General features: G+C 52.6%; 58 protein-coding genes, 2 pseudogenes and 1 CRISPR repeat array (1 of these 61 running past the window's edge). Of the genes and pseudogenes, 16 read left to right on the top strand and 44 right to left on the bottom strand.

Annotated features, from left to right (window positions below; genetic code table 11):
- Nucleotides 1-1795: a CRISPR direct-repeat array (repeat unit 26 nt; unit sequence ATCACCCCCGCGCCTGCGGGGAGCAC).
- Between the two features lie 42 nt (nt 1796-1837).
- From cas2e to cas3, 8 genes are read right to left on the bottom strand one after another with little or no spacing between them, the layout of a single operon-like run.
- Nucleotides 1838-2722, bottom strand: a complete 885-nt coding sequence (gene cas2e / locus KGZ92_03885) for a type I-E CRISPR-associated endoribonuclease Cas2 (protein ID MBS3888428.1) — start codon at nt 2720-2722, stop codon at nt 1838-1840.
- A complete protein-coding gene (gene cas1e / locus KGZ92_03890; protein ID MBS3888429.1) occupies nt 2719-3714 on the bottom strand; it encodes a type I-E CRISPR-associated endonuclease Cas1 in 996 nt (331 codons plus the stop codon). Before cas1e ends, cas2e begins: the two co-directional genes overlap by 4 nt.
- Nucleotides 3707-4381 carry a type I-E CRISPR-associated protein Cas6/Cse3/CasE gene (cas6e, locus tag KGZ92_03895; GenBank protein MBS3888430.1) on the bottom strand — a complete coding sequence of 225 codons (675 nt, stop codon included), beginning with the start codon at nt 4379-4381 and terminating at the stop codon, nt 3707-3709. Before cas6e ends, cas1e begins: the two co-directional genes overlap by 8 nt.
- A gap of 12 nt (nt 4382-4393) precedes the next feature.
- Nucleotides 4394-5095, bottom strand: coding sequence for a type I-E CRISPR-associated protein Cas5/CasD (cas5e, locus tag KGZ92_03900; GenBank protein ID MBS3888431.1), 702 nt, complete (start codon nt 5093-5095; stop codon nt 4394-4396).
- The gene (gene cas7e, locus KGZ92_03905) at nt 5095-6189 is read right to left on the bottom strand and encodes a type I-E CRISPR-associated protein Cas7/Cse4/CasC (protein MBS3888432.1); all 1095 of its coding nucleotides are present in this window, start codon (nt 6187-6189) and stop codon (nt 5095-5097) included. Before cas7e ends, cas5e begins: the two co-directional genes overlap by 1 nt.
- A 14-nt stretch (nt 6190-6203) precedes the next feature.
- Nucleotides 6204-6806 (bottom strand): type I-E CRISPR-associated protein Cse2/CasB, encoded by a 603-nt coding sequence (gene casB / locus KGZ92_03910; protein MBS3888433.1) that lies wholly within the window; start codon nt 6804-6806, stop codon nt 6204-6206.
- Nucleotides 6790-8406 (bottom strand): type I-E CRISPR-associated protein Cse1/CasA, encoded by a 1617-nt coding sequence (gene casA / locus KGZ92_03915; GenBank protein ID MBS3888434.1) that lies wholly within the window; start codon nt 8404-8406, stop codon nt 6790-6792. The genes casB and casA overlap by 17 nt, the downstream gene beginning before the upstream one ends.
- A 2-nt stretch (nt 8407-8408) precedes the next feature.
- Nucleotides 8409-11162 carry a CRISPR-associated helicase Cas3' gene (gene cas3 / locus KGZ92_03920; protein ID MBS3888435.1) on the bottom strand — a complete coding sequence of 918 codons (2754 nt, stop codon included), beginning with the start codon at nt 11160-11162 and terminating at the stop codon, nt 8409-8411.
- A 186-nt stretch (nt 11163-11348) separates the two neighbouring features.
- Here cas3 and KGZ92_03925 point away from each other — a divergent pair, with 186 nt between their 5' ends.
- A complete protein-coding gene (locus tag KGZ92_03925) occupies nt 11349-11882 on the top strand; it encodes a GNAT family N-acetyltransferase (protein ID MBS3888436.1) in 534 nt (177 codons plus the stop codon).
- A 1-nt stretch (nt 11883) separates the two neighbouring features.
- The gene (locus KGZ92_03930) at nt 11884-12498 is read left to right on the top strand and encodes a pyroglutamyl-peptidase I (protein MBS3888437.1); all 615 of its coding nucleotides are present in this window, start codon (nt 11884-11886) and stop codon (nt 12496-12498) included.
- 119 nt (nt 12499-12617) lie between these two features.
- Here KGZ92_03930 and KGZ92_03935 read toward each other — a convergent pair whose 3' ends face one another.
- The 6 genes from KGZ92_03935 to KGZ92_03960 all read right to left on the bottom strand — a co-directional run bounded on the left by KGZ92_03935 (nt 12618) and on the right by KGZ92_03960 (nt 19190).
- The gene (locus tag KGZ92_03935; GenBank protein MBS3888438.1) at nt 12618-13580 is read right to left on the bottom strand and encodes an ATP-grasp domain-containing protein; all 963 of its coding nucleotides are present in this window, start codon (nt 13578-13580) and stop codon (nt 12618-12620) included.
- Between the two features lie 38 nt (nt 13581-13618).
- On the bottom strand, nt 13619-15190 hold the full coding sequence (locus tag KGZ92_03940) for a methionine synthase (GenBank protein MBS3888439.1): 1572 nt from the start codon (nt 15188-15190) through the stop codon (nt 13619-13621).
- Nucleotides 15183-16274: an NAD/NADP octopine/nopaline dehydrogenase family protein gene (locus tag KGZ92_03945; protein ID MBS3888440.1), complete on the bottom strand. Its 1092-nt coding sequence runs from the start codon at nt 16272-16274 to the stop codon at nt 15183-15185. The genes KGZ92_03940 and KGZ92_03945 overlap by 8 nt, the downstream gene beginning before the upstream one ends.
- 252 nt (nt 16275-16526) lie before the next feature.
- The gene (locus KGZ92_03950; GenBank protein MBS3888441.1) at nt 16527-17417 is read right to left on the bottom strand and encodes a hypothetical protein; all 891 of its coding nucleotides are present in this window, start codon (nt 17415-17417) and stop codon (nt 16527-16529) included.
- Nucleotides 17410-17928, bottom strand: a complete 519-nt coding sequence (locus tag KGZ92_03955) for a PspC domain-containing protein (protein MBS3888442.1) — start codon at nt 17926-17928, stop codon at nt 17410-17412. Before KGZ92_03955 ends, KGZ92_03950 begins: the two co-directional genes overlap by 8 nt.
- Nucleotides 17929-18128: 200 nt before the next feature.
- Nucleotides 18129-19190 carry a DUF697 domain-containing protein gene (locus KGZ92_03960; protein MBS3888443.1) on the bottom strand — a complete coding sequence of 354 codons (1062 nt, stop codon included), beginning with the start codon at nt 19188-19190 and terminating at the stop codon, nt 18129-18131.
- 273 nt (nt 19191-19463) lie between these two features.
- On the opposite strand from KGZ92_03960, the gene KGZ92_03965 reads away from it, so the two are divergent.
- The 4 genes from KGZ92_03965 (at nt 19464) to KGZ92_03980 (ending at nt 22881) form a co-directional block, all read left to right on the top strand.
- Nucleotides 19464-20495, top strand: a complete 1032-nt coding sequence (locus tag KGZ92_03965) for a hypothetical protein (GenBank protein MBS3888444.1) — start codon at nt 19464-19466, stop codon at nt 20493-20495.
- A complete protein-coding gene (locus KGZ92_03970) occupies nt 20476-21774 on the top strand; it encodes an MBL fold metallo-hydrolase (GenBank protein MBS3888445.1) in 1299 nt (432 codons plus the stop codon). The genes KGZ92_03965 and KGZ92_03970 overlap by 20 nt, the downstream gene beginning before the upstream one ends.
- Before the next feature lie 180 nt (nt 21775-21954).
- A complete protein-coding gene (locus KGZ92_03975; GenBank protein MBS3888446.1) occupies nt 21955-22413 on the top strand; it encodes a DIP1984 family protein in 459 nt (152 codons plus the stop codon).
- A gap of 273 nt (nt 22414-22686) precedes the next feature.
- Nucleotides 22687-22881 carry a hypothetical protein gene (locus KGZ92_03980; protein MBS3888447.1) on the top strand — a complete coding sequence of 65 codons (195 nt, stop codon included), beginning with the start codon at nt 22687-22689 and terminating at the stop codon, nt 22879-22881.
- A gap of 411 nt (nt 22882-23292) precedes the next feature.
- Here the strand turns inward: KGZ92_03980 and KGZ92_03985 are convergent, their stop codons facing one another.
- Nucleotides 23293-24156, bottom strand: a complete 864-nt coding sequence (locus KGZ92_03985; GenBank protein ID MBS3888448.1) for an NmrA family NAD(P)-binding protein — start codon at nt 24154-24156, stop codon at nt 23293-23295.
- A 1-nt stretch (nt 24157) separates the two neighbouring features.
- Nucleotides 24158-24601, bottom strand: a complete 444-nt coding sequence (locus KGZ92_03990) for a MarR family transcriptional regulator (protein MBS3888449.1) — start codon at nt 24599-24601, stop codon at nt 24158-24160.
- A gap of 121 nt (nt 24602-24722) precedes the next feature.
- On the opposite strand from KGZ92_03990, the gene KGZ92_03995 reads away from it, so the two are divergent.
- Entirely contained in the window at nt 24723-25430 is a 708-nt protein-coding gene (locus KGZ92_03995; protein ID MBS3888450.1) for an FAD-dependent oxidoreductase, read from the top strand.
- 100 nt (nt 25431-25530) lie between these two features.
- On the opposite strand, the pseudogene KGZ92_04000 reads toward KGZ92_03995, so the two are convergent.
- The 3 genes and pseudogenes from KGZ92_04000 to KGZ92_04010 all read right to left on the bottom strand — a co-directional run bounded on the left by KGZ92_04000 (nt 25531) and on the right by KGZ92_04010 (nt 26480).
- A pseudogene (locus KGZ92_04000) lies at nt 25531-25833 on the bottom strand (redoxin domain-containing protein).
- 6 nt (nt 25834-25839) lie between these two features.
- Nucleotides 25840-25971, bottom strand: a complete 132-nt coding sequence (locus tag KGZ92_04005; GenBank protein ID MBS3888451.1) for a redoxin domain-containing protein — start codon at nt 25969-25971, stop codon at nt 25840-25842.
- Nucleotides 25972-26048: 77 nt separating this feature from the next.
- Complete coding sequence (locus tag KGZ92_04010) at nt 26049-26480, bottom strand: DNA lyase (GenBank protein MBS3888452.1); 432 nt, start codon at nt 26478-26480, stop codon at nt 26049-26051.
- Between the two features lie 138 nt (nt 26481-26618).
- Here KGZ92_04010 and KGZ92_04015 point away from each other — a divergent pair, with 138 nt between their 5' ends.
- From KGZ92_04015 to KGZ92_04040, 6 genes are read left to right on the top strand one after another with little or no spacing between them, the layout of a single operon-like run.
- Entirely contained in the window at nt 26619-28385 is a 1767-nt protein-coding gene (locus tag KGZ92_04015) for a DegV family EDD domain-containing protein (protein MBS3888453.1), read from the top strand.
- Nucleotides 28382-29143: a DUF1295 domain-containing protein gene (locus tag KGZ92_04020; GenBank protein MBS3888454.1), complete on the top strand. Its 762-nt coding sequence runs from the start codon at nt 28382-28384 to the stop codon at nt 29141-29143. The genes KGZ92_04015 and KGZ92_04020 overlap by 4 nt, the downstream gene beginning before the upstream one ends.
- A 4-nt stretch (nt 29144-29147) precedes the next feature.
- Nucleotides 29148-29561, top strand: a complete 414-nt coding sequence (locus KGZ92_04025; protein ID MBS3888455.1) for a DUF2177 family protein — start codon at nt 29148-29150, stop codon at nt 29559-29561.
- Nucleotides 29558-30211 carry a cobalamin-dependent protein gene (locus tag KGZ92_04030; GenBank protein MBS3888456.1) on the top strand — a complete coding sequence of 218 codons (654 nt, stop codon included), beginning with the start codon at nt 29558-29560 and terminating at the stop codon, nt 30209-30211. Before KGZ92_04025 ends, KGZ92_04030 begins: the two co-directional genes overlap by 4 nt.
- The gene (locus KGZ92_04035; protein MBS3888457.1) at nt 30211-31362 is read left to right on the top strand and encodes an ABC transporter permease; all 1152 of its coding nucleotides are present in this window, start codon (nt 30211-30213) and stop codon (nt 31360-31362) included. Before KGZ92_04030 ends, KGZ92_04035 begins: the two co-directional genes overlap by 1 nt.
- Nucleotides 31355-32041, top strand: a complete 687-nt coding sequence (locus tag KGZ92_04040) for an ABC transporter ATP-binding protein (protein ID MBS3888458.1) — start codon at nt 31355-31357, stop codon at nt 32039-32041. The genes KGZ92_04035 and KGZ92_04040 overlap by 8 nt, the downstream gene beginning before the upstream one ends.
- Nucleotides 32042-32324: 283 nt before the next feature.
- Here KGZ92_04040 and KGZ92_04045 read toward each other — a convergent pair whose 3' ends face one another.
- The 25 genes and pseudogenes from KGZ92_04045 to KGZ92_04165 form a co-directional block, all read right to left on the bottom strand.
- The gene (locus KGZ92_04045; protein ID MBS3888459.1) at nt 32325-32843 is read right to left on the bottom strand and encodes a hypothetical protein; all 519 of its coding nucleotides are present in this window, start codon (nt 32841-32843) and stop codon (nt 32325-32327) included.
- The gene (locus KGZ92_04050) at nt 32840-34714 is read right to left on the bottom strand and encodes a hypothetical protein (protein ID MBS3888460.1); all 1875 of its coding nucleotides are present in this window, start codon (nt 34712-34714) and stop codon (nt 32840-32842) included. Before KGZ92_04050 ends, KGZ92_04045 begins: the two co-directional genes overlap by 4 nt.
- A 63-nt stretch (nt 34715-34777) precedes the next feature.
- On the bottom strand, nt 34778-35299 hold the full coding sequence (locus KGZ92_04055; GenBank protein MBS3888461.1) for a hypothetical protein: 522 nt from the start codon (nt 35297-35299) through the stop codon (nt 34778-34780).
- Nucleotides 35300-35392: 93 nt separating this feature from the next.
- Nucleotides 35393-35740, bottom strand: coding sequence for a hypothetical protein (locus KGZ92_04060; protein MBS3888462.1), 348 nt, complete (start codon nt 35738-35740; stop codon nt 35393-35395).
- Nucleotides 35741-36152: 412 nt separating this feature from the next.
- Complete coding sequence (locus tag KGZ92_04065; GenBank protein MBS3888463.1) at nt 36153-37163, bottom strand: hypothetical protein; 1011 nt, start codon at nt 37161-37163, stop codon at nt 36153-36155.
- 512 nt (nt 37164-37675) lie between these two features.
- Entirely contained in the window at nt 37676-37963 is a 288-nt protein-coding gene (locus KGZ92_04070; GenBank protein MBS3888464.1) for a hypothetical protein, read from the bottom strand.
- A complete protein-coding gene (locus KGZ92_04075) occupies nt 37954-38160 on the bottom strand; it encodes a hypothetical protein (GenBank protein MBS3888465.1) in 207 nt (68 codons plus the stop codon). The genes KGZ92_04070 and KGZ92_04075 overlap by 10 nt, the downstream gene beginning before the upstream one ends.
- A 93-nt stretch (nt 38161-38253) precedes the next feature.
- Complete coding sequence (locus KGZ92_04080) at nt 38254-38922, bottom strand: hypothetical protein (protein MBS3888466.1); 669 nt, start codon at nt 38920-38922, stop codon at nt 38254-38256.
- A gap of 481 nt (nt 38923-39403) precedes the next feature.
- On the bottom strand, nt 39404-39907 hold the full coding sequence (locus tag KGZ92_04085; GenBank protein MBS3888467.1) for a PQQ-binding-like beta-propeller repeat protein: 504 nt from the start codon (nt 39905-39907) through the stop codon (nt 39404-39406).
- 71 nt (nt 39908-39978) lie between these two features.
- Nucleotides 39979-40803, bottom strand: a complete 825-nt coding sequence (locus tag KGZ92_04090) for a hypothetical protein (GenBank protein ID MBS3888468.1) — start codon at nt 40801-40803, stop codon at nt 39979-39981.
- A gap of 220 nt (nt 40804-41023) precedes the next feature.
- On the bottom strand, nt 41024-41890 hold the full coding sequence (locus tag KGZ92_04095; protein ID MBS3888469.1) for an ABC transporter permease: 867 nt from the start codon (nt 41888-41890) through the stop codon (nt 41024-41026).
- A complete protein-coding gene (locus KGZ92_04100; GenBank protein ID MBS3888470.1) occupies nt 41881-42798 on the bottom strand; it encodes an ABC transporter ATP-binding protein in 918 nt (305 codons plus the stop codon). The genes KGZ92_04095 and KGZ92_04100 overlap by 10 nt, the downstream gene beginning before the upstream one ends.
- On the bottom strand, nt 42798-43916 hold the full coding sequence (locus tag KGZ92_04105) for a zf-HC2 domain-containing protein (GenBank protein ID MBS3888471.1): 1119 nt from the start codon (nt 43914-43916) through the stop codon (nt 42798-42800). Before KGZ92_04105 ends, KGZ92_04100 begins: the two co-directional genes overlap by 1 nt.
- On the bottom strand, nt 43879-44391 hold the full coding sequence (locus KGZ92_04110; protein ID MBS3888472.1) for an RNA polymerase sigma factor SigX: 513 nt from the start codon (nt 44389-44391) through the stop codon (nt 43879-43881). Before KGZ92_04110 ends, KGZ92_04105 begins: the two co-directional genes overlap by 38 nt.
- A 366-nt stretch (nt 44392-44757) precedes the next feature.
- Nucleotides 44758-45984 (bottom strand): hypothetical protein, encoded by a 1227-nt coding sequence (locus KGZ92_04115; GenBank protein MBS3888473.1) that lies wholly within the window; start codon nt 45982-45984, stop codon nt 44758-44760.
- A gap of 50 nt (nt 45985-46034) precedes the next feature.
- On the bottom strand, nt 46035-46382 hold the full coding sequence (locus KGZ92_04120) for a DUF2085 domain-containing protein (protein MBS3888474.1): 348 nt from the start codon (nt 46380-46382) through the stop codon (nt 46035-46037).
- A 765-nt stretch (nt 46383-47147) separates the two neighbouring features.
- Nucleotides 47148-48425: a DUF418 domain-containing protein gene (locus tag KGZ92_04125; GenBank protein ID MBS3888475.1), complete on the bottom strand. Its 1278-nt coding sequence runs from the start codon at nt 48423-48425 to the stop codon at nt 47148-47150.
- Nucleotides 48426-48510: 85 nt separating this feature from the next.
- Nucleotides 48511-49200, bottom strand: a complete 690-nt coding sequence (locus KGZ92_04130) for a hypothetical protein (protein MBS3888476.1) — start codon at nt 49198-49200, stop codon at nt 48511-48513.
- On the bottom strand, nt 49197-50075 hold the full coding sequence (locus tag KGZ92_04135) for an ABC transporter ATP-binding protein (GenBank protein ID MBS3888477.1): 879 nt from the start codon (nt 50073-50075) through the stop codon (nt 49197-49199). The genes KGZ92_04130 and KGZ92_04135 overlap by 4 nt, the downstream gene beginning before the upstream one ends.
- Nucleotides 50072-50443 (bottom strand): GntR family transcriptional regulator, encoded by a 372-nt coding sequence (locus KGZ92_04140; protein ID MBS3888478.1) that lies wholly within the window; start codon nt 50441-50443, stop codon nt 50072-50074. Before KGZ92_04140 ends, KGZ92_04135 begins: the two co-directional genes overlap by 4 nt.
- Nucleotides 50444-50636: 193 nt before the next feature.
- On the bottom strand, nt 50637-52406 hold the full coding sequence (locus tag KGZ92_04145) for a sensor histidine kinase (GenBank protein MBS3888479.1): 1770 nt from the start codon (nt 52404-52406) through the stop codon (nt 50637-50639).
- Between the two features lie 52 nt (nt 52407-52458).
- Entirely contained in the window at nt 52459-53214 is a 756-nt protein-coding gene (locus tag KGZ92_04150) for a response regulator transcription factor (GenBank protein MBS3888480.1), read from the bottom strand.
- Between the two features lie 158 nt (nt 53215-53372).
- A pseudogene (locus tag KGZ92_04155) lies at nt 53373-53489 on the bottom strand (ATP-binding cassette domain-containing protein).
- Between the two features lie 40 nt (nt 53490-53529).
- Nucleotides 53530-53844: a DUF418 domain-containing protein gene (locus KGZ92_04160; GenBank protein ID MBS3888481.1), complete on the bottom strand. Its 315-nt coding sequence runs from the start codon at nt 53842-53844 to the stop codon at nt 53530-53532.
- A complete protein-coding gene (locus KGZ92_04165) occupies nt 53810-54139 on the bottom strand; it encodes a hypothetical protein (protein ID MBS3888482.1) in 330 nt (109 codons plus the stop codon). Before KGZ92_04165 ends, KGZ92_04160 begins: the two co-directional genes overlap by 35 nt.
- 420 nt (nt 54140-54559) lie before the next feature.
- Here KGZ92_04165 and KGZ92_04170 point away from each other — a divergent pair, with 420 nt between their 5' ends.
- The 3 genes in view from KGZ92_04170 to KGZ92_04180 are tightly spaced (at most 51 nt apart) and all read left to right on the top strand, a layout consistent with a single transcriptional unit that may run on beyond the window.
- Nucleotides 54560-56224, top strand: a complete 1665-nt coding sequence (locus KGZ92_04170) for an L-lactate permease (GenBank protein ID MBS3888483.1) — start codon at nt 54560-54562, stop codon at nt 56222-56224.
- Between the two features lie 48 nt (nt 56225-56272).
- A complete protein-coding gene (locus tag KGZ92_04175) occupies nt 56273-56986 on the top strand; it encodes a FadR family transcriptional regulator (GenBank protein ID MBS3888484.1) in 714 nt (237 codons plus the stop codon).
- Nucleotides 56987-57037: 51 nt separating this feature from the next.
- Nucleotides 57038-57671 carry the 5' portion of an electron transfer flavoprotein subunit beta/FixA family protein gene (locus KGZ92_04180; GenBank protein MBS3888485.1) on the top strand. It continues 164 nt past the right edge of the window, so the window shows 634 of its 798 coding nt (coding positions 1-634); it begins with the start codon at nt 57038-57040; its stop codon lies beyond the right edge, outside the window.

Below are 57671 nucleotides of genomic sequence, written 5' to 3' on the forward strand. Positions count from 1 at the left end.
ATCACCCCCGCGCCTGCGGGGAGCACTCGCCGGTGATACCCATCTGCGCGGCAGCTTCAGGATCACCCCCGCGCCTGCGGGGAGCACGGCACCGAGAAAAAGGAGCACGTGATGCGGTTCGGATCACCCCCGCGCCTGCGGGGAGCACCCCCCACGATTACCTATGACAGGTACACAGCCAGGATCACCCCCGCGCCTGCGGGGAGCACTTGGAGCAATGGCAATTCTTTTCATCGTACTAAGGATCACCCCCGCGCCTGCGGGGAGCACACCCCCTGCTGATTTCGAGTGCTATTCTGCCAGGGATCACCCCCGCGCCTGCGGGGAGCACCTTTGCAGCCCGCAGTACCCATGACGCGCTCCAGGATCACCCCCGCGCCTGCGGGGAGCACCAGAAATATCTATGTTTCAGTGGGGGAATCTGGGGATCACCCCCGCGCCTGCGGGGAGCACAAAGCGAAACTGTAGTTACGCTAGTTCAAAAAGGGATCACCCCCGCGCCTGCGGGGAGCACTTACTCCGACTATATTAGACCCCATTATGCAAGGGATCACCCCCGCGCCTGCGGGGAGCACATCGGGTAGAGGTCGCAAAAAACGATATTCTTGGGATCACCCCCGCGCCTGCGGGGAGCACCACCGTTGTGCGGTGGACCTCCACCTAGATAAAGGATCACCCCCGCGCCTGCGGGGAGCACACTCAATCAAAAACCATTGAACTATGCAGGGCAGGATCACCCCCGCGCCTGCGGGGAGCACGCAGCGCTCGCAAAGAGGTTGGGGTTTTGTGGAGGATCACCCCCGCGCCTGCGGGGAGCACGTCTGACCAAGCCCCTTCGGATTACTCGGTAGAGGATCACCCCCGCGCCTGCGGGGAGCACAGAGTCAATAGCTGAGGAGCAGAAATTTTAAGGGGATCACCCCCGCGCCTGCGGGGAGCACGGTCCCACTCGTTGCAAAAAGAAATAGTGACTAGGATCACCCCCGCGCCTGCGGGGAGCACGCAGACTTCCGCGGGATTGATACGATACGAGAAAGGATCACCCCCGCGCCTGCGGGGAGCACCTTTTAGCATGTCCTGATATGGCAGAGATACGGGGATCACCCCCGCGCCTGCGGGGAGCACCCGTGGACTGGTGCCGTGGCCGTGCTAAGTGCGGGATCACCCCCGCGCCTGCGGGGAGCACTACGAAGACGAAGTGAGCCGAATCCTTAAACAGGGATCACCCCCGCGCCTGCGGGGAGCACTTCAAAGGCAGGGAGTAGGTCACACACTGAAGAGGATCACCCCCGCGCCTGCGGGGAGCACTTAAAGGCCCTCGCGATGTAGGGCTTGCGCCTAGGATCACCCCCGCGCCTGCGGGGAGCACTCATTGGCCGAGTAGTGGAACTGAGGGCAAAGGGATCACCCCCGCGCCTGCGGGGAGCACATGAGAGAGCTGCGCAGGCCATCGCCACTGCGAGGATCACCCCCGCGCCTGCGGGGAGCACTCCTGTATCTGCTCCTGTAACTTGGTTATCTGGGGATCACCCCCGCGCCTGCGGGGAGCACCCCCCGCAATGAAAACGTGTTCGCTACGCTTTAGGATCACCCCCGCGCCTGCGGGGAGCACAAGTCGACATCTACCGATACTACAGTTTGTGGAGGATCACCCCCGCGCCTGCGGGGAGCACCGATTTCAAGGGGTATGAGTACGCATATAACAAGGATCACCCCCGCGCCTGCGGGGAGCACTCGATGTGTTCGACTTCACAGTCTAGTGCCAACGGATCACCCCCGCGCCTGCGGGGAGCACACTAAAAAGATCCTTACAGCAAGCCAGTCTGTGTCAAGTGAACTACATGATTTCTATGAGTTTCTCATAGAGCAGTTTAGTGGCAATGCATGGACCTATTCTGCCTTGCCCAGCCCTCTCCGCTATACCTAGGTGACTGATGAGCGCATCGAGCTGGTAACTGTCGGCATCGTCAATATAACGACGCGAGAGGGAAAGCGTGTCTATGCAGGGGTTTGAGAAAAGTGGTGCATCGTGTGTCGCACACGCCGAGCGCAGGAAACTATAAACATGGTCTTCGCTGTGAGAGACAACTGGCAGATTGCCTGCGAACAGAATAAACTCAGTGACAATGTCGGCGACACGCATACAGTCATGATGAGTAAGCTCATCGCCTATTCCCCTAGACACAGTGAAATTTTTCGGTCCGCCATTCCCCGTTGTCGCTAAGGCATGAAATCTATCCTTGACTTCTCCGCTGTCTACTACAATAGTCTCAAGCTCGCAAATTTCGTGCTCTAGAATTGATGGGCCGGTAGTCTGAACATGGACGACGAGGTAGGTATGGGGCAATTGTATGTGCCGACTCTTTTTTCTCGCCATTTGCTGCGCCTTACGCATCTGTGAAGCACTGCTGAACCCGCTTTTTAGTGCGCTTTGCTGCTTAAGACGAGCTGGGCTTGGCCTCAACATGAGTTTTAGTCCGTCAAAGTCGATTGGCTCCCAACTGGTGTTGTGCACACGGAAATCCATGCGCTGTTCATTGTTGGTCGTAAAAACCATGGTCGCTCTTCCAGATTTGATACCACCTTTAACACGCTTCCATAGCTCTTCTCGAACCCTAGTGCTTACGTGTCCCACATAAACACCGGTGTTAATCTCTTGTAACCACTTGGATAAGTCGCCTCGTACTGCTACGGGACAGTCTGTCAAGGTAACTACTATCATTTTTCGTCCTCAAGGATGGTACCATAGCCTTCAGGAATAGTCTCGGGATCGTCAAAATCCTTTCCATATGATACGGCATTCGGCACAATGCCTTGCTTGTTATCCCACAAGTGCAACACGTCGACTGCTAAATCGTCCTCACAGGCAGCAGTACCAAGCAGCAGTTTGCGTATGTCGGTGACAGCCTGCTCCAACAAACGACTCTCGGCAATGACATCACGCACCTTGCGCCTTGTGATGGCACCAACATCTTCTGCGTGCTCTGCTGCCACTGCAAAGGCAATGGGAATTGTAACTGCCGCCTTGTAAAGGTCTGCGATGTCATACACGAATGATTTTTCATGCCCTGTGTGTATAAAGCCTAGCCCCGGAGAGCAACCAAGTGCCACAATTACACTGTGCATCAAGCCGTATAGACAAGCGTGCGCAGCCGATAGCGCCATATTTACGTTATCGCTACTTTCAAAATTGTCTGGGTCATAGACCCGGCCATGCCACGTCACGCCTGTCTCTTTCGCAGCCCGCTTATACACTGCCCTTATACGCGCCCCTTCACGCCCCCGTAGCTCCTGCATGGTCAGTTCCGAAACATCCTCCTCAGGGAAGCGCAACTGGTACATTTGCCTCGCCACCGCAATGCGCGAGCGCACATTCGAAACCAGCGCCGCCTGACGACAGAGCAAGTGCGAAGAGCGAGTGAGCGGGCGGCCGTGGGCATAGTAACGCACGCCCTGTTCGCCAACCCAAATGACACTGGCACCTGAATCTCCGATGAGCTCCATAGCGCGATGCGACATATTGGTGCCGGGGCCAAGCAGTAAGACGCCAAGTGAAGCAGCAGGCACAAACACTGTTCCCCGCGCATCTGTTACTGTAATGGCGCCATCTTGGCGATTAATCAGGCAGCGCTCCACGTAAAGGAATGAAATCCTGTCACGTATAGTAGGTAACGCCAACAAGCCTGCCTTTTCTACAGTCGGCTTACTACCCACCGCTGAGTTCACGCTCCCGCGCGACAGTTAACAACCCACAACCATATGACTTTGCACGACCAATTCCTTGTGTCAACGCATGCTTAAAGAGCTCGACATTTGTCACTTGTAGCCTACCTTCAAAATCGGCTATACGCAACGACACTTCATTGCCGAAGCCTCTCGATTTGCGGAACTTCTTCCATTCCGTATGCACCACAGTAAAGGTTTGGTCGTCAAGAGCAAAACCGAGACCCTCAGAGCGCGAGTACAACCACTGCTTTTGTTGCTCCACAGTCACATGTGCGTACACCCTGCCTCTGCCGTTCGCTCCTTCGTTTTCAATGCAACTACTGCGCACTGGGTTGGCACGCAGGCGGAATCTCAGGGCCTGCCCCGCATGTAGCTTGGAAAGCAATGTTTGGTAGCATCTCGTCTCCCATGCTGGTTCCCGCTGAGCATACCCAAATTGAGTGGCGATTGCAGTCATGTTTGGCACCTGCCTACTAAGGACGAGCAGGTAGCAATTCGGCTCTAAATAGTCAATCCGCCAGAGATTGCGCTCGCGCTTTTCGCTCTCGCCTGGCGGTACGCTTGATTCCACTGCTCCGTGAATTACATGGGGCGAGGCAAGTGCCCGCAGCGTCTCCCGCCTATTAAGATCAAGTGCTATGCGAGTCAGATACATCTATCCACCTCCTTACAGTCCAGTCATTGCATCATGGGATGTGTGCGGCAATCTCGCCGCTCTTCTGCTACTAGGGTTAGGCAGAGTAACTGCGGCACCCTCGGCCACAAGACGAAAACCATGTTTGCGATGCAATTGGTCGAAAGCAAGGGGCATATCGCGCTGCAAGTAGGCAGGCCCTGCATCGAGCCCGGCATCGGACACAATACGCAGTCGCACTTCGGGTGCCTCGCCTCCTTTGGTCCAATCACTGACAAGCCACGGCTCATCCCTTAAAGCTGGCAAGAGAGCCTTGCCGAAACGTATGCCTAATGCAACTTGTCCTTCAGGTGGGCAAGAGCGCCGACCAAGAGCTAGAGGAAAAACGGGATTCTTTAGGGCCTGTTCGATACTTATGAGCAGTTGTTCGTCTCCTTCTAGCCCAGCGAGAAATACCGCATCTGACAAGTAGTAGCGATTTGTGACATAGGCAGCTTCTAAGCTCTTAGCAGTGTGAAAATCTCGCAGCAAAACCCCTTCTTTGTCTGCCCGCACTCCGAAACAGAGGCGAGCTAAATCATCTATGCTTTCATTGCGCCGCCTACCGAGTGCCGCTGCTACAAGTCCCAAAACTCCGCTTTTGGACGGCATGCGCTCAGTCCCCCGCCGCTCGAATTTGGCATCTACCCCCCATGACTGCAAGGGGGCAGCTAGGCGCATAAGCAAGGTGCTCATTAATGATCCCTGCCGTTACCTAGTTGCTCTGTGAGCTCGGTGCCTAGCGAATCTAACAGCTCAGCAAACTGCTGCACTTGGCCAAGCTCCGACAACCCCTCTCCGGCAACAAAAGACCGCACAGGCGTGGTGGCAAAGCTCGCATACAGTTTCTTAGCGTGGCCGACTAGCCTGCCTAAGGATGCCGCCACATAACCATCTTCGCTAGCGGGCACAGGTCTCTCAAAGGCACCAACTAGGTTTAGGGGTTGGTCCTTGCGCAGTGTCACCAGGACCGCCTCAGGCAAAGTGCGGTTCGCAAATGTATTTTGCTTGCCTGTGGGCATGGAGTGGACAAAGGCACGCAAGAAGTGACGTACAGCTGCTACAGTATCATCGCCCAGTTGCTTATTCAGTTCATGCACCGCCACAGTAGCATAGCGATAGAGCGTTGCTGAGTTATATTCTACTGTGCCTAAATGGCTGGCCCCAGCATTGTCTTCCTCCGCCAAGTCATCGACTGCGGTAAAGTAATCGTATTCAATACTCACCTTGTGAGTAGATATGCTGTGTGCGACTTGTGAGCACGCATCCGTGTTTAGTGATGGGTCATCAGCAACCATGCGCCCAAACAAGGCCACATCGATGCTTGGTGACTGCCTAAGCGCATTCTGCACCTTAGCCTTAGCCTCCTTAGAGGGCTTTTCTTTAACGACTTCACCATCTGAAACTGCGAGCTCTGCTAGAGCTTTAGCTTGGGCGCTACTAATAAAGAAGAGCGCATCAGTTCCCTTTTCTGCTGATTTAATCTTAAGGCCTGCTGTCTCAAGTATGCGCTGCGCTAACTTTGCGGCTTCACTTTTTGGGTCAAGAACGAGTATTTCTTTCGCTATTAACCCGACGATGTTCTTGGTACGAAAGGCCAACTCATTTGTAGGAAGTGCTTCTTTAAACGTTAACCGCATAGCCCTTTTCCAACTCTGCGAAGAAACGCGCGCCCGCACTACCCCACCATAGGTTGCCGTCTTAGGGCTACCGGTGTCGTCTCGGTTAATGCAGCTAGGCGGAACGGATTGCAGCACATGCACATCCACATAGAGAATCGAGTTTTTCATTTAACTGCCTCCTTTTATTCCTGTTGGGGACCGGCTTCTTTATCGCGGGAGACATCAGTACGATAAAAATCCTGTCCCCACTTTAGTCTTATGCCGTCGCGTGCCTCAGCAAACTGATACCAATACAGCTCTTCCGCTAGCTTACAGTAGTCTAGCGGTATGCTGCTGGCTTTAAGGAGCTGGACAAAGCCACGCAGATGCCACGACAACCTCTCAAAACTATCCGCCATGGCTACAATGTTAAACCGCCTTCGTACGGCATCTGCCTTGTCGGTGTTTCCCTCTCGCAGCTGCCTTGCACTATGGCCGAGCGTATTGCCTCGGTGATTCATGTTTTGATTTAGCGGGTCCCTACCTTGTTGGTGCAGGGAATAAAGGGTCAACGCGACATGGATGGCCCATTCACCCTGGGTGGGAGCCTCGCCCTGACTTATGAGACTTTCGGGTAGCTCACTTAGAGTTACTTCCCACAGCGCCGGCTGGCTCCCCGGCAACTTGCCCACACCATTGCGCAAATGAGCCAGTTGGGCTTTTACAGCCGAGGGACTAGGGTTACTAGCCAAGCCGACTATTTTCCTCTCCACAAACACACCTACTTGCCTAGCCTTTTCTATCATGCCTACTTCCTCCTTTCAACGCTTCCTTACTGTTAATAGCATAGAGAAAGCGGTTAAATGCTTCAGGCGCCGTGCACTGCCGAGCCGAGTCACCTTCTTTCACCATGCGCCCAGAGAATGCCTGTGGCCCAACCTTTTGAGTTAGCTCCCTCCCTAAGTTACGGACGATGCGCTGCGCATTCGACCACCATTTTTCGCACTGCTGATCAATATCGTCATTGCTTGGGTTAAGCTCCTCCAACCAGTGACGAAAGGGACGGTCTAAACGAAAGTATGCCTGCTCTTTGGCCTCGTTTCGTGATGCAGCGCTGTTTAAGTCGCCACTTGCTGTAGCAAGCCTCTGTGCCAACTCCCCAACTTGCTGCACAAGTCTTTCGGTCACCTCGATTTCATCTGCTATGCGCTCTACCCAGTTACTGCCAAGACCTGACAATAACTCTGAGTTTATAGCCAGGGAATCGCTGAAAACATCATCGACAAAAAAGTCTTTGTCGCCATAATTGACCGCAGCTACTTCGAAAAGAGTGTGTTTCTTCGCAAGCAGCTCCTCCCTTTTTAGGCGAGCCAGCCAGTTGACTACCCCAGGGCGGCGGCCCCCTTCGCGCTGCGCGATAAGCACCGCGAAATCTCGCCACAACTGACGCGATACGTCATGTCGCCGCGGAGTGTGCCCTAGAGAAACATCTTTCCCTTTGCGTGGGGCGCGCCACACAGTCATTTGCTCACTAAAAGCATTTGTTTTCTCAAAAAAATCGCCGCCTAGCAGGGCAAAGCCGATCACCTTTTCGCCTTCTCTTTGCAGCAGCAAGCGGCGCGACTGCAAAGTCAGCAATTCGGATAAATTGTCTGGCATCTCAATCTGCACTCTCTCTTGACTTCGCACATCACTCTCCCAGAGAGGTTTTTCGGCCCCCCATAGATCATCTGTACCGTCTCTGAGTAAGACCAAATTAAGTACCAGAGTTTGCAGTAGATTATCCCCCACGGCTGTGATAAGGCCAAGCTTGCCTAACCAGCCCGCTCCCGGGCTAGGTAGTCCCTTCGATCGGGGTTTGGCCGAGGTGTCGTCATAGGCATTAACATAGATTAGCCAACGGGCTGCCTCGGCATAGCTTAATTGCGATTTAGCCGCACCAGTACGTTTAGGGAAGAGACGCAATTTGTTGCTACTCTCAGATAACTCCCCGTTAAGCTTCGCGCCAGTGTACTCAGTAGCCTCTTTTATAGTCGCCACCTGGTAAAACGGCTGCGTGGGGTGAAACAGCCAAAAACGATCTAGAAAGACCATGAGGTATTTCCTAACTAGTTCCACAGGGAAATCGCCGCGGTGCCAAAGTGATTGCCACCGGTCTAGCGCTTCGCGAGGTGACTGCACCGGCTTAAAATCGCCGGACACATCATACCTAGCGAATACCGCATGCAGCACAGCTAGCAACAATCTTAAAATTGCCACATCCTGCGTCCGCAGTTCACCGGCTAACCCCCGCCATAGATGTGCCCGTCTGAATACATCCAGCAAGGAGACTTCTTCCGTTTGGCCATCGTGCTTCATGACGAGAATCCATGGTTCATGAAGCAAGTTAAACTCTTTTTCCGCCAATTCTATTCCTCCTTTCTCTGTATCAAGCCCATATTTTGGTCATAGGTCAACTTGTACCCGCAAAGAGTAGCCGAAAAATCGCTATCCAAAATCAAAAATAACTCTCCTGCCAGCCAAGGCGATCTCTGCCACTCACGTAGTTCCGCTGCACTTAATACTTCTAGTTCTTTAATGGCCTTATCAATGTTTCGCACCGAACATATCACCGGGGGCAGCCTAACCCGGCAACGGGCCAGCGCGCGACCCATTTCAAAACCAGGCGGCGAATCATGCGAAATCGACTGGCCCCCTTCAAGCCATGGTAAAAAGTGAAATCGGCCATCCGTCTTCTTCTGCACTAGGATTACTTCAATAGATTCATCGCCATCGCGCACGGCAGCTTCCCCACTCTTTTCATTGCGGTCAGATGCAGGCGTTTGTAGCCAACCAATCAGGTTGCCATCTGGCCAGGGAGGCGTGAGCCGAAAATCCTTCGCGCGTTTTTCTTGGCTCGCAATGAAGCTCTTATGCTCGGCCAATGCTTTGCCATAAGCTGGATTGTACGGCAAAGCCGGCTCATCCTCACGGTAGACCTCTTGCACTAAGCGCGAAATGTCATCAGGCAGGCTAATTTGCTTTGGCAGGCAAGCTTGCGTGCGCAACAAGAGGTACTGCCCATACACTGCCGCAGAGCCCTTCTCAAACACGCCCTCCTCCCCTGCTCCCAATATAAAACACTTGGCCTGCGCCAATTTTGGCGGTCGGCTTCTATGGTGGCGATGTAGCCGGCCAATTCGCTGTAGCAACAAATCCATGGGGCATAGATCGGTAACCAATAAGTCAAAGTCGATGTCTAGCGACTGCTCAAGGACCTGGGTGCCGATAACAATGCGCTCCGCTGGCCTCGTCACACCTTGGGTTTCCTTGCCTAATTCCCCAAGTAGCTCCTGCTCCAATCTAGACCGGTCTGGAGCGAGAAAACGCGAGTGCAGGATGCGCACTCTAGCAGGTGAGAAGCTATCGCGCAAAGATGCTGCCAGCTGCTGTGCACGACCAACGGTGTTCACGATTATCCCCACACAGCCGCCATCTGAAAGCAAATCTCTGAGCTTGTCCGTTAACTCTTCTTCTGAAATGTGTTCTACCTGCACGGTATTGGGAAGACCATCATGGGGTAGAGGTGTATGGTAAACTTCCCCTTTGTCAGTGTAAGTCACTAGGGGATATTCTTGGCTTGTCACCCGGGCTGGTGCTCGGGTGGGGACTGATGTCCTTTTGCCAAGAGGGTCTGTCTGCCGCTGCTGCGCAGGGCGCTCATCAAGATATGCTTCCACTAAGGCTTGTCGTTGCTTGGCAGGCAGGGTGGCCGACAACACTATTACCGGCACCTGGTAGGCGCCGAACCATCGCAAGGCCATGAATAGGTATTGACTCATGTAGGCATCGTAGGCGTGGCATTCGTCTATTATTACGACCTTGTTAGCTAGGCCGAGATGACGCAACATAACATGTTTTTGCTTCAGGGCAGACATTAAGACATGGTCGACTGTTCCTACGCCGAAATCGTCAAGCAGGCCCTTTTTTCTACCGGCGAACCATTGGTGCACAATTACGCGGCTCTCTTCGTCCTCGTTTGGTGCGATGCGTGTTAGACCCTCATAAGTGGCATTAAACTGTGCCTTGCCATGCATCAGGCGCAACGAACTTGTCTCGTTACCAGTTGCTTGCCTAAGCCAAGCTAAAAAGCGCGGGAAAATACCGTCGGAGGTAGACTGAGTGGGGAGTGCAAAAAACACGCCCTTACGCCTAGACTTAGCAGCGTATATTTCAGCAGCCACGAGCGCGGCCTCTGTCTTGCCCACGCCCATCGGCGCTTCAAGCACCAACAAACCGGTATTTTCTACGCCTTTCGCCACTTCTATAACGGCTCTCTGCAGCGCATTGGCCGCAAAGCCAAAACGCTCCACAAACAGATCAGAATTCATCCATTTGTTGCTCGCATGCCAAGAATGAGGCAACGAAAGCTTTTGCCACGCCACCTTGATGCGGTTCTTTGGGCACGGCATAACAATGCTATCTACAGTTAGATATGGAAAGAACTCCTCGCTACTGGCAATCCAGTCAACCAAGATGACCAGACCACTCAATAAAACCTGAACAGGCATGCTAGGTTGTGGCAAGTCGGCCATGGTTTTATAGCCCGCAAGACTGAGAGCAAAACCGCAGACCTCCTGTTGCACAGCCTCCCAAGCTACTTTACCGGCGCGCCCCATGTGATAGTTCTCGGGGTACTGTGTTACTTGGTCATAGCCATCATCTGTATCAGAGGGCCTACCGTGATGGGCACCTAAGGTCGCCGCAATGCGTCTATCGCATCCTTGCTGTCGCAGCAGTACTTGGGTAGCTAGAGCATGGGGCGTCTTAGAGGCACTTTGAAAATCGGCGGTATTCTGCATAACAAGGCCAGAGCTTTGCGTTCGCTCAAAAATTACTCTGTCCAGCTCATTGCTGTTAGAGCGCTTAGCTTGAAAAACTGGCGTGGCCTTGCCAAGGTCATGGGCGGCTGCTAAGAATATCAAGAGCTGCTCGCCACATGCGCCATTCTGTAGGCCAGAATTAATGCTCTTTTTGACACCATCTGACACCCAGTGATTCCATAACTTTTTAGCCGTAGATGCGGCGTCTGTCATATGTACTGTTAGGGGCAACCACTGGTCGTTGCCGTCCTTAGATTTCTTTGCCCACAAACTTTGCGCCATAGGAGAGAATACGCTCATCCACTTCAGTCCTTACTCATGTTTCTTATAATACAAACATTTCTATCATATTCGACATTATCCTGCAAGCCCAACCATGTCAAACCGTGACAAATAGATAATAGCAGCTGCCCAGAGAAGGAATGTCTTCACCCAGCGACGAAAGAGAGCACATTCCAGGCTTGAATGCTATGAGGAGGGTCGCTTATGTTTAACGGCAACTTAGTAAGGCTCAGAGGACTAGAGAAGTCGGATATTGACAATATCATGCCCTGGATCAACAATCCCGAGGTCACGCGGCACTTACTGGCCTTTACCCTGCCTTTATCGAGAGCCATGGAGGAAAAATGGCTTGAGAGTGCTGTGCACCACACCGCCACCGACAAATTATTCGCCATCGAAACTTTAGCCGGTGAGTACCTCGGTGGCTGTGGGTTACACCACATTGACTCCGTGAACCGACATGCCGAGGTGGGGATTGCCATCGGCAAGACTGACTACCACGGCCAAGGCTACGGCACCGACACCCTTAACATACTGCTCAGGCTTGGCTTTCACAGTCTTAACTTAAACAAGATTTACCTACGGGTCTTTGCGGGCAATGTAAGGGGGATGCGCTGTTATGCAAAATGCGGCTTTAAAGAAGTAGGTCGCCATCGGCAGCATCGCTTTGTGGCTGGACAATGGCAGGATGAGATTATTATGGAAGTATTCCGCGACGAATGGGAGGCGTGTCGCTAGGATGCGTACACTTTTGCTCACTGGTTTTGAGCCCTTTGGCGGCGAAAAGACGAACCCCTCGCTCGAGGCAGTAAAGCGCCTTGACGGCTACGTGGTTGGGGATATCGCCGTAAAAGCTGTAGAACTACCTGTCGCTTGGGAGCGCGTAACCTCTCTGCTTGAGAACGCTCTCCTCGAACATTCACCCACCTTCGTCATTGCCGTGGGCCAGGCTGGGGGCCGCGCCAAGATCGCGGTCGAACGAATCGGCATTAATATCTGTCATGGTAAAGATAACTACGACGTTGCCCGAGGCGGCGAACCGGTCATCCAAGGCGAGGCTGATGGTTACTTTTCTTCGCTGCCTGTAGAGTCGCTCGCTTTGGCCATCAACAAGGTTGGTGTTCCTGCTTATGTCTCAAACAGTGCGGGCACGTACCTCTGCAACTTCACCCTCTACACGCTAGAGCACCTCATTCGCTCACGACATCTCGCCATCTCCTCTTGCTTTATCCATATCCCCTACCTGCCTGAACAGACTACAGACAAAGCCGAGCAGCACCTGACTCCCAGCATGTCGCTAGAAACTATTGTCACGGGACTACGCGCGGCCATTGATGACTTGGCAGAACACTAATTGTGAAGCGGGAGGCATCAACATGAAGCCATTGATCTCTCACCTATGCTTTGACACGCAAAAAAAGAGGCTGCATTAAAATGTGCAGCCTCTTTTCACGCTCTAAAGTTGACGTTAAACTAGGCTCGCCGCAAGGCGCAATGCAAGAGGTGGTCGATAAGTCCGACGTAAGATAGCCCTGCTGCGCGAGCTGCCTTGGGGTAGTCGCTGTAGCTCGGGTCTAGACCAGGCAAGGTGTTGACATCAATGACATAGGGAAGCCCTGCGGTAGTTACACGAAGATCAATGCGCGCATAGTCGCGACATCCTAGGGCCTGGAAGGATCCTAGCACAACCTCTTCCATGCGCCGGTATAGTTGAGGTTCGAGATCGACCGGACACTTTGTAACTACCGCGTCCTGAGATTTCACGTGGTGATCATAAAAACCATCTCTGGTCGCAAACATAATCTCAATGGGCGGTAAAATCCTTGTTCGCTCGCCCCCTAAAACCCCCACCGTGAATTCACGTCCGACAACAAACTCTTCTACTAAGGCCGGTTGTCGAAACGACGTAACTACTGTTCGTACCATCTCGGCAGCGTCTGCCGCTGAATTAGCAACACTTTTGGCAGAAATGCCAATGCTAGACCCTTCATGTTCTGGTTTCACAATCACTGGGTACTTTAAGGTGCTGGGAAGCGGAGCATGTTCGCTATCGGCGACGGCAAAGTGTGGTGTGGGGATATTATGATGCCCGAGCACCATCTTGGTGAGAGGCTTGTAAAGGGCCAGTACATGGGCGCAGTGGCCGCTTCCAGTAAAGGGAATACGGGCTAGCTCCAGCATCGCTGCTACTTGGGGCTGACTGGACTTGTCGTGAATGCCAGTACAATTGTTAAAAATAACATCTGGCCTGATCTCACCTAGCTGGCGCAACATGTCAATGTCGCCCGGCACCAGGTGTACCTCATAGCCAAGCTCAGCAATTGCGTCCTTTAGGGCTTCCGTCGTTACATTCATTTGTAGAGTTCCGTGCGGATTCGCAACACTGCCTTGTTTGTCGACTTCAACCGTGTATGCCAACGCAACGCGCAAGGGCATTATGGAGACACCTCATTTCTGGTTTATGGAGTGTACACTTACTCTACCGCCACACAGGCCCCATCGATAATCCTCGTTTTAACGGCACCCTGGGCAAATCGATTGCCTTTGAGATGCGGTGCGTCTAAGTACCCTACTTGAATTGCCTTTGCGATTACTGCTGGGTCGGTCAAAGCATCCTCTCCTTGGCCAAGCCGCGCTATCGACTGTAGCAAGTCGGTGGCTTTTTCTTTTAGTGACTGTCGTCTCGCCGCTACCTGGGGGTCGTGCGAGGCGTCTGGTGCGAGGTGTAGCCTGCTGCGTATCACCCCATGCACAATCTGGCAACTCTCTATTACAACCTCAGGCGAGGCGGCGAATTGCGCCTCGGAATAACCCACGACATGGATGATATGCGGCTCTAGATTGAGCGCTAAAGCCATGGAAGAGGCAAGCTGACCCTTGGCCATATGCATATTAGTGGACAAGCTCATTAGGCCCGTGCGCACCTGGCGCAGAGTGGTAAATTTATCGTCATGCAGTGATTCGATGAGGTCGCGCTTGGCCAGCATTTTGGCCAAATCATTGCTGTAGGAGGTACCTAGAGGCGTGTTAAACATATACTGCGCCACATAATCTCTTACCCCTTGCTTCTTGGCATTTAGCGCCGCTAGGTAGGCTGCGGCTACGGCGACTACATCGGGCGCCTCACGCAGACTCCAGTGATGCGCTTCGTTCACCTCAACAGGTATGCCGCGTTCGCCATGCCAAGCCATTACCGCTAGGTTCTCCGGGATGGACTGCGTAGGCGGTCGGTCTGACCTTCCGTCTAAGACATTGTACCAACAGAGCGGAACGGCGGCCCAAGCATTGTTAATCGTCTCCCTGCTCATTTCGGCCCACTGCAGTAAGTCGCGCGTGCCCGAATAGCAGCGCATCAGTGGGTAGTTACCCGTGCGGGAAGCGGCATAAAGGGCGGCTAAGTCTGCGGGCGTACGTACGGGCACACCACCCGCACCGTGCTGCAGCGGGTCCATCTCCTGTGGCCTAAAAAAGGCAAATTGCGCATTTTGGTCAGGACCGAGCGATATGATGTCTAGCACCTTGGCCTCTGCAATCGTGCGCACGCCGTCGATAGTATCCTGCAGGCTCGGCAGACCAAAGTGATGCCGAATGAGGGGGTAGGGGGCAAGGCTCTTTACCCTCTCTACTAAAGTCTGCGGTGGAGTGGCCGTCTGTCGCCCACCTTTCTCGCCCCGCAAGTAGGCGACTACCTCCGCTGGCCCATCCTCACCACTAAAAACCCGCGCGAACAGCGTCGTCTCTTCGGCGATCTTAGCTACGGGTGGTGTTCCTCCGAAAACTAGCTCGATGTCGTTTAGGCCTGCGGCCGCCAAAGCTGTGCCGAGCTCGTTAAGCAAAGAGCGGGCTGCCTCGGGGGACAAACGATAACTTAAGGCCAAAATGTCAGGTCGCTCTCTACAGGCGGCGGCCACTATATCCGTAATGCCCACTGCTGGGCCCATAAAATCTGTCTGGTAGCCAAGATTCTCTGCCAGTCGCAGGTACGATATTACACCCGCCACATGCACACAGCTACCTATAGCAGCGCCAAGAATTCTCTTAGGCATCTACCCTGCCCTCCAGTACCAGCTTACGTATTTGCTTGACCGACAGCCCTGAGAGCCCCATGGTCTCGACTGTTCGGCCATCAGCCCAGTAGTCGGCGTCATGGATGACGCTCGCCATGTGGATCATGTTGTCGATAATGGGGGTGGGAACATCGAATTGATGCCCTAGGGACGCGATGGGCACTAGGCTCATGGGGACGTCTTCGGTGATGTAACGCATAAGCGTTGTAGGCGGTGCCTTAATACCCTTGTACCCGACATTGGCCTGCATTGCTTCGTACAAGGTTCTACCGGCGGCATCGTAGGCAATGTAGAGCCACTCTCGCGCACTCATAGCCCTGATGCCGAGAGCTGCGGCTACGGCAATCCTCTCATTGTCCATGGCCTCGAGCACCCTTGCCACGGACGGGGTAGCCCCATCCATGTAAAACTCGAACTCACCATGGGTGGCTTCGATGCGGCCGGCGTTTAGCACAGTGAGTCCGGGGTGAAAGATGGCCCCTATATTATCTAGGCTGGTCTTTAACACATTGTCGCCGGGAACAAACTGGGGATAGATAATATTAAGCTTCTTGATGATCTCAGGGGTTCGGTAGCTAGGGATGGCCGCCACAGGGATGACATTTTTAACCCCAAACACCTGCACTTTGGCCGGGTTGAGCATGCGGCAAGCGTAGATGAGGGTAGAGGCTTCAGACACGATGACGTCAGCTGTGCACCCGTGTTGGCGTATGATGTTAAAGAACTCAAGTGCGCCTCCAGTACGACCGGGATGCAAGACCACTACTTGCCCATCCCTAAGGTGTGGCGCACACACTTCGGCCATGGAGGCGTGCCCGTTTGCTGGAACCACCACCATTATGAGCTCGACATCACGAATAGCTAACTCAATGTCTGTTGTCACGACAGCGAGCTTACCGACACCCTCTATCTGACCAGTAAGTTCAATGCAGCCAGCCAGCTGAACGGGTGCGATTCTCTCACTACTACGATTGTACAGCGATACCTCGCATCCCATCATCCCAAGATGTCCGGCCATGGTCTGCCCACCATGACCTGCCCCAAGAACGGCTACGCGAGGCAGATTTTGCTTAGAATGCCTGGCGCGAAACCGCGATAGACGCCTGTTCCCTCCTTGGTAAAACACGAGAACACCCCCTTAGTTTTCACTTTTTATAATATTCGCCTTGGATTGCAAACAACCCTCTTATTTATCGCCTAGAAGCTTCAGCAATTGCCTAGCAATCTACGGCTACCCCCGTGCGCGCCTGCTATTTGGGCCGAACCAGCAAAAGAGCCCTTGGCTACAGCCACAGGCCCTTTAGTGTCTAAGCAACTATTCGATGCGCAGCCTGCCCACCGCTAAGTCTACCGAAACTAGTATGCGTCTGGCGGACTGGTCATATTCCCGCGAGACAAAGAACTCACCTTGCCGCTCAAACCGACGCTCGTCAACAACAACCATGGCCGCCTCGCTATCTATGCGTATGCGGGCGGCAACATTTTCGGGGATAACAAGTTTGACATCGGCTGCGTTAGCTTCGACTGCGATGGCAAGCTGCTGTAGCTGGTCGGGCAGGTGCAGGGTGGCCTGACCGGCATCTAGTCGCAGCTTCACCTCAGTAAGGTTAAGCCCCCGCAAATCAAGGTCGGCCGCGGCAGCACTGACCAGAATCTCGAGCGCAAACGCCTGCTTAGGGTTTAATTCCGTGACAACCTGAGAGCCTAGCTGGCCTAGATTACTGCGGTGCAGTCCCTGGGATAGATGAGAGAGGCCTATCACTTCATTCTGTGCACCCCAAGCGCCTATAGTCTGGTGCAGAGGAAGACCGCGCGAGCGAGTTTTGGCCAAGTAGGGCATGGCAGGGTCTCCGGCCCGCAAATAAAAGCTACTAGCCGCAATGTTGGCATTAAGAACCACATGGGGAACCTCGCGCGGCAGGCTCGCCCCTATGGGTATGGGTACAGTCGTGGTCACCCAGGGGCCACTCACCCCCTGCTCTGTGGGAAAGAAGACCAGGTAGCCCACACCTAGCAAGACAAGGGCCAGAAGTAGTGCCCCCATTGACGTCGATCTGCGCGGCAGAAAAATAGCCTTTAACCCGATAAACACTAGCAGCAGCGGCCACCAGGGCAGGATTAGACGAAAGACATCACCCGGCAAAATACCAAGGTTTCGTAGTAGCCACAAGAGACCGATAGCAATAAGTACGAGGCCGCTACTCACGGCGCTTGCTCCGCTCTGACAGTACTAACACTAGCCCGAGCACTACAAGGCCTACCGGCACTATGAAGCCCAAATGCGGCCTAAAAGCCAAGGAAATATTCCAATTGAGCCGCTCCATTAGGCCTAAATTGCGCGCGAGTAGCCAGAGGCCCCCGACAATGAGGGCTATACCCACCCAAGGCGAGTGCCGTGCATGGCTAGGCTTGGCGCTTTCGCGCGCCAAGTTTTCCACTTTCTCCTCAACGCGGGCCGCAACTTCTTCCACAGTGTGCTCAATATCCTTGATGGCCTCGCCAAAATTATCTCTTGCAGGCTGTTGACCACGTGTTTCGCTCGCGGGCAAGAGCACAGCGAGAACAAGGTAGATAAACACGCCTATGCCGTCAAATAGTACTAATATGATGGCCACGAGGCGCGCCACCGTCGGGTCAACATTGAAGTACTCTGCCATTCCTCCGCATACACCAAACAACCTGCGGTCGCTACGGCTACGCGTTAGTCTTCTCTGCATCTTTACCCCTCCTTTGTGATGACCACATGTACTACTACGTGGGTGTGGCAGGCAAGTTTCATGAGCTAGCGAATGGCGCTAGGGTATGGATTGAAGCGCGCCTTGTTTCAGGCGTTATGAGCGTTAAGTTGAAATTATTATAGAAATTCTATATTTTTATCGACTTAAGTGTCAGAGCATGCTTTTTGTTGTAGGCCGCGCTACCCCTTCGGCCAAAATATCCCGCCCCCTAGCCGGTTTCGCATCATCTTTACGGCGTCGCTAACGCCCCGGGCGATTTGCTCCCCTACCTTGCGGCCACTTGTGGCGGTTTGCTTGGACTTTTGCACGACTTTATGGTAATTGGCTTTGGCGACCTTGGCCGTGGACCTTTTTGCCACGCGTATGATGCTACGGATTGCCGTGCCGAGCGATTCTGTTAGCACAGCGCTTAGTAAAGCTGTGGACTGTACGAGGGCGGTTTTTCTGAGCTCGTGGCTACTTGGTTTTTGCAGGGCAGCTAAGTAGCCTTTAGTGATGACACCCACTCGTAAGGTCAAAAAGGCATTGGCAGCGCCTTGCAATAGCGAATTAAAGACGAGCGTGCCCGCGCCGCTGGCCACTACGGCGATGCTTGACCCTAGCACTGAAGTTAGCAGCGGTTCTAGCTGATGCTCAATGAGGTCGATATTCTCGATCTCGCTGGCCACGACGACTGTCGCACCCACGTTAAGATATAGTTTAAGAATGTCACGCCAGTGCGGGCGCGTGTTGTAGATGTTGGCTAATTGCCAAATGAGCCGCACCTGCGCCATGAGTACCAGGAGGCCGTCGAGCCCGCCGTACTGAGATACAGATGTCGCTACGAATACCTGTGCCGCTGTACCCTTGATGCGCTTAGTCGCCAACTGATCAAGAACTAGCAGCGCTGCTTCGATGCTGCGCATATCGGTGGGATTTACTGGCATATTCTTGGTGTGCGGGTTGGCACACAGGCGCTGACAAAGCTGTCGCAAGAATCTGGGGTACTCTGGGTTAAGCTGACTAGTCGGGGGCGTAAGAGGCGGCGACATGATGATTAACATGACTAAGGGGCACAAAATTACGGCCAGGTAGATTGCCAGCAATGCGTACAAAACTACAGTACCTAGTAACGGCGAGAGGGCCGTAGCCAAGGCGACAACTTGGTAAGTCTGGTTGACAACAAAAATTACTACTACTAAGCCCGTCACTAAACCTAAGAGCCACAACAGAAGTTTTAACTGCCTAAAGATGGCCTCCACCCCCTTGGATTGCTCCCCGTCGCGACTGTCCCTCAACTGGTTTATTCACCATTTTTTGCAGGATTCCTCCTTGGCCGCATACAGCGGTAGCGGGCCACTAGTAGAACCATTGCCTACACGTCTCGCTATGCACGCCGCAAGTTACAGTGGCATTACAAAACATACCAGAACCACATGAGGGCAAGAGCAACCTATATACTTGGCTAAAATACGGCAAATGTGGAACTGCGGCTGCTCAGAACCAAATCGATTATTAGGAGGCGAATAGTGCATATGCTTAATCTTAGCGACGCAAACAACGCTGTAATCGAAAAGGACGAGATAATCCGCCGACTTAAAAAATACAGTGCTGCCTCAAGGGTGAGCCTTCCCGGAGATATGGCATGTTCCATCAAGGATAAGGTTTTGCGGGTAAACATTCAGCACCCAACCCAGAGAATGCAGGACGACAGCGTCGCTTTCGAAGGATGGGTACTAATATTAAAGCACTGGCTTGCTAAAGAGATCGATTCTGTTGTACTCGATTTCGAAGCACGAGAGGACTTGGTTCAAAAATACGGCTACGCTGAAGCTTGTCACTATAACCGCTTTCTGTACAGAGTATACAATATGACGAGGCTTTTCCCTGGTTGGTTCTTGGTCGACCAAAGCAAAAGCGGTGTCATATTCAACTTTATGCATTGGTTGCGAGCAAATGAGATGACCCTGAACAAGTCACGACAAGAAAGAACAGACCAAAGCGGCACGCCACTATGGGAGCGACAAACCGAGGCGTGGTTTGTAAACCATGAAGGCAAATCGCTTCTCGCTAAACACTGGAATATCGACGAGAGCAAGTTGTTTAATCAGCTGCCAACCGGCGTCTTTATCGATAAAATTGCGGCAAGCAATGCCGTGTTTCCGCGCGGAGCCAGCGCTATCGATATGTGGGGCATCGGCAAGGACGGTCAGACATTGCATCTTATCGAGCTCAAGCGTGGAGACAATCAGGCCCTTGGAGTTATCGGCGCAACGCTCTTTTACACCGCGCTAATGTACGACACCTGTGTGGCCAAGGAGTCTATCTTCTCCTTCGACAAATCTGGTCACGTGGCAGACACAAGCGATATTACAGCAATCAATAATAATGGCAGTAAATTCGGCAAGATTGCCACGCATATTCTTGCGGAAAAATACCATCCCTTATTTTCGGACGCTGTCGCGGCACTGATACGTGAAGGGTTGAAGAACATGGGGGGCGAGTTCTATAAAGCAACCTACAACTTCGATAAAAGGTCTATTGTAGATGCAGGTAACAATCCATAGAGGAACGCATGAAATCGGCGGAACTTTCGTCGAACTCAGGTCGGGTAAAAATAGGCTTCTCCTTGACGCTGGGTATCCGCTAAGCCTGGGGGGAAGGCCGCTTCCTGATCAACTAGCCTTATATTCAGACGAAAAGGTGCTCGAGAGCGGTATGCTGCCGAGGATTAAGGGGCTGTATAGATGGGATGAACCGGCGTTTGATGCGGTTATTATTTCTCATGCCCATATCGACCACTATGGCTTGCTGCATTATGTCAATTTTGCCATTCCTGTATATTTGTCCAGAGGCACTCGAAAACTTATTGAGGTATCAGCTCTTTTCCGGGCGGAAAGATATTGTGCGGCGAAAGCTTATGAATTTGACATGTACAAACCGTTTCAAATTGGCGGCTTCAGAATCATGCCCTTCTTGATGGATCACTCAGCCTTTGACGCAGCGGCATTTGAGATATCCAGCAAAGAGAAAACGATTCTTTATACCGGCGACTTTCGAGGACATGGCCGAAAGGGCCACTGCCTTGAAAGATTTATTAGCAAAGCTAAGAAATGTGCTGACGCACTCTTAATCGAAGGAACGCTGCTTGGACGGCAGGATGATATGGTGATTACTGAGCAGGAGATCGAAGCCCTGCTTGTAAAGAAGATGGATAAATTAATAGGGCCGTTGTTGTTCCAAACGTCAAGCCAGAATATTGATCGCATAGTCAGCTTTTATCGTGCCGCCTCGCGACTTGGTAGGATATTCGTTGTAGACCTGTATACCGCCAACGTCTTATATGCGCTTAAGCTGCTTGGTGATAATCAGGTGCCCTATCCGTCCGAAGACTACCCAAACATCAAGGTATTCTACCCTTATCGGCTTACGCTAATGACATATAATAAAATCGGCAAAGAATATGCTAAGCGGTTTTCCCCTTATCATATCTCGAGAACTAAGTTGAACCGGGAACAGAACAATATTGTTATGGCCGTTCGCCCTTCAATGCGCATCGATATCGAAAGATCTGGGCTCAAAGACGGGCTGTTCGTTTATTCGCTATGGACTGGATACCGTAGCAGTGCCTATCAACAAGGGTTTGAAGAGTATTTAACAAGGGCAGGCTTTTCGTCAGAAATCCTGCACACTAGCGGGCACGCCACCGTGTCTGACATTCGCCGAGTGATTGCTGGCCTGGAGCCTAAGCAAATAATACCTATCCACACAATGTCACCGGACTCGTTTGTTGGCCTATCGGATCGTATTTCTCTAAAGGAAGATGGAGTAAGCTTCGACATATAGGGAGTAAACGTCAAAGTGTTTTAGTGATTGTTATAGACAGAGACAAGTGGAACCATTGCCTACACGTCTCGCTATGCACGCCGCAAGTTACAGTGGCATTACAAAACATACCAGAACCACATGAGGGCAAGAGCAACGTATATACTTGATTAAAATACGGCAAATGAGGAGGCGATCAACGTGAAGCTAGCTGAAGCCTTAATCATGCGAGCAGACCAGCAACGCAGGCTGTCGAGCCTGCGCGAGCGACTAGTGCGCGTGGCCAAAGCCCAAGAAGGCGAAAAGGCCCTCGAAGACCCTGCCGAGCTGCTACTAGAGGTGAACCGCGTCCTGCTGCACCTCACAAACCTAATGCAGCGCATCAATAGGACTAATTCATCAATCTTGATCGATGAGCATCGGACGCTTAGCGATGCACTAGCCGAACGAGACGCCCTAGGGATGAAGCGCAGCGTTCTTAACGCCCTCGTCGATGCTGCCGCTATCACGCACGACAGGTTTAGCAAGTCTGAGATAAAGTACTTCGCAACAGTAGATGTGCAGGTACTGCAAAAAGAGATTGACGGCCTTGCGCAAGCGCATCGCGAGTTAGACACAAAAATACAAACGCTTAACTGGACCACAGACCTAGCTGAATAAATCGGTTGGTAACTATGGCGACAGGGGCGAGCACGAACGACACGTCGTATACGTGCTTTTGTCGGTGTTTGGGCGGCATCTATTGTATTGTTACGCCCCGCACTGTAACAAACGCATAGTAAAACAAGTAATTGTAACTACCATGTGCTGACCTAGCGCTTTAGTGAGGGTGGGTAAGGGGAAATTAAGAACCGATTATTTGGCGCAGCAGCCCTCCTTGACGGGGGGCTGTCTTAGTGCGCAGCAACATCAACCTTAAAAGAGGGATTGGTTATGTCTGAAACAGGGAAATGCCCCGTCACTGGAGCCCGATCAAGCAAAGCTCCTGGCCGAGGCAGAACGAACAAGGAATGGTGGCCTGCTGACTATGGACACTACGGACCATTGTTGATCCGCATGGCTTGGCACAGTGCGGGCACTTACCGCGTGGGTGAGGCCTCAGGGACCAGCGAGGTTCGCCCCGCTTAGCAGTTGGCCTAACGTGGACTAAGGGCATGAATGCAGATCGCTTTGATCTTCAACCCTAGGCGATAGCACCTAGACAACGGGTCCCCCTTCCAAGTCGTAGCGCGCGGAAGGGGGGCTTTGCTTTTACATGTTAAGCGAGTCTTGTCTTCCTCTCTTTTCCACGCCTCTGTGACCTCTGTGGTTGATATTGTCTCCTATCCCTGTAGCACGGGGAAGGCACGTTTTTTACCACAGAGCACATAACTGGATGTTAGAGATTGGATATTAGAGGTTAGAAAGGGGAAGGCACGTTTTTTACCACAGAGGTCACAGAGAAGTATGGTTGAAATCGTATCCTATTGATGCCATGGTGTAGAGCTACCTACCTCGTTAGGCGTTGCTGAGAATGCAGGTTGCCTCTCTGTGTTTGTACTACACCCAGTGTTCTCTGTGGTCGGCCACGAACTGCTTTACGGTAATCGGGGCGCGCCCCAGCAACAGATTAGTGTCGGGAGTGACGACCTTGGCCACGCCAAACTTCGCCGTGAGAAATATCCCTGTCAAGACGTTAATGTAGGTGGGGTCTATTTTCATCGCCGTCAGCTTGCGCCGAAAAGCAAGCACGCCTGGGTTCGCAAAGGTAATCTTACGCCCCAACTCGGCAGACATTAAGTCGGCGACCTCAAAATAACTTAAGGCTTCGCCGCCCGTGAGATCATAGGCGCGATTAATATGCTCATTACCAGATAGGGCCAGCGCCCCAATGGCGGCGATGTCACGAGTGTCAATAAAACTGGTTTTGCCGTGCCCAGAGGGGCAGAACAAGATATTTTCCTTGACAATAAACTCTTTAAAGAAGCCAATTAAGTTCTGCATGAAGAAACTTGGTCGCAGGAAGGTATAGTTGGCCTTGCGCCGCAGGATATGTTTTTCGATCTTATGATGTGGCACGATGGGGTTTTTCGCTACGCCGAGAAGCGACAAGAAGACAAAATGATCAACCCCTATTTTCATGGCCTCGTCAACGGAAGGGTTGATGTTATTGGCTACATCGGCAATCGCGGGTGGTCGCATAAGGAACATCCGCTGCACACCTTGAAAAGCCTTGCTCCAGGTCTCGCGCACATTAAAATCAAAAACAGCTAGTTCAATATCTGCCCCAAAAATCTCCCTCGCTTGGGGGAGCTCGTCCGCAAGTACAGCCCCTCTAACCTCTTGCTGGCGCCGCAATAGCTCAAAGGCTACCGCCTGCCCTACATTTCCTGTAACCCCGGTGACAAGTGTTACTTTGGACATGTCAACCCTCCTTGTTTTCTTTATCCATTGAGCTGAGATTGCGGTAAATGCGCTCTAGCAGCGCTTCGGTTAAACACACCTCCTCCTCACTAAACCCCCGATAGAAGCCCTCTTGCATTTCTCCTAAAACTTGCTCGTAATGCGCCCGTAACTCCGCCTGATTATCCGCCGCAAAGACCATGGTTTTGCGTTTATCGACAGTTGAAGGTACTTTGTGAACAAGACCAGCCTCCGCTAAGCGATCGAGCATTAGCGACAAAGTAGAAAGGTCGAGGGATAGCGCCACGGCCAGTTGCTGAATCGAAACACCCCCGCACTGCCACAAAAAAAACAAGATTCGCCCTTGCGCGTGGTGGATTTTGAGACCCCTTTGCCTAAACTTGTGCGAAATTATACGTCCCGACAGTTGATGAATTTTAGCTACGATAAAGCCACCCTTGCGCATTTTTTAACCTCCATGTATTATATAACCATAATAGTTTTATATAAAACTATTGTCAAGCTTTGCTCCGAGATTCGCCGTATTGAGGGCGGTGTAGGGCAGTTGATATAAGGGAGGACTACAAATGATTAACTTAGGCGACATTCTGCCCATTTTTAAGAAACGGCGACTGACACTGCTTTATAAAAAGCACGAGGCCGGCGACATTTACAGCTTCGTTTTCAAGCTCGAAGGGCGGGCAGACTGGAAGGCAGGCCAGCACGGTGCCTTATTCATCGAGCACGAGAAGATCGCGCGCTCTTTTCGTCCCTTTAGTTTGGCGTCCGCTCCGAGTGAAGACGTGATGATTTCTACGCGCATCACAGACAATCCGAGCGCGTTTAAAAAGGCCCTTTCGACTATGCAGCCCGGACAGCAGGCCGCCATGCGAGGACCTATTGGGTCATTTTATATTAAGGACAGAAAGCCCGTTTTATTTATCGCGGGTGGAATTGGCATCACTCCGTTTCGATCACTAATCGCAGAAAGCGTACAGAACCCTAGTGCTGCCCCCGCCCACATCCGCTTATTGTACATCGACGACCGCGCGCATTTCGCCTATGAGGATGAGCTACGGCGTTTTAACGCGACTAACAGTGTCGAGGTTTCGCTCCTCACAAGCCGCGAGGAGCTCAAAGCAAGCATAGCTCTGTACACAAGTTCGCACAGCAATAACGCGCGCTACTACGTGTCGGGCTCGCGGGGCATGGTCAAGTCTATGCAGTCGCTGCTTAAAGACCATGGGATTGTGTCACGCAACACGGTAACCGACACGTTTTTCGGCGTGCACTAGCTCCAGAGCACAGCACCGCTGTTGCACGGTTCTTTATAAGAAAGTGGCCACCTGCATGCGTTTCTAGCAGGTGGCTTTATACATGGTGCGCGACCTCGTATTATTCCTTGGTATTCTGGGCCAGCCCTTTAATGACCTCGAGCAGAGCGGGTGAGCCGTTCTGGCGATAAAGTATGGTGCCGTCTTGGGCAATGACGAATACTGTTCGTTGAATCCCTATTATAGGTATGCGCACGCGGTAGAGAGCGCATACCTCCTTTGTGGCATCAGTAAGGAGTGCGAAAGGTAGACTCAGTTTTTCGGCATAACTGCGATGCGAAACCAGGGAGTCTGCACTGATAGCCGCAACCTGAAAACCTGCTGCTTGAAGCTCTGTGTAGGCGTCACGCGCCTTTGTAAGCTGGTTAGTTCAGCCAGGGGTGTTATCCTTGGGGTAGAAGATTAGTACCAACGGGCCCTTGGCTAAGGCTGCAGCGAGGTCAAACTCGCCATGAGTCCCTGGCAAGGTGAAATTTGGCGCTTTTTCTCCGATGTTTGGCATGATGCCACCTCCTAAATTTATCCCTACCAAAGGTTTTCGTTCTCTGCCTCGCTAATCCCTGCTAGGGCGCTGTTGTTTCAGGTAACCTTTTCCCAATCAGCAACCCCTCCCTGCGCGAGGACGAATATGGGATGATGGCAGGGCAGCACTACGTCTTGTAGCGATTGCAATCTGCTGGGATCACGCAAGCGGAGCTTCTCACGCAAATGGCTCCATTCGTAATTTAATTGCCCGAGAGTTAAAGTAATTGTTACCTTCTCCGTCCCCCAGTACAGCTTACTGGGGTCGAAATTATAACCACGCTTGTGCGCTTCTCGCCAGACATGCTGCAAGTAGTAATCAATAGCCCCCACAGGATGATGGTGCTGCAAAAAGCGATGCAGCTGGGGGTGGTTTTTATAACCCTGCGTCGCGCCTTTCAGTACGGCTTGCGCTAACAAAGCTTCGCGCCACAGGGCCACAAGTCCTTTCGCATCCAAATATTGCGGGTGCAGGCTCCAAATTCTCATGCTAAATCATCCCTGCCCAATATACTTTTGCCTAATACCAATATATATTATTTCTTAGTAATAATCAAAAACTACTCTTGTCTAATTACTAAATTGATTGTATTCTTTTGCTAAGTGAGAAAGGAGGGCTTCTCTCCCATGTTTGACGGGCACAAAATTTATGACCTAGTCATCACAGGCGCAACAAACCTTATCCGCCATGAAATTATCCTTAATAGAATCAATGTTTTTCCTGTCGCGGATGGTGATACCGGTACGAACCTCGCCCTAACGATGAGAGGCATTGTTGTTTCAGCACAAAGAAGTGATAGCGCACACAAGACGATTACCTCGATAGCAAAAGCGGCTCTAGAGAGCTCGCTCGGCAATTCAGGGCTTATCTTCGCCAACTACTTTAACGGTTTAGCCGCAGGAATAGGCGAGCTGGAGTGTGTAGCCTACGAAAAATTTACGGCGGCCCTGCAACGCGCGGCCCGCTACGCGCGCGAGTCAGTAGCGGCACCGCAAGAGGGCACCATTTTAACCGTCATGCAAGACTGGGCCAACTCCCTTGAACGCCAGGGCGAAGGGGAAGTGACCCCCGCCTTGACCGCCTCGCTGGAAAGCCTAAAATCTGCCGTAGAGAAGACTAGATTCACGCTCGCAATTCTGCGCAAACATGGCGTTCCGGACGCCGGAGCGAAGGGCTTTTACTTCTTCGTTGAGGGTATCGTAGATTTTTTGCGCCACGGGCACGAGTCGCAACTCACCTCTCGCGCCATTGACTTGGTTGAAATCCCCGAGATACACCCCGTCACTGACATCGGACCGTACCGCTTTTGCTCGCAGTTTCTCTTGCGTACGACCCACGACAAGCCCTATTTTGAAAACTTGTTGCAGGGACTTGGCGATTCGGTAGTGGTGGTCGCACGAGAGCAACAGGCGCAAATCCATGTTCACACCGACAATCCCGCCGCCATAATGGCCTTGATGGTAAACGCTGGCGAGGTAGTTTCACATAAAATTGACGACATGCAGCTGCAAGCCAATCTCAAATTTAAACATAGAGGCCGACTAGCCATCGTGACAGACTCTATCGCCGACTTGCCTGAAGAGGTGGTACGCCGCGAAGATGTTGTTGTCCTGCCGCTAAATTTAACTGTGGACGGCACAGCGTACCTCGATAAAGTCACCATGCGCCCTGAAATTTTCTACCCCCTGCTCGACACCCTGCGCATGAACCCAACCTCAGCACAAGCTAGCGCGGCGGCGATTATGCGACTCTTGGCCGATGTGCTACAAAGCACCGATGAAGTCATTGGCATCTTTGTCTCGTCTCGCATGAGCGGCATTTTCGACCGCGTGCGCAAGGTAGTGGCCGAAATGGACACTACGGGCAAGCGGATCGCCATAATTGACTCCAAACTAAACTCAGCTGCAGAGGGGCTGTTGGTGGCAAAGACCATTGACTGGCGGGCGCAAGGCCTTACCTTTGACCAGATAGTGTCTAACATAAATAAGGCCATCGATCGAGCCCGCATTTTTGTCAGTGTTAAAACTCTGAAGTATATGTTGCGCGGTGGGCGTGTGCCGAAAATCCAAAGCTTCTTCCTCTCCAAGTTAAATCTTAAGCCCGTTATCTCGATCGACGCGACGGGAAAAGGCATGATTTACAAGAAGTCGTTCTCCACGCGCAGTGCCCAATCGAGCATCCTGCGGCAAGTGGCCAGTGACATGAAAAACGGCGGCATTGACTCCTATGCCTTGGTCTATGCTGACGACCCTGCCGGCCTCGACGATTTCGCCCAACAGTGCGAAAAAATTATTGGCAAACTGCCGCGCTACACTGCGCCCATATCCCCTATTGTCGGACTAAATGCGGGCCGTGGCGCTATCGCCATTGCTTACTTGAGAGGTGGAGCGTGAACGCTGTGCACATTGTCCTTTTAACATGGCTGCTTTTTTCGCTACTGTATGTCCTAGCCGTGGCCATTAAGAACGCTTCCATCGTGGACATCGCCTGGGGGCTGTCTTTTATGATCATCGCGGTCAGTCAACAATTGAGCCACGGACACCTTAGCGGCACCGTACTCACAGTGATGGTGCTTGTCTGGGGGGCACGGCTATCCTGGCATATAGGCCGACGCAACATCGGGAAGCCGGAAGATTTTAGATACGCAAACTGGCGACGCGAATGGGGACAGAGCTACTTGCTGCGCAGCTACCTGCAAATCTTTATGCTCCAAGGTTTTATGATGCTCACCATATCTCTTGCCCATCTTACAGGCATGACGAGCTCCGCAGAGCCCTTCTCCCTGCTAGCTATTATAGGCCTCTGCGTGTACGCAGCCGGAATAAGCCTTGAGGCGGAAGCCGATGCCTCGCTAAAAAAGCACCTGGCTAACCCACAAAATAGGGGCAAGCTGCTCCGTAGCGGAGTATGGCAGTACTCCCGCCATCCTAACTACTTTGGTGAAGCCTTGCTTTGGTGGGGCATCTACCTGGTGGCATTAGCCTATGGCGCGCCGTGGTGGACAATTATATCCCCACTGACCATCATGGTGCTAGTCCGATATGTGTCTGGCGTCCCCATGCTGGAGAAGGGCATGGAAAAATACGCTGACTTTGCTGATTACTGCGCGACTACGAGTATTTTTATCCCTTGGTTCCCAAACAGGAGGTGAAATAATGACAACTATTCTTTTACGTCTGCTGGTGGTTATAGTTGTGTTTCTGGCTATCGATCTCGTCTGGCTCGGCATTATCGCGCGCGACCTTTACGCCAGATACATCGGGCATTTAATGGCTGCGCAAGTTAACTGGGTGGCTGCGCTTACTTTCTATGCCCTCTTTGTTGTCGGCTTGTACGTTTTCGTGATCGATCCCGCGCTCGCCAAGCAATCCCTGCAACACGCTTTTTTTTACGGCGCCCTTTTCGGCCTTATCACCTACGCCACTTACGATCTCACCAATCTCGCCACCCTGCGCGATTGGCCTGTTATGCTCACCATTATCGACTTGATTTGGGGAACACTATTGTCAGCCGCGGTAAGCGCTGTGAGCTACTTAATAATTAGCAGATTCTTGGTGTCTGCAGTATGAACACCGGTGAAATTGCGCGCGCATACGCTACTGCTTTAGCCAACTTAGACAAAGAAGAATGCACTGCCGTCGCGCTAGCCGCAGTGCAAAGCGGAGAGCTAGATATCGTTACTTTTTATGAGGACGTTATCTTGCCGGCCATGGCCGGACTGAGCGACGTGGAAGTCGATGCTAGGCACCAAATTTGGCGCGAGCATGTTATGTCAGCGATAGTCCGCTCGACCATAGAGCTAAGCTATCTTACCGTGCTGCAGGAGCAAGAGCGGCAGGGCCCACCGAAGCGAGGGTTCGCCGTAGTCTATGTCCCAGAGGGCGAACAGCATGATCTCGGTGCTCGTATCGTCGCTGATTACTGCACCCTAGCCGGCTTTAACGCGCTCTTTCTCGGCGCAAACACCCCGAGCGAAGAACTGATCCACCTCGTCGACCACCTGCCCTTATCACTAGTCGTGATCAGCGTCACTAATGTTTACAACCTGCGCGGCGCCTATGCCGCGGTCTCCCTTGTTAAGCAGAAGCACCCCCAGATGCCCATTGTTTTGGGAGGAATGGCCTTCCTCAAAAATGCGGAGCAGTTCGCGGCTTTTGCTGACGTGCAGATCGTGGCCGACGGTCGCACACTTATGGCCACCTTAGGAGGAATAAACTAATGCGCCTGGCATTCGCAATCGCCTATAGATTTTTGGCTAGTAGCAAGGGCCAGACTATACTTATTGCCGCGGGTATCGCTGTCGGGGTTTCTGTACAAATCTTTATTGGACTCCTGATCCAAGGCCTCCAAGGGGGCCTTATTGACCGCACGGTAGGTAACTCGCCCCATATTACCATCACCGCCGCCGCGGTCGGCGAGCTCTTGAGCGTACCCACCGACTTGGCCACTTCTTTGACTGACCATGAACAGCTGCAATTCATAGGCCAGGTAGCCGATGGCCCCGCCTTTGCGATTAGCGGCACAAGTAGCGAACCGGTCTTGCTGAGGGGCGCGGGGGGAGATACCGTTAGCATCTACAGCTTGCGCGAGCGCCTCATCGCAGGCAGTATGCACCAAAATGACGGCGAGCTAACAATGGGAGCTGGTTTGGCCGATTCGCTCGGGCTAGCGAGTGGTGATTTCGTCGAAATCGTCACGCAAAGAGGTGCACGCCAAAGGTTTCGCATCACCGGTGTCTTCGACTTACAAGTCGCAGCCTTAAACAATGCCTGGGCTTTCACCACCTTGGCCTCCAGCCAAGCACTCTTCGATTATGGCGACAAGCTTACAGCCTTAGAAATTCAAGTATTCGATGTCTTTGCGGCCGAGGACATTGCCACAGAACTTAGTGCGCGCACAAACGGCGCCTATACCTTCATCAGTTGGCAAGCAGCTAACGAGGCACTACTGAGCGGCTTGCGCGGTCAAAGCATCTCTAGCCTGATGATCCAAATTTTTGTGCTGGTCTCAGTTGTGCTAGGCATCGCCTCCGTTCTCGCGATAACGGTCCTGCAAAAATCTAAACAGATCGGCATTCTAAAAGCCATGGGCATAAGTGATCGGGTAGCCCGCGAGATCTTTCTCTATCAAGGGCTACTACTAGGAACGCTGGGGGCGACCTTAGGGGTAGCGCTTGGCGCTGGCCTGCTCTTTGCTTTTACTTATTTCACGCAAAATCCCGACGGGACACAGCTGATTGCTATTTCCTTTGACGTGATGTTTATCGTTTTTTCAGCGGGTGCAGCCATTGTCTCCTCCGTGCTCGCCTCGTTAATCCCGGCGCGTCAATCTGCACGTCTGACCCCCATGGAGGTGATCCGCAATGGCTAATGCCCTGCTCCTCGAACGCATCACCAAGTCCTATGGTACCAAGATCAAAACTCAAGTTTTGCATGGGGTCGACTTAGCCATCGAGAGCGGCACCATTAACAGCATCATTGGGCAGTCCGGTAGCGGCAAGAGTACCCTGCTCAACATCATCGGCACCTTAGACCGGCCCACCTCAGGGAGCATCACCATCGATGGCCGCGCTACAACAACCATGAGCACCAATCAATTAGCGCAGCTGCGCAATGAAATTCTCGGTTTTGTTTTTCAATTTCACTACCTGCTCCCTGAATTTACGGCGCTCGAAAACATACTCATGCCGGCACGTATCATGCACAAGGTCGTAACCCCGGCGATGGTAGCGCGAGCCTCTGAGCTTGCGGACCTTGTCGGCCTAGAAAAAGTAAAGAACAACCTCTCGACCAATATGTCTGGGGGACAACAACAGCGCACGGCCATTGCGCGCGCGCTGATGAACAACCCTAAAATTTTACTGGCAGATGAGCCTACCGGCAACCTAGACTCAGACTCTGCCGAGAAGACTTACCAGCTACTGCGCTCCATCAACAAGCAATTCGGCACAACTATAGTCATCATCACGCACGATCAAAACGTGGCACAGAAAGCTGACCGTATCATCGAAGTGCGCGACGGCAGAATCGTTCTCGACGTGCAGAAATAGTTTCGGGCAGGATACGATTTCAACCACAGAGGCACAGAGGCGTGGAAAAGAGAGGAACATGGAACGAGGGTAACTGCTAAAATTCATTCTTTCTTTCTCTGTGACCTCTGTGATCTCTGTGGTAAAAAACGCCCCCTCTCCCGTCCAACTTCCACCCTCTTACCTCTAACCTCTAGTTACAGCCTCTGTGGTAAAAAACGCGCCTTCCATATCCTGCCTCTTATTTCTTGCTTCTTGCCTCTTGTATTCTTCGGGTGATACAATGCAGAACCGTTTGTCGTCATTATCGCTTAAAGTGCTCCCGCGCCTTGGCCAGCAATCTTTGCTCGCGGTCTGATGTCTGGTGCGGAAAGTTACGGATTGCGCGATGGTATGCCACAGGGAAAATATCTTTTATGCTCTCCCAGTATAGACTCCCCGACAAAGGTACTCTGTGCCCCACAACTCTGTCCCCCAAAGGTCCCCTCTCGACAGTGAATTTTATCGGCATACTTGCTGCGGTAGCTATACTTAAGTCCGGCTGCACTTCAGCAACCAAGCACCAAGCGAAGACGTAGCTCTTCCCTTGATCAACATCTCTGCTGCCAAAGATATCGACCGCAGCAAAGACACTCCCTACCACCCGTGTGCCCAGCAACTCGCGACTAGCATACTCCTCAATGCGCGATTGCATTTGCAGAGGGAATGCGTCTCGTTGACATCCTAGCAGCGTGATGGCCAAGGCCACTAATAAACAGGCAAGCAAATACCAAGTTATCGTTGTTCGTAAGAATAACCTAACTCCTGTGTCCTGCCTAGTCACTCCCTCACCACCTTGCCTACGCTTAGCACGTAGAAGCGATTTTCTTCAGTTGAAACCAAGTGTCCGAGGTGATCGAACACGAGGTAGCGCATGGTAATGCGTACCGGCGCAGCGAAAAAGTCGCGCCCTAATGCATGCCAGTACAGCGCTTGGTAGGGAAAGTCAAACAACACCAAGGGGGAACTGCCCGCGACAGAAATACTGCCGCCCTGCCCTTGCACGGTATAACCTAGCCCGGAGCCATACGAGTGAGCGAGGGTGGCTGTGGCGATCTCTCGCGCCCTTTCCCCCATGCGGTCATGCACGACCATAAAAGTAGCGAGACTGGCCAGTAGATGCAGACCTAGGGTAACGAGCAGGGCGCCGACGAAAGTTAGGCGTCTTTTGCGTAGGCGGGTAAGTATATGCAGGCGTGGGGAGAATCGCTTTTCGGCGACACCGAATAACTTAGTGATACCGAGTGTCATCAGTACGATTACCGCCGCGACAAGCGCATTGAAGAGCGAAATCCCGGCCATTGTACCTGGGATTTGCCTGCGGGACTCGGGCACAAGGGCGAAAGCGCTGACATCTATCTCCTCGAGCGAGGGCAGAGCAAGCACCCGCGCCAAAAATCGCCCCTCGTCGCTCGCCAGCAGGGCGAGATGGCTGTCTTTAGGATGATTGTCCACTGCGGCATAGAAAGCTCCGTATCGGTCTCGCAGCTGTTGCTCTAGTGGCGTTAACGTGGCTTCTCTGCCGGCAGCTAGCTCTTTGGCTACGGCCGCAAATTCCTGAACCGTCTTAACAATCGCGGGGTGACGCCTCGCGACAAAATCGCTCCATGTCTCCCCCGGTAGTTGTGGCTTGGCCATAAACTCTAACCCAGTAATTCGCTCAAGCGTGCTCGGTTCCCTGCTACGCCAAACTAAGGCGAGCGGCTCTTCCATACCATAACCAAAGAGCGAGAAGAACAGCGCGTCACCCCTGTTGTTTACGGCGAATCGAGCAACACTGATGAGCTCAAACTGCTCCGGAATGATGTCGACAAAGGGCAGTCGCCAGGTTTGCTGTCGCCTGACATCCATGATTCTTAGCTCGTGGTTAGAGGCAGAAACGACATAGCGCGAATCGGGTGAAAAGGTAGGCGGCATAATGGATAAGTGGAGTGGGTCAAGCAAGGTGCGTCTATTGGTAGTGAAATTATAGAGTATGTAACTAAGGCGGCGGTTATGCCAAGCGCCGGTTAGTAGCAACCTGCCATCCGGGGACCACACTAGGTCGTTTGACGACCATTCTCCGGCGAGGCGCTCGATTTCAAATCTCATTCCGCGTTCCCGTAGCTCGCGGATACTTGCTGCCGTGAGTTCGAGGCGCGGGTTTTCTTGGGAAAGTTCGGGCAGCAAGAACACCATGGCCAAGAGGTCTTTGACGGTAATCGGCCACAGCGCAACTTCTACTAGGTAGACCGGGCCAAGATTGACACTACCGACAAGGCCTAGGTCTGCGGCAATACCTTGCGGGTCGAAGTCTAAGCGATAGCTGTTCTGCAGCGACAACACGGCGAAGCCGCCCTGCATCGGTTGCGCCAGTAGTCCTTGGTAAGCGTCATCGGAAATTGTAATCACTAAGGTGGCATGAGTTGACTGAAGCCGCCCGCCGTTGTGCAGGCGAGCAAAGACATTGTCTATGGCGTCCACATTTTGCGACAAGTCCGAGATTAGCCTCGCCATCGGCGAGGCATCTTCATGGTCTAGCGTAATGAAAGTCGTCTTTCGTTCGCTAACAAAGCCGGTGATGACCGAGACTGTGGCACTTGCGCGGTAGCTTGGCAACAAGATGCTGGTGAGTAGCAGCATAATGAGGCCGAACACTTTCACCTTAGCGTACATATTGCGACAGCCTCCTCGTCTAAGTTTGAGAACGGAGCTATCCACATTTTATGAAATAGATAGTTAATCTGCGCGAACAACCCTTACGAGGGCAGCTGTGTTATAGGCATCGGTTTCAGCGCGATGGATCCGGTAATTATCAATGACAATTGTCGCCTGGCCGGACTTTGCCGTTGTGCCAAAAGCACTCAGGGCTTTAGCTTGGTTGTTAAACTTAAACCATAAGGTACGGGTATCGTTTTTCATTCTGGGCAGCTTAGCAAGCGAATCATCGCCAACGTAAAAATTCACATAAAGCAGTGAGTCAGCATCTATAACAACCTGGTAGGTACCGCTCAAAGTTGCCTGACCCGAAAACTGAATAATCCCAGCCGATCCAAATGGTCCCGCAAGCTGGGTATCGTTAGAGACAATCTTCATGCCAACGATCACATCTCCGGCCCGTGCCGTAGTAGCGTCAAACACAGGGGCGCTGCCCTCGCGATCGGAGGTTGTCTGGCTCCACAAAGGAATAAGCGCATAGAGTGCATACCCTAGCAAGCAGAGCAGTAGAAATGTCAGTAAAAGTGCATGCGGCTTCTTCATAAATTTCACTCCTTCTTTAAATGTTGACGATGTACTTGCCCTTGCGGACTGCGATTGGGGTGGTCGCGTTAACGACAGTCAGCCCTAGGGACTCTATTGGCCAAAAAACGTGCGGACTGCATGGGCCACTAGACCAACGCCTAGGATCGCGAAGATAAGCCCTGTGAGCCGCAAGATGCCTATATGCAGCGCGCTCAATTCTACCTTCTTAAACATCCACCAGCGGCCAAGTAGCCATGCCCTTTCAGGTAATAGCAGCTGGAATACACCATACGTAGCGAAGAGTGCACCCAAAGCTAACGATTCCAACGGTCTAGGCCTGGCTCGGTGAGCGACATCGTCATGTGGCACAATCAACTCAAAGAGATTGAGGAGCTCGCGATCTTGCTCCGAGCTGTCGGAGTACACTATAATCCCCTTGGCGTCGACGATTTTGTGCATCTCTCTGCCGCTTGGCACAAATGCGTGGACAGTTAGTCTACCATCGCTCGCCCTGAAAGCATTGACAACGTACGCACTACCCTCAACCATAACACTGTGGGCAGAGGAATTGCCCATCCTGCGGAGGGAGATTGTCTTTGCGCCGTCCATAGACGAAAAGACATGCTTGTCGACCTCAGTCCGAGTCCAAAAGTATTCTACACCGCCGAAGCTGAAGGTTGTGTTTTGGGGAGCACTGCTACAGGCGGACATCAGCGGGACGATGCACAATAAAAGGAGTAGCAACCCGGTTGCGAACCGCCAAGGCATGAGACCACTCTCCAAACATTGAAATTCAATCCGCGAAGTATTCATCGACGCCTTTATCAATTCTAGAGTTGTGTCCGTAGTCCCTGCGCTCTTTGAGCATCCCCTAAGGCCGCAGGGAATGATGTGGAGCAGGCCTTCCCGGCAAAAACATAATTCTCAGGCCAGCATTACTTTCCCCGGAGTTGATGGCCCCCAGAAAGCCTGGGAAAAGCATCGGGTCCACAAGATCTACTCCCTCTCTCTGACGTAGCGCATTAACTTTGCCGGCCGGACCTTCGACTGTGACCGCATATATGCCCATGCTCTTTTGCCGACGCGAGCCGTAGCGCCTGTAGTGGTCCTCTGCATTCATCAAACTGGTTTCTTTGCTAGCGATTATCCGGAGGAAACCATCATGTCTGAGTCGTTCTGCAGCAGACAAGGCCATTATCTCGGGGTCTTGTGTTGAGAAAGCTTGTGCGCCATCAGTGATGCCTATGGGGTTTCCTGCTGGAATCTCACCTGCTCGCAATGCTGCAAGTTCAGCACGATGTCTACGTATGTCGTATCGTTCTATGTCAACGCTTCTTTCCCAGTGCAGCCGCAATTCGCTCCAATCTGAAAGCAAGAGTAGGTCTGGAATCCCTGTAGGGATGTCTGCGCGGTCAATGCTCTTTCTCATCAGCCCGCCGGAATTGGTTATGCCATGCTGTGGACCCAATTCTAAGCAAGGGAGGAAGGAGGCTGCTCCGACGATGTTCACTTCCAAGGGGTCAATAACTACCGCCATGTCTTCTGGTGCATACAACCTATCCAACAGAATTAAGGCTATAACGCGCCTGCTCGGATCTGATGCAGCAATTCGCGCTAGGAGATCTTCTCGGCGAACACGGTAGGAAGAGTGCACTTCTGGATGTCGTCGAATGTCAACGCCTAAGTAAGCCCTATTAAAAATGATCGGGATTGCCCTCTGATGCAAAAATGCACTCATTTTGGCGGCATATGCATCGACAGGTGCACCGGCAAAAGCTAGGCGCGCCATGGATCCCGCAAGGTCGGCAAACAGCAGGCCGAACAAGGCTGTCGCAATTAGTAGTACGCGCCACGGTTTGGTAAAAACTCTTTTCAATCGCACGCGGGTCACCCTCTCTGTTTATTTGTTTGCCGATAGCACAACCGCGACCTGCGACCTATAAGGTGAATTTACTGTAACGCTCACGCCCTGACCCCGAATTACTGTCGGACTTGGCAATTCGCGTGTCGCAGCACAACAATTACAGCCGCTTACTCAATGACACTACCTTAACATTGTGACAAGGTCATCGGCACTTTGCACATCACCACCATCCGCCGCCAATGCCTGCTTTTTTCACACAGAATCGCCGCTTGTTCTCACGGTTTAGGCGGGTCCCCCTGCCATAAAACTGGAGACGAACTAATCACACCTCCATTCCATCCAAGTTCTACATATCAAATAAATTGTAAACGATGGATGGAAGTATCACAAGGACATTATAGTAGCGCTTGCTACTGAAACCTGCCTATAAACAAACTACACACACGCTTAATAAGTAGTAAAGCCTGGCTAGAACATCAGCGACATCGAGGACGGGACCTTTTGGCGCTGCCCGTTACCTACTTTAGCTCTCATACATCCCGACGGTTGAAAGCGTGGACTGCAGCCATGCGCATGACAACTATGTACCCTGCGGTGTAGAGCAACATCCGGTAGCTGGGGGTAGAGTGGCTGCCAAAAGGGCCAAGGGCTTTAAAGATTTCGGCGGCGGCAGGGTCGGTAATCCTTGCATCACCCCCCACCATGAAGTGTAGTCCGGCACCATACAAGGTAAGGAAGGCCAAGGTGAGAAGCCCTGCGACCAAAACAACTCGCTTGCGCAAAGCCTCTTTAAACGTAAAGACGGCCATCAACCACATGTCTTTTCGCCCTCCTTTGCCAAGCCCACCAGTTCTAGTGCCGCTTGCGAGCTACGTTTGGCCGATCTATAGTCTAGTCCTGCTAAGCGAGCGTGAAAGTTGACGAGCTCGCTCCCTTTTAGCCAGCCGTGCAGGCGAAAGTTCTCGGGCAAGAAGGGCACGCCAATGAGCGCACTGCGCAGAGAGGCCAGATCCACAATAATATCGGTTCGCGTCTGACCGGCGAGCGTAGCGGACAGATTAAGCCTTGCGGAAGATGCTCAAAAACTGAGCGGCCAGCGTGCGCAAAGTTAACGCACTTTCAATCGAATTGGCACGCGGAGAACCTTGTGTTGGCCAATTATTGTGATGTAAGAGATGTTGAGCAAGGCCTCTTCAATAGGTGCAGCAAACTTGACCTTCATGATGACTTTCTCTGCCTGCCTCGGCCCCAACCTGTGTCCTGCAAAGCGCTCCCCCGCCACCCAAAGCTCAGATATGTGATACTCCCCAACTACGTCGAAGAGGAGGAGATCCAGTCTTACCGGCATAAAAGACTTGTTGCGCAACAGAAAGGAAACCTGATGTTGACCCTCACCATCATATGTTACATAGGCATCGGGAGAATAGATGCGGTTTGTGAACTGCAGGAAGGCGAAAGACACAAGCAGTATCATAATGAATAGAAGCTGTACTTTGGCAGGTAGAATCAGGCGCACGCCCCTTTGCTTCGTTCGGAACCCTAAGTACCATGAAAGGGGAAACGCCAGTAAAAGCAGAACCAACAACGCCCAGTACAGTATCACAAACATAACGAGCTGATCGACAAGAAAAAAATCCCAATGCTCGAAAAACCCCCAACGCACGCCATCATCAAAAATGATCTGGCTGTTAATATTGATCACGCCTTTGACGTAGTAATATCTCCACGCACGGTACCAATGCCTCTGAATGTTCCCATCTGACATAGCAGTAAACACGGTTGTCGCCGCCCATGTTCCTCCAATCCAAGCGAACAGCGGGCCCCAAGCCTGAAACGCCACGAAGAGAGGGATGCCCAAAATCGAGCAAACAAAGGCGAGGGTCTCACCTACCCCAGAGATGCGATTTTAATATGTTACTTCTCTCGACAACACTGACGCTACCTCTAGCAATGTGCCACTTGCACTGTAAGCGCGGGCGGTGCAACGCAAACGGTATGTGCCCCTGACCACCCAGTGGTGGTTGTTCATGTAAACTCCTGGAAGTCCAGGTCCCGACGAAACCCACACCCTAACCGTGGTCCACCCAAGGCCCTCGCGTCGCTGCAGTTCCATGGTAAGGGTGACAGCGTGTGAACTACTGTAAAGGGTGATACTACCGAGGCAGTCGGCTACACCCCAAGCAGAGATAGACAGTTGTGTGATGATGCTCGAAATGTGCGTGAACATAGGCGTGACTGTTCCTTGGAGTCTGTCTGGGCTAGCTGCAGCGAGCGGAGTAGACGTAATGGCCATCTCTACATAACAAAATTTCTCCTATGCCTCGGCCGCCGGGAAGCCGTATCCTCTGCTTGAGCTCTCCGCTCGCTCTGCTAAGCTCCGCCAAAGAATACCCACTAATCAGCAGAATTCTATCTGGGGTAATAAAAGGGCTACTGCGGACATCAGCGGGAGCGAAGCTCAGCTGTCGACTCCACACTTGATCACCGTTGTGTACGTTAAGTGCCACAACCGCCCCTCGTCGGAGAATCGCAAAAATAAGCCCCGCTTCGCCCATGAGTGAGTGGACATAGGGAAAGGGGAAAGGCTGGGCCTTAGACCACCGAATATCACCCGTGTTGGCGTAAAGACCTAGTCCGATTGTCGCCCCAGTGGGGTTCTGGTAGATCACAGCGACGCCACTTTCTGTTGCGGTTATGAACTGTCCATAGTCGCCCGCCATCCCATCATAGTCTAAGAACTGCCACGGATGCTTCAGTTTCAAAATGTCTCCAGTGGTTCAAAAATAGATTGCCACATGGTTCATAATCACAAGGCAAGCTCTCCTAGGGTCTACTATTTAGGCCTTATTGCCGGCCTTAGCTCGAGAAGGAAAAGCGAACCGTCATAGCCGCTCGTATTGATGGAAAAATACCTTGCAGTTCCATGTTTATCTACAAAAGAAATGCCTCTGTGCGGCAAGTCCCGCCCCAACCATGTTATTATGAGCGGCTTTTCAGGCAGTAGCGCGTCCGCGTAGTGCAACACGTTTCCCGCACGCAAGAAAGGTGAGTCCTCACTAACGCTAACCTCTCTAAAGCTGAAATTTCTCAGTATCTCATCTGTAGCGATAATAATCTGGCGGTCAGATTCTGCATCAACAAACTTTTCGAAGTAGACAAATTTGTTCAGCATCCCTTCTTCCGCATCAAACACGCGAACCTGGACTACTAAATTTGACAACAAGGCGTAGAGGTCGTCATTAAGACCACCTAGACCCCCCTGGCCCTGCTCTCCTGCCGTATCGCTATAGAGGAAAAAATAACGGCCACCCTTAGCTGAGTGTATAGCTTCTGTGTGCGGGTAATCATTATATTGAATCAAAACCATAAAACTCTGCCCAGGTTCCGGCTGCTCACTTTCATGAGAGAGATTCGTTTGCGTCGCCTCGGCTTTCATAGTTGCCAAAAGATAGTGAGCCCGCTCGGCATCCTCAGGGCCTAAAAGATAAAACGTTCCATTGCTGCAACGAAAACTGATTTCAGACCACTGACGCTCAGGTGCCGTCAATATGCCACTTGAAGCTGTTTCAGGTGGTTCCGGCACACTTCGGCAGCCCGCAATAAGCAGTATCATAAGGAAAACGAATATCCTCATAAATGGTTGCCCAGCTCGATTCATTGATACTTCCCCTTCCAATGGAGTTTTTGCGGCCCTCTGTGGCCGAACAGGCAATCCCTGCGGGTTACTCCGCCTTGCGGGCAGTCACCGATCGAGAAGGCCTTCACTATATAAAGACACCTAAGGAGGGAGAAATGCAACACTGAGACAAAAAGGACATCGGCGAGGCGACACGCTCCCAACGCGGGGCTAATAGACTACACAAGAAGCCTACATTCTTTCATACATCCCGGCGGTCGAAAACGTGGACTGCAGCCACAAGCATGACAACTATATACCCCGCGGTGTACAGCAGCATCCAGTCGCTCGGGGTAGAGTGACTGCCAAATGGGCCAAGGACATGGGCGGGGTTAAAGAAAACCATATCAGGAGAGGTGCCTTGTGCCAGGCTGTCGACCACTGTAGCCACTACCCGCCGGTACACCGCATCTGCTGGCAGTATAAGACTGGTAACGACACCGATATAGACGGCGGCGGTGCTGCCTAGCATTACTCCGATTTGTTCGATCATGCCGCCCAAGACGGACAGCGCGTAAAGCCCAAACGCCAAGACGCCATTGCCCAAGGTAGGCAACTTAGTGGTCCCGAGCATGGTAACGGACAAAAGCACTAGGGGCTTTAAGGCAAACAAGGCGAGTGCTACCCAACGGCCCGGCAGGAGCAGGCCCGTCTGCCAGTACACAAGGCCGACGAGCGCAAGGAAGAAGAGGGCGGAGTAAGTGACCAGCATGGCTGCCAAGCCGAAGTACTTACCAAGCAGCAGGTCGCGGCGGGTAAGGGGCCGAGCCGCCAGCGGGTAAAGAGTGCCGTTCTCAATTTCCCCAGCAATACTACCTACGGCGGCTAGAATGGCTAGACCCGCCACCAAGAAGCTGGCAAGGTAAATACCCATGCTAAACACGGTAAGCGCCTCTAGAAGCTTAAAGACATTGGCGGCGGCAGGATCGGCAATCCTGACATCCATCCCCAACGTGAAGTGCAGCCCCGTACCGTACAGGATGAGGAAGGCCAAGGTGAGAAGCACTGCGACTAAGACCACTCGCTTGCGCATAGCTTCCTTAAAGGTAAAAACGGCCATCAACCACATGTCTTTTCGCCCTCCTGCATTAAATGGACATAAACGTCCTCAAGGGAATTGTGGTGCGGCGTCACTTCGTAGATGCGGCAGCCCTGCGCCGCGAGTTTGGCCACGACATCGGCGATGTCCTCAGGACTTGGCGCGCGGAGCGTGAGCAGGTCCCCTTCTATTTGCAGTCTAGGGTAGTCCCGTTGCAGTTCTACGGCGAGCAAAACAGGTAGACCACTTAATTTAATGGCGACGGCAGTCGATGCCGCTTGCAGTTCATGTGGTTTGCCATCGGCGACCACTAGGCCACGGTTAATAATCGACACGCGGTCGCAGACCTGCTCCACCTCGCTTAAGAGATGGCTGTTCAAGAACACGGTCTTCCCAGCCGCTTTAAGGGAGAGGAGAATTTCACGTACTTCGCGACGCCCCAAAGGATCGAGCGCCGAGGTAGGCTCATCTAGAAATACCACCCGCGGGTCGCCCACCAGCGCCGCGGCCAGCCCTAGACGCTGCTGCATTCCCTTGCTGTAATTAGCGACGAGCTTTTCACCCTCCTTGGCCAAGCCCACCAATTCTAGTGCCGCTTGCGAGCTGCGTTTGGCCGATCTATAGTCTAGTCCTGCCAAACGAGCATGAAAGTTGACGAGTTCGCTCCCTTTTAGCCAGCCGTGCAGGCGAAAGTTCTCGGGCAAAAAGCCTATTTGTCGGCGACTCCGCGTGTCTGTTGGCGCGTACCCAGCCACCAGTGCCGTCCCAGCTGTGGGGTAGACGAGACCTACCAACATTTTAACGAGGGTGCTCTTGCCCGCACCGTTTGGGCCTAAGAAGCCGAAGATCTGCCCCTCCTCCACGGAGAGGCAGATGTCTCGGCAGGCTACTTGTTGTCCGTAGACCTTGGTAAGATGCGCCACTTCAATAATCGCCACTACCTGACCTCCGACGCAATACTTAGCGCCGCCTCGAGCGGTAGGCCGCTGATGGCCCTCCAGCTGCCGCTCTCACGCCAAGCGAGAACAACCGTCCGATCGATCTCATTAACAAAATAGACACCGGGGTTCCCGTTCACTGTGGTTTCTGTCATCCCCGGTAGATTAGGGATGGGTAGAGTTTGCCGCCAGTCGTGGATGTCGGCGAGTTGTCGGCGAAAGTTCTCCGGCAGGAAGGGCACCCGCATGAGCGCGCTGCGTAGATAGGCCAAGTCAACCCCCGGCGGAGCCTCTATCGTCAGGTCGCGGGCGGCGTAAATGGCAAAGCCTTGCCCTGTTGGGCCGTATTGCGCTCGGACTAAGGGCGGAATGCTAAAGACGATGGAATGACCCGCCAGAGCTTCCGGAAGCAGCAAGGCGCTGTTTCTGCGCAAGTAATTGTTGAGGTTTGCGACATCGGGCGTAAAGGTGATCGTCGGGGCGCGCTCCACAATAATTTCGGTTCGCGCCTGACCGGCGAGGGTGGCGGGCAAATTAAGCTTTACTCCGCTTAATTCTTCGACTTCTGTAGGGTCTGCTGTGACTACCCGTGCGGCATCGGCCGGATCCTCGACCCTCACCCGGCCGAAATTCATGATATCGACTTCGCCATTACCGCCGGGATAGTTATCCAGCAGTCGCCCGAGTGCGGCCATGTCCTCAGGGGTAATGGCAATGATCTGGATTCTCTCCATGCGGAAGACGTTGAGAAACTGAGCCGCTAGAGTACGCCCGGGCGTTGTGCTCAAAATCAGTGCAAGCGCTAAGACCGAAATGGCAACAGTAGCCAGCCATTTGTGACGTTGTAGCATGTTAACTAACCCCCTGTTCGTAGCTTTTGATTCGCGGGCTTGGCGTAGGTGACTCATGTGGATGACGTGCTCCGGGCGGCTGATTGCTGCGGTTGCTTGCATGTACGACGTTAACGAGGCCGCGGTGCGGTCGGCAAGTTCCGCCAAACTGCGCAGACTTTCACGGCAGGCAGCACAACCCGCTAAGTGAGAGGCCACTTCTCCTGCCATCTCCACGTCCAATTCGGCGTCAAGGTAGGCTTGCAGAATTCCTTCTTCCAGACACATGGTCATCCCTCCCTTCTAGTTCGCTGTACAGATCGCGAAAGCGTTGCCGAGCCCGAGCAAGAATGGTGCCCACCGAACCCTTTTCCGTTTCGATGACTACGGCAATCTCCGTATAGCTGTGTCCGGCGTTTCTTAGTAACAGGCACATGCGGTCGCGCGGTTCTAATTTCGCCAAGCAGCGATGCACTCGCTTCGCTTCTTGATCGCGGATCACCGCTTCATCCAAGGAGATTACATCGGCTTCCTCGCGGCACTGTACCTCCTCGCGGCGACGACGCCGAGTCTCCCCGCGTAGGTAGTTGTACCCCAAGTTAGCCGCCACCCTGAGCAACCAGCCGCCCAAGGCGCTTTGGTCACGGGGCGGGCTACGGTACAGCTTAAGAAAAACCTCTTGGGTCAGTTCCTGCGCCGCCTCCCGCTCTCCCAGCAGGTAGTACAAACGTTGATACACCAGCACATGATAGTTCTGATACAAGGCATCGAATTCTCGCGTCGTGTGCGCCAACCTCCTTCCTTACATGCAGCGTCTATCATTAAAACACCGACTAGGTGGATTTTGTGACATGGGGCGAGATATTTTGGAAATTGAACAAAACCCACCTTCGTCCTGCATGGTGAGCGTGTTTACCAAGTGACTATGGACGACTTTGTTGCTCTATTGATGAGCATCAATGAACCCGTCGCGGGCCGGTTTCGTTCCCCCACCTAAATCATCTGTTGATGGGCGGGGCAGGGTCGCCATCCCCGGTGGAGTATGTAGTGCCCGGCAATGAGTCAAAAAGAACATCGGCGGAGGCGGCACGAACCGCGCAAGCGGGCGCGAGTAAAAGCTGCTAACGCATTAGTATCTTCCACGCTCTCTAATCAGGCCTAACACCACATCTAAAGCATCTTCGCCGACATTTACCAAGATGTCGGGTTGCGTACCCCTCTCTGCGTTAACACTGCCATCAGGATTTAGCCCTAGGATAAGTGGCGATCTAACTAGAAAGCCACTATTAGGCAACGCAAAATGGGCAGGCGTTGACCCTATGCCGTCGCCTCCGGTAGGAGTCCCGACAAGTGTGGCCCAATCAGAGGCGGCGGCTACCGCTGCGAAAGCCTCCGCCGAAGAAAAAACGGCTTTGTCCACCAGCAAAAATATCTCGCCTCGGAAACCGACTGGATCAAGCGGGGAAACGACTCGCTGATGCCGCGAGAAATGGGAAAAATCGTTTCTTACCTCAGGTGGCAGGTTCGGCAACTCAGGCAAAGAGGCGATGTCGCCCCAACTGTTGCTCGGCCCGACAAACGTCTCAGTTAGGGAGCCTTGCCGCCAAACACTCCAAAAGGTAACGTTTAGCTCTGTTCTGGTAAGAGGCGCCATGATGTTCTGCATCCAGTAGAGGTCACTGCCGCCGCCGTTGCGGCGTATATCAATGATCAAGTAAGGCAAGCCCTGTATCCGCTCCAGGAATTGGCGGATGATGGGCTTGTCGCGCGCGACACCCATAAAACTCCTTACCGCAAGGTAGCCTACCGTGTTGTTCTCGAGGATATAAACACGAAGACCGCTTGGCATGTCGAGAGTATCGGTCTTACGCGCGAAAGTCCCAAACCAACTCTGCGCATAGCGTTGTGTTACTCTTTCGTCCTCTAACGGCTCGATCCATGGTCGCCAACTTTTAATGAAAGCTTGCCTGCATAAGCCTTGTTGCCCGGCTAGACTTAAGCTTGTGTATGCGTCGCTAAGGCTCTCTTCGCTGAACGTGTATTTTAAAAGAAGGTAATGATCTCGGCGCAGCAGATGGGTGTGCCCTTGCCTTAGCTCAGCTAGGATTGAGTTGAGGGCCGCCTCAAATTGAGTGTCGTTTCTGGCGCCGCGCACTTTCTCGAGGTAGCGATGGTAGTTGTCGAGCCACCTAATGCCGTGTAGCCGCTCTTGCACCCCGAAAAAAGGGTAGTTCTGTTTTAAGGTATTGAACATAAAGTCAAAGTCGGCCACTCGTTCTTCTAGAGTTAGCTGATGCCCAAAGCTCAAAGCCACCAGCGCGACGAGGAGACTTACAGTAAAAACTCCAACTACCACCAGATGTTTCTTGTTCAGCGCAGCTCACTTCCCCTTCTGCTTCTTCTCTGTCACCATAACGAAACAACCAGTTGGGCTAGGTAACGGCCGATCAGTACTACTAATCCAGCTTGGCCCACGCCGGACAATACACCCGTTACAACCCGCAAAGGATTGTTGCTCGTACGCCATCCCCGATACTGCGTGCCACCATCAGCAAGGGCGGGTAATTGGAGCACTAGGCTGGCGATAAACCCGATTTCGACGATGTTAAGCAACAATAAGGGATAAGCTAAGTATCCCACGAGGATGCCGGTGCACCTTGCACAAACGGAGTATTGCCTGCCCCGGTACGAGAACGAGCGATCTGGTCGCCGATGGCACGATACTAAGGCTACTTTTGTCCATGCTCTTGCCATTAGTTACTCCCAAAGAGAGCTAAGACAAAAACCAATAAAAGAGTCCCTACAAATGCGAGTATGGTTACACTGCACACGTCGCTAGCTTTCTGTGCCTTTTCGTCCTTCCAAACGAAATAAAGGATTACTCCGAGCAACGGAGATAGGAAAATATTGCCAAAAAACAACCAGACCTTATCGTTGCTGCTTAGCCCACCCTGTGGTTTCCAACGTAAATGCACCCCACAGCCTGAGCACCAGCCCTTAGAGGGATCTTCGATACGTCTACCGCATCCTGGACAGTCGAACATACTTTGCCTCCTTAATTAGTATTCCGCATTAGAGCATTGCAGAGGGGACATTAGTTGAGGTGCGGGCAGGCCATGAGCAGGACGTCAGGCGAGCAAGTGAACTGCAAACTAGTGGTAAGTTTGCGCTTGCGGCTTGGTGCATATGAGCAATCATCTACAGGCTATCGTTATTGATGTGCGTCGCAGCACCAAGTAGCACGCACTTGCGCACAGCAGTGCCGCTAGCGCAAGATTGCACAGATCAACAAAAAGCTCCAGTCTAATCGGTAAGTTCTTGAGCGGCCAACGGCCCCACTGTTTATACAGAGATCTAACGCAGCCGCCGCAAGGCGGCATTTGCCGTTAGTCGCCCGTGTACTTCGTTCCCTGTAAGGGACAAGTAGTTGTCCACGCCGTCGAGCCGTCCCCCTACGCCCCCCGTCGCACCAGTGTCGCTGACACCACACGCGATGTTGTAGCCGCGAACCTACCGCCTCTAAACGCCCGCAGATGTCTGCTCGCTACGTACCCCTTGCGGCCCGTATGTCAAACGGCGCCACACCCACTCGGCGGGGCCTTGGCTGTAACGCGCCAACCACCAGCGACTATAAATAATCTGGGAGGTGTATATGCCGATGGTCATTAAAGGCATGTAGACGATGCTGATGCCCATTAGCCCTAAGCCATGGCCATAGAACAGCCAAGCCAAGGCTATGCACTGCACTAAGTAGTTAGTAAGTGCCATACGCCCGAGAGCCGCGAAGCCTGCAAACAGCCAGGACAGTGCTCCTCTATGCCACAGCAGTATAATACCTGTTACGTAGAACAGCGAGATAAACGGCGTGCTCACTTCACGCAAAAAGACGGCGGCCGTTCCGCTCAGCACAGGGGTTAGAAAGGCCTCCGCCCAACCTAACTGCAGGCCAACATGGGCCACCGACAGTACAGCACCGACGACACCGCCTACGTACATGGCTTTGCGTATCTGCGGCAGATGCTCCTTTATGCGCTGAAAAACGCCAAGCTTGCCGACGTATAGACCGATGAGGAAGAGTCCTAGTATGCGCGGGATCATGACAATGGCGTTTATCAGAACTAGGGGGAACTCGTTACGCAGGCGATAGCTTACTACCTGCCAGTACGAACCCTGCGTATACACAGTGCGTATTTCATTCAATCTAGCCTCGAACGCGGCTTCCATGGCCGCGACATCGGCAGGCGCTAGACCATCTAAGGTGGCGTTCGCGAACGTGGGCAGCGCAAAAATTAAGTAAATGGAACCCGCGACGATGACAAATGACAAGAGCATTAAGCCCACCGCCCAAGCACGTAGGCGAGGTAACTTTGTTTCTCTAAAGAGTAGCAGCAAAAAACCGATAAGCGCATAGCTGGCTAGCACATCGCCCCACCACACAAAGATAATATGCAGCACGCCGATACCAAACAACACCGCGAGGCGAGACACCAACAACCGGCGATTAGTTGCGGTTTGCCCTTCGCCACGGCTTAAGAACAAGTGAAACCCTAAACCAAAGAGAAAAGCAAAGATGGTGTAGAATTTGCCCAAGAAGAGCACTTGTACTATCCACGCGGTGATGCTCGCAGGGCCTGCGACGAGTAGCGCTGGCTGAAAGAGCACATCCATGTCCGTATTAAACTCCATCAGCAACTGGTTAATCATGACCATGTTCACGAGCAAAACACCAAGCAGAGCAAACCCCCGAATAATGTCTAATACCGCAATCCTTTCCTTGACAGCTACTGGTCCTACCATAAACCTACCTCCTTTGTGTGTTCGCCTGCACCTACGGAATGTTACGTAATAGGAGGGCTTTCGTTTCACTAGCCCTGAGACAAAGTCACCGGATAGGCGTGCGGCGTAGCAGCAAGTAACAGACGCCTGCACACATCAAAGCTCCAAGTGTAAGATTCATGCTTGCCAAGATGATGTTAGTCCTGTCATCAATCATCCCTACAAAGAAGAACCGCAATGATCCCCCAAACGCAGAACCCAGCGGCACGCCCAGACTGAACCTCGCCAACCCAGCCAGCGCGGCGACAACCACAATGCTCGTCCAAAACCATCCTCGATAATGCAGGATGCCCAACAGCCAAAGCACATAAGCCGTGAACGCATGCAAGCTAAAGCTCCATAGCACGGCCCACACTCCCACGGCATCTAAGCCTAGAAACCACGTCTCCGCAATGCTGCCGTACTCAACGGGAAGGATTGCGCCAAGGACAAACTCCAGTGTAGGGCCAATCAACAAGGTCACGAGAGCCATCGCGAACAGCGCTGCGGCGTTAGCTAAGTAGAACTGCCGTCGCGGCAGGTGCCAGCTCTGGAAGAACGCAAAGTGCTCCATGCTGTGATACCCCGCATACACAATGATCAGAAACGATCCGCCCAATCTCACCGTGCTCTCTATTTCTCCCACCCGCATGTAAAACTGCCCTACTAAGTTAATACTCACAATACCAAGAAAGAATAGGACCCCCCACATATAGTCGCCGATGTGAAACAATGCTACCTTGAAAATCGTTTTCATGGTAGCACCCCCTGCTGATTAGTCAAAGCTATAAATACCCGCTGCAGAGTAACACGAGTGAACTCTAAGTTTAACTGCTCTCCCGCTTGTCTGTCAGCCGACGTAAGTCGCGACATAACCATAGCTGACCTGGTGCCGCCTAATGTTTCGCTGCCGATAACGGTGCGCTCCGCAATAAACGCGTTGACCTTGTCTGTGGCGCCTGCAACAGCGTATACTCCCTCAAGTAAGTCCTCAACCGGCTGTTGCAGAGCAATGCGCCCCTCTCTGAGCACAATGACGTCTTCAAGAACTTCAGCGACTTCGTCAATAAGATGGGTGGAAATTACGATTGTCTTCGGCTTTTGACTATAGTTAGCAATGAGCTCGCGGTACAGCAAATCGCGATGTACGGCATCAAGGCCTAGTACGGGCTCGTCAAACAACACTACGGGAGCGTTCGAGGCAAGGGCCATGATTGCCCTAAGGATGGTGCTGTAGCCAGTGGATAACTGTTTTGGAATGCTATGCTGCGCCAGTGCAAACTTAGCCGCCAATGATTCAGCGTAGGTAAGGTCGAACTGGGGATAAAAGGTTTGACACCAGCGAAACAACGTTCGCACCTGTAGACCTGACGGGAAGTAGTTCTTATCGGTCATATGGTAGACTTGGCTAAGCACTGCGTCATGGAGTGCGATATTGCGTCCACCGACAGCGACCTCGCCGCAATCAGGCAAGAGTTTTTTTGTCATCAGGTTAAGTAAAGTTGTTTTGCCTGCCCCGTTACGACCCAGGAGACCGTAGATTTTGCCAGTCTCAAGCGTTAGGCTCACGTCATCGACCGCGCGAATAGCGCCAAAGCGCTTGGAGAGATTTTTAACGGCAATGGTGGTCAAGTCACTCTACCCCTTTCTTTAATCATGGTGATAATGTGTTCTTCTGCGATGCCAAGTTTTGCCGCCTCATGCAGCATCGGATCAACAAAATCCTTCCGAAAGCGTTCGCGCCGCTTCTTCAGAATCCTATCCCTTGCGCCCTGCGCCACGAACATGCCGACGCCACGCCGCTTATAGATGACTCCCTCATCCACTAAACAGCTGATGGCCTTGTTGGCGGTAGCAGGGTTAATGCGCAGCGTCACCGCCAAGTCGGTAGTAGAAACAATCTGGCCGTCTTCGGCATACCTGCCATCTAGAACATCGTCTTCAATTGCTTCAGCAAGCTGAAGAAAAATTGGCCTGTCAACCCTAAAGTCAATCAACACATGGCAACCTCCCTCCACCAAAATACGCTCGGCTTAGTCAGCGTAGTTGGTACATTAGTTGACTAACTAACTATATAGCGTCGCTGTGGGAATGTCAACACAAAAACCACGAGCTTAAGCTCGTGGCTGTGTGTTAATCCCTGCCCCCTGGACTAAGCCCAAACGTTGGCGTAGTGTCGCGATCTCCCGTCCCTTAGTACAGCCGCGGCAGTTTCATGATGACCTTAAACAAATCCCCGTCGATTTCGATGGCAAGTGTCCCCTGCTGCAGCTCTAGCAGGCTCTTGGCGATAGACAGCCCTAACCCCGAACCTTCACTGCTTCGAGCCTCATCCCCCCGTACAAAACGCTCCATCAACTCCTCGGGCGGAGTGTTTAAAGGTAAAGCCGACATGTTTTTAATGGTTAACAAAACATCATCTCCTGCGGCTACCGCATCCACATAGACTCTCGACGCCGGCACCGCATACTTTAGAACATTGGTCAGCACATTCTCGATGGCGCGCCACAGCAGTTTGCCGTCAGCACGGACCTGCAACTGCTCCTCTCTAGTGTTTACGCGAAAGTCTAACTGCTTGGCACTAATGCGATCGGACAACTCACCTAGCCCTTGCGCTAGAAGTGACGGTACGTGGATTACCTCCCAGTTTACCAGCACATTGCCGCTCGCAGCTTTGACGGCTTCAAAGAGGTCGTCGGTCAGGGTCTTGAGCCGTTCTGACTTTTGTTCGAGTACTTCCAGATACTTTGGCGCGCTCTCAGCGCTCAGGCCCTCCTTCTTGAGAAGGTCAATGTAGGCGATTAGTGAAGTGAGCGGCGTCTTTAAGTCATGCGAAACATTAGTAATCAGTTCTACTTTCATTCGTTCGGCTTTGACCCGGCTAGATACCGCACGCTCTAGTCCCTCGGCGATATCGTTGATGTGCTCGGCGATGGCGTTAAGATCCTTGTGCCGTTTTGCTGGTATGCGGTGCGTTGTTTCACCTCGTCGGATGGTTTCCGCACCGTTGGCTATGCTCTGGATCTCCTTGGCGTGGTTAACCACATACAGCGAGGCGGCAGCATTGAGAGCCACCAATGCAGCGAGCACAATCAGCGACGCGAACAGGGAATAGGCCTCCCCAACGAATACGAACGTGAGCACCAAAAATATGGAAGCAACCGCGTAGGCGCAGAAAAGGACTCCCTGTCGGTGCGATACCACAGTTGGCGCAAGTCGCAATGCCCCCAAGATTAGGGCGCCGAGCAACGTATGTCGCCAGAACTCACCACGCTTCAAACGTTTCGCTGCCATGTTTACCCACAGAAGACCGAGCAAGGTTAGGGCTACGGCTGTAGATAGGCCGACAACTAATGGCTCAGCCGTTAGAACATCTAGGTATAATCTCCGCGAGTCAAGCATCACCCGAATGCCGAAGGGGCTTAGTCCCACCAAGCCAGCAAAAGCTAGATCGAGCGGGATGTACTCCCAAAGCAACTTACGTACGGGCGCGGTGTCTGTGGTGCGCCATACAGTCACTACAGACAGCGCGACGCCGAACAGCGATAAGAGTAACCCCCCCAGTACATAGTAAAACGCCACTAGGGCCCTAGCACGTTCCGCATAATACACCTCCGCCAAACCCCGAAAGGCTGGCTCTGCCAAGCCAATGTAGGCAATCAGGCCCGTTTTGTCGTCTGTTACGAAGTCGGTTAACGGCAGATCACGGAAAAACGTTACCACGTCCAGAGTGACGATAACGTTCGTAGTCGCGGCACTGACCCCTTCCTTGACATAGTAGTAGAACGGGTGCGGGTGTGCCAATTTTTCTTTGTAGGCGTCGTGCCGCGCAGAGTCGGGGTCGACAGCGGTATAGTGGAGATGCCTAGCCCACGATAGCGCGCTCTGGCTTATGTTCTGTGCGCGAAGACTGTGCTCAAACTCAGGCGAGTCACGCACTAAGTCAAAATCTTCCCCCACCATTAAGCCGTAACTAAGGAGTATCGCTCCCACGAGTGCAATGACAGCGGCAACTCTAATATTTTTCAACTTTGTATCCAATGCCCCACACCACCTTCAGGAATTTTGGCTCTTTCGGGTTAATCTCTATCTTCTCGCGGATGCGGCGAATGTGCACCGCCACAGTATTGGCGACATTTAGCGGCACCTCATTCCACGCCGCTTCGTATATTTGTTCGATTGTAAAGACGCGGCCCGCATTCTCGCAAAGATACTTGAGTATTTTGTACTCCACCGGAGTGAGCTTGATAACCTCACCGTCTACCATAACTTCTTTGCGCTCGTCATCTACCGTTAACCCGCCGGTCTGCCAAACGCTGCGCCCGCACACTTCACTCCCGAGCGAAGTAAACCGTCTCAGTTGCGCGCGGACGCGAGCTAAAAGCTCGAGCGGGTTAAATGGTTTAGTGACGTAATCATCTGCCCCAAAGTTCAGTCCCAAAACTTTGTCGCTGTCCTCCGATTTAGCGGAGAGAAAGATTACCGGCAGGTTGTGCTTCTCGCGTAGTTTCACTATGGCTCTGATACCATCTAGGTAGGGCATCATGACATCAAGAATTACGAGCTGAATGTTCTCTTGTTCGAGGATACACAAAGCGTCCTGACCGTTGTAGGCGCAAACCACATCGTAGTTTTCGTGACGCAAGTAGATCCGTATGGCGTCAACTATCTCCCGGTCGTCATCGCACACCAGTATGCGCGAAATGGCTACCACTGCTCCTTTCTTTCTCCGAGTGGAAATGGCAATTGTGCGCGGCAACTTAATGTTCATGCCGCACTTATTATATCCGCTATATCTTAAGCTGGAGCGACGATAGTTCTTAACATTGTCTTACTTTTCTTAGCCAAGCCGCCTTGGGCGCCCGTTCTTGTCGCGAAACTCGGAAGTAAAGTGCCGCCAAACTCGGAGGTTGAACCATACAGCTTCCCATTAATGGTCGTCGTTTTGCCGGCACCGTTGGGCCCGAGAAACCCAAAGATTTCGCCGGAATTAACAGTTAAGGGAAGCCCGTCCACGGCCTTTATGCTGCCAAAGCGCTTCGTTATATTTTAGATTTGCAGCATGGTCCTCGTCATGGGTGGCTCCTTAAACGCCCGCAGATGTCTGCTCGCTACGTATCCCTTGCGGCCCATAAGTCAGACGTCGCCACACCCACTCGGCGGGGCCTTGGCTGTAACGCGCCAACCACCAGATACTATAAATAATCTGGGAGGTGTATATGCCGATGGTCATTAAGGGCATGTAGACGATGCTCATGCCCATTAGCCCCAAGCCATGGCCATAGAACAGCCAGGACAGTGCTCCTCTATGCCACAGCAGTATAATACCTGTTACGTAGAACAGCGAGATAAACAGCGTGCTCACTTCACGCAAAAAGACGGCGGCCGTTCCGCTCAGCACAGGGGTTAGAAAGGCCTCCGCCCAACCTAACTGCAGGCCAACATGGGCCACCGACAGTACCGAGCTTGCCGACGTATAGACCGATGAGGAAGAGACCTAGTATGCGCGGGATCATGACAATGGCGTTTATCAGGACTAGGGGCAACTCGTTAAGCAGGCGAGGCAGCTTCGTTTCACGAAAGAGCAGCGACTGGTTAACCATGACCATGTTCACGAGCAAAACCCCAAGTAGCGCAAAACCCCGAATAATGTCTAAGCCCGCAATTCTTTCTTTGACAGCTACCGGTCCAACCATAAACCTACCTCCTTTTGCGTTTGCCTGTATCTATGGAATGTTATGCAATAGAAGGGCATTTGTTTCACTTGCCCCGAGCCGAAGCCACCGGACCCGTTGTCGAGAACTTCAGCCTTGGGCAATCGCGCAGGAGGACAACCATGAAGCAAAAGTATAGGATGTAGTCGCAAGCAACTCAGTCTACAATTCCCATTGCCGCAAATTAATTATTTTGAATCGATATATAATTCAGGCAGGAACAGTTGCATATATGTCGAAATGTAAGCCAACTGGTCAGACCATCAGATAACTAGGTCGCCGGTAACAAGCTGGGGGGGTGTTGCACGGCTGTTTAAGATGCTTGCTTATCGACGTCGTGTCACCTGCAAGTACGTTTAAGTCGCAACTTGGTCAAGAAACAAATGAGGAGGGAAAATTGAAATGCTTGGATTTCTCGCCTTACTGGCTTTCCTGCCAGTACTCGCAACCGTGGTGCTCATGGCAAGTTTCAACTGGCCAGCGAAGAAGGCCATGCCGGTAGTGTGGCTAGGCGCTGTGGGGTTAGGGCTACTGGTGTGGCGCATGGAGCCCGTGCGCGTAGCAGCCGCGACAATCGAAGGGGCACTAAGTGCCTTCAATCTCTTGATTATTGTCTTTGGAGCTATTCTTTTACTTAATACACTGAAGAACAGCGGCGCCATGTTGGCGATCAGCAAGGGGTTTCATGGCATATCCGAAGACCGCCGGGTGCAGGCCATCATCATCGGCTGGATGTTTGGCGCCTTCGTCGAGGGTGCAGCCGGCTTTGGCACACCAGCAGCCTTGGCCGCACCACTTTTGGTCGGCTTGGGCTTCCCCCCACTTGCGGCAGCTTCTATAGCGTTAATATTTAATAGCACTCCGGTTTCCTTTGGAGCCGTGGGCACACCGGTACTACTAGGAGTCAGGTCGGCAGTAGCAGGCCTCATCCCTGATGCGCAAATGACAGGGTACTTAGCGCAAGTTGGCGTGTGGACCTCTCTCATTCATGCTGTGTTTGGGACATTCTTACCTTTGTTTACGATCGCACTCATGACCCGTTTCTTTGGCAAGAATAAGTCGTACAAAGAGGGCTTTGCCGCTGCGCCATTCGCGATATTCGCCGGGCTAGCCTTCACTGTACCCTACCTCATTATGGCTAACTTCTTTGGCCCTGAACTGCCTTCCCTCGTCGGAGCCTTGATTGGCCTTGTCTTAGTCACTTTAGCCGCCAAGCATAAATTCTTAACCCCCAAGTCGAGCTGGGATTTCGCCCCGGCTAAAGAGTGGGACAAAGAATGGGGCGAAGCACAGATCGAGAGCAAGGCGGCTCATGCCGAGAAGTCCATGCCTCTTTTACTGGCATGGGTGCCCTACATCTTGATTGGCGCAATTCTGGTGGCGACAAGGTTACCTGCCTTAGGCCTTGCCGCACCACTACGCGAATGGACTATCCGCTGGACCGCCATACTGGGGCAAACAGGGGTTAACTACAGCTTGCAGCCCCTGTGGAGCCCTGGTATTCTGCCCTTTGTTTTGGTTGCCGTTCTGACCATCTTCCTGCATGGTATGAAGGGTAATGCGGTCTCGCAAGCCTGGCGCACCACAATTAAGCAGCTTATACCAGCCAGCATTGCCTTGGTCTTTGCCATAGCCATGGTGCGCATACTAGTACAATCGAATATTAACCTAGCTGGCTACGACAGCATGCTAATCACTATGTCGACCTTTACGGCGCAAGTGGTTGGCTCAGCCTGGCCCTTGATTTCGCCCTTTGTAGGTGTTTTAGGGGCCTTTATTGTGGGCAGCAACACCGTCTCGAACATTCTCTTCGGCGGGTTCCAACACTCCATCGCCGAAACCTTGGGCATTTCGCGCACCATCGTTATGGCGCTACAGGTCGTGGGCGGGGCCATCGGCAACATGATTTGTGTGCATAATGTTGTCGCTGCCTGTGCTGTGGTAGGCAACCTGGGCCAAGAAGGCCTCATCATTCGCCGCAACTTGATACCCGCCATGATTTACACCGTAGGGGCGGGGATAGTTGGCATGCTACTCATCTATGTATTCGCCACAGGGGTCTTTTAGTAAGAATATCACGTAGAGCGTCAAGCTGGCGCTCAGGGGAGGAAAGCAGTGTTTAAGCCCATTAAGACCAAGCGCGTGTATGAGCAAGTGGTAGAGCAAATTCAAGAGTTAATGCAGAAGGGCAACTTGCGGCCGGGCGACAAATTGCTTTCCGAGCGAGAGTTGTCAGAAAAACTAGGGGTGAGTCGTGCAGCAGTGCGCGAAGCCTTGAGCGCGCTTGACTTTCTCGGCGTGTTAGAGAGCAGACAAGGCGAGGGAACTTTTATCTCCCAAGTGACTCCACAGATGCTGACGGAGCATTTGGCTGTGTTTCTCACCATGGAGAGGGACGCGAACTTAGACCTCTTGGAGATGCGCAAGATTCTCGAAGCTGCGGCTGCTGACCTCGCCGCGGAGAGGGCTAGCGGCGCAGACATCGAACAAATGGCAGAGGCCCTCCAGATGATGAAGTGCGATATGGATAGCGGTGCGCTCGGCGAAGAGAATGACGCCCGCTTCCACCGCACTGTGGTAGAGGCCACCGGGAATAAAGCCCTGGCCAAGACCATGGCCCTTTTATCAGATCTTATTGTGCAGAATATGCGCGCTAGCCGCATGCAGCTCTTTCGCAAAGTTGGCAACAGAGAGGAGCTGTATGCGCAGCACCTGCGCGTATTTACCGCCATCAAGGCCAAGAACGCCACGCTCGCTCGACAGACCATGGTTGACCACCTAGAGTTCGTCGAAAACGAGCTTCTCAAGGGGCCCTTAACTCACAAGTAGGGAGACCCTAGTACATCTATAGCGCAAAATCCATGTTAGGAGGCAGACTGAGTGAAAATCATTGTCACCATCAAGCAGGTACCAGAGACCAGCGATGTCAAGATGGACAAGGAAACCGGCACGATGATCAGGGAGGGTGTGGTTAGCGTTATAAACCCTCTCGACCTCTACGCAATCGAAACAGGCATACAGCTAAAGGAGCAGTTCGGAGGCCATGTTACCGTTTGCACCATGGGCCCACAGAATGCAGTAAAGGCCCTAAAAGAAGCCATCGCGATGGGTTGCGATGACGCTGTGCTCATTTCCGACAAGAAGTTTGCCGGCGCAGACACCTGGGCCACCTCTTACACCTTGTCAGAAGCCATTAAGAAGTTTGGTGGCTATGACTTAATTCTCACTGGGGAGCGGGCCACCGATGGCGATACCGGCCAAGTAGGGCCTGGGATTGCCGCCTGGCTAAACCTGCCGCTAGCCACTTATGTGAGCAAAGTGGCCTCCGTCGACCAAGAAAGCATTACCGTCGAGAGACTGGTGGAAGAAGGCTACCAGGTATTGCAACTACCCTTGCCCGCCCTGCTCACTGTGGTTAAAGAAGTAAGCAATCCTAGGCTGCCCACCCTGCGCGGCAAGAAAAAAGCGCGCGCTACCACAGTACAAACTCTGACCGCAGCCGACTTGGCTGTTA

This window comes from Bacillota bacterium (assembly GCA_018333655.1).
GTDB lineage: Bacteria > Bacillota > UBA994 > UBA994 > UBA994 > BS524.

Bases quoted from the DNA above. Each gene is read 5' to 3' on its own strand.
- cas2e (MBS3888428.1), bottom strand. From the start codon at position 2,722: ATGATAGTAGTTACCTTGACAGACTGTCCCGTAGCAGTACGAGGCGAC.
- cas6e (MBS3888430.1), bottom strand. From the start codon at position 4,381: ATGTATCTGACTCGCATAGCACTTGATCTTAATAGGCGGGAGACGCTG.
- cas5e (MBS3888431.1), bottom strand. From the start codon at position 5,095: ATGAGCACCTTGCTTATGCGCCTAGCTGCCCCCTTGCAGTCATGGGGG.
- cas7e (MBS3888432.1), bottom strand. From the start codon at position 6,189: ATGAAAAACTCGATTCTCTATGTGGATGTGCATGTGCTGCAATCCGTT.
- casB (MBS3888433.1), bottom strand. From the start codon at position 6,806: ATGATAGAAAAGGCTAGGCAAGTAGGTGTGTTTGTGGAGAGGAAAATA.
- cas3 (MBS3888435.1), bottom strand. From the start codon at position 11,162: ATGAGCGTATTCTCTCCTATGGCGCAAAGTTTGTGGGCAAAGAAATCT.
- KGZ92_03925 (MBS3888436.1), top strand. From the start codon at position 11,349: ATGTTTAACGGCAACTTAGTAAGGCTCAGAGGACTAGAGAAGTCGGAT.
- KGZ92_03930 (MBS3888437.1), top strand. From the start codon at position 11,884: ATGCGTACACTTTTGCTCACTGGTTTTGAGCCCTTTGGCGGCGAAAAG.
- KGZ92_03935 (MBS3888438.1), bottom strand. From the start codon at position 13,580: ATGCCCTTGCGCGTTGCGTTGGCATACACGGTTGAAGTCGACAAACAA.
- KGZ92_03940 (MBS3888439.1), bottom strand. From the start codon at position 15,190: ATGCCTAAGAGAATTCTTGGCGCTGCTATAGGTAGCTGTGTGCATGTG.
- KGZ92_03955 (MBS3888442.1), bottom strand. From the start codon at position 17,928: ATGCAGAGAAGACTAACGCGTAGCCGTAGCGACCGCAGGTTGTTTGGT.
- KGZ92_03965 (MBS3888444.1), top strand. From the start codon at position 19,464: ATGCTTAATCTTAGCGACGCAAACAACGCTGTAATCGAAAAGGACGAG.
- KGZ92_03970 (MBS3888445.1), top strand. From the start codon at position 20,476: ATGCAGGTAACAATCCATAGAGGAACGCATGAAATCGGCGGAACTTTC.
- KGZ92_03980 (MBS3888447.1), top strand. From the start codon at position 22,687: ATGTCTGAAACAGGGAAATGCCCCGTCACTGGAGCCCGATCAAGCAAA.
- KGZ92_03985 (MBS3888448.1), bottom strand. From the start codon at position 24,156: ATGTCCAAAGTAACACTTGTCACCGGGGTTACAGGAAATGTAGGGCAG.
- KGZ92_03990 (MBS3888449.1), bottom strand. From the start codon at position 24,601: ATGCGCAAGGGTGGCTTTATCGTAGCTAAAATTCATCAACTGTCGGGA.
- KGZ92_03995 (MBS3888450.1), top strand. From the start codon at position 24,723: ATGATTAACTTAGGCGACATTCTGCCCATTTTTAAGAAACGGCGACTG.
- KGZ92_04005 (MBS3888451.1), bottom strand. From the start codon at position 25,971: ATGCCAAACATCGGAGAAAAAGCGCCAAATTTCACCTTGCCAGGGACT.
- KGZ92_04010 (MBS3888452.1), bottom strand. From the start codon at position 26,480: ATGAGAATTTGGAGCCTGCACCCGCAATATTTGGATGCGAAAGGACTT.
- KGZ92_04015 (MBS3888453.1), top strand. From the start codon at position 26,619: ATGTTTGACGGGCACAAAATTTATGACCTAGTCATCACAGGCGCAACA.
- KGZ92_04025 (MBS3888455.1), top strand. From the start codon at position 29,148: ATGACAACTATTCTTTTACGTCTGCTGGTGGTTATAGTTGTGTTTCTG.
- KGZ92_04030 (MBS3888456.1), top strand. From the start codon at position 29,558: ATGAACACCGGTGAAATTGCGCGCGCATACGCTACTGCTTTAGCCAAC.
- KGZ92_04035 (MBS3888457.1), top strand. From the start codon at position 30,211: ATGCGCCTGGCATTCGCAATCGCCTATAGATTTTTGGCTAGTAGCAAG.
- KGZ92_04040 (MBS3888458.1), top strand. From the start codon at position 31,355: ATGGCTAATGCCCTGCTCCTCGAACGCATCACCAAGTCCTATGGTACC.
- KGZ92_04050 (MBS3888460.1), bottom strand. From the start codon at position 34,714: ATGTACGCTAAGGTGAAAGTGTTCGGCCTCATTATGCTGCTACTCACC.
- KGZ92_04055 (MBS3888461.1), bottom strand. From the start codon at position 35,299: ATGAAGAAGCCGCATGCACTTTTACTGACATTTCTACTGCTCTGCTTG.
- KGZ92_04060 (MBS3888462.1), bottom strand. From the start codon at position 35,740: ATGCACAAAATCGTCGACGCCAAGGGGATTATAGTGTACTCCGACAGC.
- KGZ92_04070 (MBS3888464.1), bottom strand. From the start codon at position 37,963: ATGTGGTTGATGGCCGTCTTTACGTTTAAAGAGGCTTTGCGCAAGCGA.
- KGZ92_04090 (MBS3888468.1), bottom strand. From the start codon at position 40,803: ATGAATCGAGCTGGGCAACCATTTATGAGGATATTCGTTTTCCTTATG.
- KGZ92_04095 (MBS3888469.1), bottom strand. From the start codon at position 41,890: ATGTGGTTGATGGCCGTTTTTACCTTTAAGGAAGCTATGCGCAAGCGA.
- KGZ92_04105 (MBS3888471.1), bottom strand. From the start codon at position 43,916: ATGTGTCTGGAAGAAGGAATTCTGCAAGCCTACCTTGACGCCGAATTG.
- KGZ92_04120 (MBS3888474.1), bottom strand. From the start codon at position 46,382: ATGGCAAGAGCATGGACAAAAGTAGCCTTAGTATCGTGCCATCGGCGA.
- KGZ92_04125 (MBS3888475.1), bottom strand. From the start codon at position 48,425: ATGGTAGGACCAGTAGCTGTCAAGGAAAGGATTGCGGTATTAGACATT.
- KGZ92_04130 (MBS3888476.1), bottom strand. From the start codon at position 49,200: ATGAAAACGATTTTCAAGGTAGCATTGTTTCACATCGGCGACTATATG.
- KGZ92_04145 (MBS3888479.1), bottom strand. From the start codon at position 52,406: ATGGTGGGGGAAGATTTTGACTTAGTGCGTGACTCGCCTGAGTTTGAG.
- KGZ92_04150 (MBS3888480.1), bottom strand. From the start codon at position 53,214: ATGAACATTAAGTTGCCGCGCACAATTGCCATTTCCACTCGGAGAAAG.
- KGZ92_04165 (MBS3888482.1), bottom strand. From the start codon at position 54,139: ATGGTTGGACCGGTAGCTGTCAAAGAAAGAATTGCGGGCTTAGACATT.
- KGZ92_04170 (MBS3888483.1), top strand. From the start codon at position 54,560: ATGCTTGGATTTCTCGCCTTACTGGCTTTCCTGCCAGTACTCGCAACC.